The organism is Halosimplex aquaticum (assembly GCF_028747785.1).
Taxonomy (GTDB): domain Archaea; phylum Halobacteriota; class Halobacteria; order Halobacteriales; family Haloarculaceae; genus Halosimplex; species Halosimplex aquaticum.
In genome coordinates this window covers 4,758,033-4,812,754 of sequence record NZ_CP118158.1, presented here as the reverse complement: position 1 = coordinate 4,812,754, position 54,722 = coordinate 4,758,033, and the positions used below count along the sequence as shown (strand labels likewise).

Sequence of the window (54,722 nt, the reverse complement as noted above, 5' to 3'; positions counted from 1 at the left end):
TCACGTCGATGGCCTCGGCGGGGTGCGGTCGGCGACGCTGTCGACGTCTGCGCCCGCGCTGAAGGCCTTCTCCCCTGCACCCTCGAAGGTGACGCACCGCACGGCGTCGTCGTCGACGCGGTCGAGGAGGGCGGTGATCTCCTCGCGGACGGCGTCGTCGATAGCGTTGAGGCTGTCGGGGCGGTCGATCGTCACCGCGAGTCGCCCGCGGTCGTCGATGGTACAGGCGATCGCTTCGCTCTCGCGGTCGATGTCCGCGACGCTCATGCGTCGACTGCGCGCGGAAGCGACAAGTAGCCACCGGCGACCGTCCACCCGACCTCCTCTCCGCGACCGTCCACCCGTCCGACTCCCGGCGGTCGCCGGGACTGTAGCGTCGATGCCCGTCTCCCGTTCCGCGGGTCCCAGCCCAGTGGGACGAACTGTCTGCGACGTACCGCCGATCTAGAGCTTCTTCTCGGCGTCTTCGGCGAGTTCCTTCATGCGCTTGCCGACGCGGCCGGCGTCGGAGAACTCGTCTTCGCTCATGGCGGTGGCGAGGGCGTTGCCGAGGACGAACACGGCGTGTTTGTGCTCGCTCTTGGACTTGTGGACGTCGTCGGGCGTGACGTCGAGTTCCTCGTAGGGGTCGAACAGCGTCGAGTCCACGTCTTCGAGGTTGGCGAAGTAGTCCTTGATCAGCACCATCTGCGCGTGTAGCTCCAGCAGTTCGTCCTTGTGCATGCGGCCCAGTACGGTAACCGCCGGTTTAAGAATTGTCCGTCAGTGGGTCACACAGGTGTTCAGCGAGCGCTCAGAAGACGTACTCGTCTTCGTGGCCCATCATCCCGTCGTCCTCGTACCCCGCGTCCTCGTCGTCGTCCATCGGTCCGCTCGTCTTGTATGCCTTCAACCCCGTCGAGAGCAGGTCCTCGATGGCTTCCTCCCGGTTGAGGAACTCACCCTGCTCGACGAGCTGGGTGATGCGCATTTCGAGGTGTTCGGGGATCGTGAGATCAACCTTGGGCATCGGATCGGTCGAATCTTCGGTGAGGGGGTATTTAACTCTGGCGGGGGTTATATCCGGCCCGGACAGCCCCCCATCGTGCGATTTTTGCGTCTTGAGTCGTCCGGGTCTTCGGCCGCTCCGGCGGTCGATCGGCGACCGGCAACGGCGGGTCGCGTACGCGGCCGAACGGCGAGGGAGGCGGCCCGGGCGAAGTAGTTAGGCTGAAAGGCACACGGTGCTAAGCGCCTGGAGATGGAACCTCTGCGTGGTGACGAGTCGTCGGTCGACCCCGGCGAGACGACCATCGCGACGCGCGGCCGCGAGGTCGGCCCCGTGCCGGTCGGGGCCGTCCTGCGCGAACTCCCCCGACCGGCGGTCGCCTGGTCGGAGGCCGGCCAGCAGGTCGCCGCGGGCGGGTCGGCGGCGACGATCGCGGCGGACGGCCCCGGTCGATTCGACACCGTTCGGCGCGCGGGCGAGGCGCTGTTCGCCGGCCGGACCGTCGCGTCGGACCTGCCGCGCGCGGCGCGACCGCGCCTGTTCGGCGGCTTCGCCTTCCACGAGGACGACAAGGACGACGGGCAGTCCCAGTGGGACGGCTTCCCGGACGCGCAGTTCGTCCTCCCAGCCGTGCAGGTCGTCTCGGACGCCGACGGATCGACGTGGGTCGTGGCGACCGCGACAGGCCCGTCGGCGGCATCGACCGCCGACGAGCGACTCGGCGAGTGGGCCGAGCGCGTCGCCTCGCTTGACGACGAACTGCCGACCGGCGGTCCCGGGATCGAGCGACGAACGTACACCCCCGACGACGCCGGCTGGCGCCGGCAGGTCGAGGCGGCCGTCGAACGCATCGAGCGCGGGACGCTCCGGAAGGTCGTCCTCGCGCAGGCGCTGACCGTCGACCTGCGCGACGAACTGTCGGTCCCGGCGGTGTACGCTCGCCTCTCGGAGACCTACCCCGACTGCTTCCGGTTCCTCGTGGCGCCCGAGGGCGGCGGCCAGTTCTTCGGCGCGACGCCCGAGCGGCTGGTCAGCCGCGACGGCCGGACGGTCACGACCGAGGCGCTCGCCGGGTCGACCGGCCGGGGCGACACCCCCGAAGAAGACGAGTGGCTCGCGAGCGAGCTCCAGGAGAGCGCGAAGGACAGCCACGAGCACGAACTCGTCGTCGAGGCGATCAAGGCGCAACTCGATCCGTTCGCCACGTCGATTTCGACGGGCGACCGGACGGTTCGCCGGCTCGCGACGGTCCAGCACCTCCAGACGCCGGTGACCGCCGAACTCGCGGAGGACGACCACGTCCTCTCGCTCGTCGAGGCGCTGCACCCGACGCCGGCGGTCGGCGGACTTCCCCCGGACGAGGCTCTGGAGACGATCACGGAGACCGAGACGTTCGAGCGGGGCTGGTACGCCTCGCCGGTGGGCTGGTTCGACGCCGACGGCGACGGGACCTTCGCCGTCGCGATCAGGTCGGCGGTCGCGACGGGTCGACGGGCCACGCTGTTCGCCGGCAACGGCATCGTCGGCGACAGCGACCCGGACCGCGAGTGGGACGAGGTGCAATTGAAGTACCGCCCGGTCCTCGACGCGCTCGAATGACCGGACGCCGCCAGCGGGTGACCGCACCGAACCGGGTGAGGTCCGCGTGACCGCACCGAACCGCGCGACCCTGTGGGGTCGAACGCTCGTCGACGAACTCGTCGCGAGCGGCGTCACCGCCGCCTGTATCTCCCCGGGGAGTCGGTCGACGCCGCTGACCGTCGCCTTCGCGGACCACCCGGACGTCGGGACCTACTCCGTGCTCGACGAGCGCTCGGCCGCGTTCTTCGCGCTCGGCCGGGGCCGACGCACGGGCGAAGCGACGGCGCTGGTCTGCACCTCCGGGACCGCCGCCGCGAACTACCACCCGGCGGTCGTCGAGGCGGACCAGTCCCGCGTCCCGCTACTCGTGCTGACCGCCGACCGGCCCGCGGAGCTCTCGGACAGCGGCGCCAACCAGACCGTCGACCAGACGAAGCTCTACGGCGACGCCGTCCGCTGGTACCGCGAACTCCCCGAACCCGCGCCCGATGCGCGTCGGCTCCGCTCGCTCCGGGTCGCCGCCGACCGCGCCGTCGCGAAGACGACCGGCGCGAACCCCGGCCCTGTCCACCTCAACGTCCCCGTCGCGAAACCGCTGGAACCCGTCGAGCGACCGGGCGACGTGCCCGACTCGCTCGCCGAGACCGCACCGCTCGGGAGCGACGGTCGAGACGGCCCCTTCGTCAGGACGGCGGGCGGAACGCTCACACCCGACGAGCGGGCTATCGACGACGTGGCGGCCGCCGCCGACGCCGCCGAGCGCGGACTGATCGTCGCCGGGCCGCTGAATCCGGGGGTCTGCGACCCGGACGCTATCGACGCGCTCCTCGACGCGACGGGCTGGCCGCTGCTCGCCGATCCGCTGTCCGGGCTCCGCTACGGGCCGCTCGCGGAGGACCACCTCGTCTGCGGCGGCTACGACTCCTATCTCGACGCCGAGGGCTGGCCCGATCCCGATCTCGTGGTCCGTGTCGGCGCCTCGCCCACGTCGAAGGCCCTCCGGCGCTTCCTGCGCGACGCGGACGCCCGACAGGTCGTGGTCGACCCGGCGGGCGACTGGCCCGAAGCCGAGTTCACGGCCACCGACTACGTCGAGGCAGATCCGTCGGCCGTCGCCTCGGCGTTCGCCGAGAGATTGGGCGACCGCGCGGACGCGAGAGTGGGTTCCGGCGAGTGGCGCGACCGCTTCGAGCGCGCCGAGGCGGTCCACTGGAACACCGTCGAGTCCGGCGCCGACGAGCGGTTCTTCGAGGGAGCGGTCCTCGCCGAGGTCGTCGCGCAAGCGCCCGACCCGGCGACCGTGTTCGTCTCGAACAGCATGCCGGTCCGCGACTGCGACCGGTTCGGCCGCCCCCGACCGGCGGACCTGACCGTGCTGGGCAACCGCGGCGCCAGCGGCATCGACGGGATCACCAGTTCCGCCCTCGGCGCCGGGAGCGCCACCGACGATCCGCTGGTGCTCGTGACCGGCGACCTGGCGTACTACCACGACATGAACGGCCTCCTCTCGGTCGCGCGCTGCGGCGTCGACGCGACCGTCGTGCTGATCAACAACGACGGCGGCGGCATCTTCCACCTCCTCCCCATCGAGTCGTTCGATCCCCCCTTCACCGACCAGTTCAAGACGCCCCACGGCCTCGATTTCGAACCGACCGGCGACCTCTACGGCCTGGAGTTCCGGCGCGTCGAGGACGCCGAGGGCTTCGCGGAGGCCTATCGCGACTCACTCGCGAGCGACGGCACGCAGGTCATCGAGGTGCGGGTCGACGGCGAGGCCAGCCACCGCGTCCGCGAGACGCTCCACGAGCGCGTCTGCGAGCGGATCGCGTCCGATAGCTGACCGAGGTCTCGGCCCCTCTCCGTCACGGCCGCACCAGTGAGTAGGTCAACACCGAGAGTCCGAGCGGGACCCACGTCGCGACGAGGCCGACGACGCCGACCAGGGAGAACAGACTCACGCCGGGGACGGCGATCAGGACGACCGGTACGAGGACGCTCCAGAGCCCGTAAATCGCGATCGCGGCTTCCGGAATCGACAGGAGGTACGCGAACGTCAGGAGCGTGCAGACCGCGATGGCCACCCGCGCGGCGAGGGGGAACCGCGGATAGAGCACGCTCCCGACGAAGAAGGGGTAGAGGAAGAATATCGACCCGAGGATGACGAGCGACTGGCCCTTCGGGAACAGGCGGCTCGGGCGGAGCCGACGCGTGCGCTCGGAACCCTGGCGGACGGCCCACGCGCCCGTGGACTGCCAGGCGTTCCAGGACCAGTCGGCGTTCGGTCCGTCGGTCGACCCGGCCGCGGCCTGCCGCTGGGCGGACGGCGACCCCTCGTCCGCCGCCGTCCCGCTCGACTGCCAGGCCGGGCCCGTCGAGTCGCCCCGCGATCGAGTCGTCCCGTCGCCCGGCGATCGAGCCGTGCTGCCGCCGGCCCGTGCCGCGCCGCCGTTCGACCGCCCGACGCCGCTCCCGGCCGCTGCCGATCCGGTGTCCCCGTTACCCGCACCGTCGCTCGCTCCCGCACCGTCGTTCGCCGCTCGTTCCGTTCCACGGCCGCCGGTCGGGCCCGTACGACCGGCGTCGGAGCCGTCTTCCCAGCGACGGCCGCGGCCGCGTGACTCCCGGCGGCGGCCGGACCGTCGGCCGCGCTGCTGGGACCCGCGCCACGTGCTCTCGCCCGGGCGATCCGTCTCCCCGGTCCCCCGACGCTGGCTGCCCGCAGCCCACTCGCTCCAGCGCCCGGTCGAATCTCGCCTGGTCGAACCGCTCTGGTCAGAATCTGAACTCGTGCCGGCCCCCGAGGTCCGAGCCGAGCCCGCCGCGTGTCCGCGACCGTTCGGGGTCGTGCTGGACCCGCTCGGGCTCTCGCCCGTGTAGGTCTCGTGGCCCAGTCGGTCGTAGCGGGCGCGCTCGTCCTCGTCGGTGAGCACCCGCTTCGCCTCGTTGAGCCGCTTCGTGCGCTCGCCGGCGTCCACGTCGTCACTCACGTCGGGGTGGACCCGCTTGATGGCCTCGCGGTAGGCCGTCTCGATCTCCTCGGTGCTCGCGTCGTCGGCCACGCCGAGGAGGTCGTAGAACGTCTCTGTCATGGCGAGCGCTGGGTGAGTACGCCGACTTCGGAGGCCGACGCTAAAACGCCTGCGGCCCAGTATCGTCCGAGATAGTCGGCGCCGTCGGACAGTTCCGGCCGACGAGCCCCGCCCGCGCGACCGCAAGACCGAGGTGTCCGCCGCGTCAGTCGGCTCACATGTCGCGCCAGACCGTTTCGAGCGGGACCGAGTGGGAGTCACACGTGGGCTACTCGCGAGCCGTCGCCGTCGACGGCCAGGTCCACGTCTCCGGGACCACCCCGGTCGACGAGGACGGCGAGGTCATCGGCGACGGCCCCTACGAACAGACCGAGGCCGCGCTGGAGATCGTCGAGGCCGCACTGGCGGAGACGGGCGCCTCGCTGTCGGACGTGGTCCGCACCCGGATGTACGTCACCGACATCGACGACTACGAGGCGGTCGGGCGGGCCCACGGCGAGGTCTTCGGCGACGTCCGCCCCGCCTCGACGATGGTCGAAGTCAGCCGCCTCGTCGACGACGACCTGTGCGTCGAGGTAGAGGCGACCGCCGTCGTGACCGACTGAGGAATCTTTTTGCGCGGTCCGACCCGAGCACCGGCCATGGTTTCCGAGATCTTCGACCCCGGCCGGTGGGAACCGGTCGAGGCGTTCGACTTCCGCGATATCACCTACCACCGCGGAACAGCCGTCGACGCCGTCCGCATCGCCTTCGACCGCCCCGCAGTCCGCAACGCCTTCCGCCCCGGCACCGTCGACGAACTCTACACCGCGCTCGACCACGCCAAGCGCCAGTCCGATATCGGCTGCGTCCTCCTGACCGGCAACGGCCCCTCGCCGAAAGACGGCGGTTGGGCGTTCTGCGCCGGTGGCGACCAGTCCGTCCGCGGCGACGAGGGGTACGAGTACCGGGGTGACGACGGCGAGAACGAGACCCAGAGCGCCGCGGAGGCCGGGCGCCTCCACATCCTCGAAGTCCAGCGCCTCATCCGCCACATCCCCAAGCCCGTCGTCTGCGTCGTCCCCGGCTGGGCCGTCGGCGGCGGCCACTCCCTGCACGTCGTCTGCGACCTCACGCTCGCCAGCGAGGACCACGCGAAGTTCCTCCAGACCGACCCGGACGTGGCCTCCTTCGACGCCGGTTTCGGCTCGGCGTACCTCGCTCGCCAGGTCGGCCAGAAGAAGGCCCGCGAGATATTCTTCCTCGGCAAGACCTACGACGCCGAGGAGGCCGCCGACATGGGCATGGTCAACGAGGCCGTCCCCCACGAGGACCTCGAAGACACCGCCCTCGACTGGGCCGACCGGATCACCAGCAAGTCACCGATGGCCATCCGCATGCTCAAGTACGGGTTCAACGCGGCCGACGACGGCATGGTCGGCCAGCAGGTGTTCGCCGGCGAGGCGACCCGCCTCGGCTACATGACCGACGAGGCCAAGGAGGGCCGCGACGCCTTCAACGAGGGCCGCGACCCCGACTTCGACGACTACGACTGGTATTACTAGGGGTCATCTTTTCCGCCCCGGTTTCCTCGCGCGCCAGAGGCGTGCTGCGGAAACCCGGGCGGCAATAACATGAGTGAAAAAACGCGAGCGGCAAAGCCGCTCACGTGAACCGGCGCCGAAGGCGCCGGACAGACACGCTACCAGGATGCTCAGTTCGCACGCATACCGCGCTGTTACCTCACGGCGGTCAGAACGAGGATGGCGTCCGTAATTCGATCGATCCCTGTCTTTCATCCGACATCGGATCCAGAGTCGCCGCCGTAACGTTCTCCCGATTCGCGGCCGAAAACCGGGTATGGCCCAGTCCGTCGAGCGACGGCTCGGATACCGCGTCCGTCGAGCTATCGGCCCCTGGCTCGACCGGGCGGTCCGATCGGTGGTGCCTGAGACGTATCGCGTGTATCCCAGCGCATACGCCGGGACGATCGAGCGTCCGATAGAGGACGTGGAGTCGCGCCTCTCGGAGTACGGGTTCCGCTGGAACCCGGTGAGCATGTACCACTACACCCCGCTCGGCAACCAGACGAACGGGAGCTGGGTCTACCGGGACTCGCCGTTCGCGGACAGACAGCTCCACGCCGTACTCGTCAGGCAGGCACGGGGCCGAATCGACGTGTACGCACACGAGGAGTACAACTGGCGCCGGCACCCGCTGAAGCACCTCCGGGACGCGGGCATCGACCGGGACCGCGGCTCCGAGCAGATGCGCCGGGTTCTCACCGACCTCGACGCCGAGTACGTCGAGGAGTCGTACGTGCGCCGGAAGGTCGCGCATCTGCGGCGGCGCGTCCGTCGGCGACTGGCATGTGGGGCGCTCGGCTGATCGCGGGACAGCCCTTACCCGCGTGGAGGCACAACTAGCGAGCGGAGGGAACTCGGTCCAATGCCAGACATGCCCGACTTCCCAACGCCCGACGACGAGGACGAGAAGGCACCGGATCGACAGAGCATCATCGACAGGATTCTCGGCGACGGCGACCCGACGCCCGGCTGACGTCGGCCGGTTTCACGGCGTCGGGACGCGTCGCCTCGTCGGTAGTTCTCCGCCGGTCCGCCCACCGCGGCGGATGCCAACTTTGACACTCGACGGGTCCCGAGTAGCCGGTAATGTCGACTGCAGACGCGCAGGTCTCGAAGACGCGGGCGTGGCTGATGGCCGCGCGGCCCCAGACCCTCCCCGCGGGGTCGGCGCCGGTGATCGTCGGCGCGGGGCTGGCTTTCCACGATGAGGTGTTCACCCCAGAGACCTGGCTCGCGGCGCTCGTCGGCGCGCTCCTGATCCAGGTGGGGACTAACTTCGCGAACGACTACTACGACGCGATGAAGGGAGCCGACACCGACGACCGCGAGGGGTTCACCCGGGTCACCGCCGGCGGACTCATCCCGGCCGGGCGGGTCAAGTGGGCGATGGTCGCCACCTACGGGCTCGCGGTCGTCGTCGGGGTCCCGCTCGTCGCCGTCGGCGGCCTCCCCATCGTCGTCGTGGGCCTCTCCGGCATCGCGGCGGGCGTCCTCTACACCGGCGGACCGTTCCCCTACGGCTACCGCGGCCTCGGCGACCTCTTCGTGTTCGTCTACTTCGGCGTCGTCGCCGTCACGGGTACCTACTACGTCCAGGCGGTCATGTACGCGCCAGTCGGTCTGTTCCCGACCGGGATCCCACCGGAGACACTCCCGGTCGCGGCCGTGGTCGCCAGTCTCCCCGCCGCGGCCCTCTCGACGGCGATCCTCGTCGTGAACAACATCCGCGACAGGGAGAGCGACGCCGCCGCGGGGAAGCGGACCCTCGCGGTGAAGCTCGGCTACCGCTGGAGCCGCGTCGAGTTCCTCGCCCTCGTCGGGATGGCCTACGTCGTCCCGGTGGTCTTCGCGCTCGACCCGGAGTACGGGCAGTGGGCGCTCGCGCCGCTCCTCTCGCTGCCGCTCGCGGCGATAGTCTCGAAGACCGTGCTCGAACGCACCGACGGCGAGGCGCTCAATCCGGCGCTCGAACGGGTGGGCCAGACGCTGTTCGTCCACTCGCTCCTGTTCGCCGGCGGACTCGCCGCGCCCGCGCTGCTATGAGCGGCGACCGCTCCGCGTCCGTCCGGTCGTTCTCGCTGCCGCTGGAATCGCCGCTCTCGACCTCCGCGGGCGACATCGACGAGCGCTCCGGGTTCGTGGTCCGCTACGACCACCGCGGCGAGACGGGAATCGGCGAAGCCACGCCGCTACCGGGATGGACCGAGTCGCTGGCCGACTGCGAGGACGCGCTCGACCGGGCGCTCGCAGCGGGGGCGGACGGCGACCACAGCGCCGCCCTGCTCGAACTCGACGCGGACGAGGCCCGCGCCGCACGCCACGGGTTCGCGACCGCGCTCCTCGACGCCGACGCCCGGGCCGACGGCCTCCCGCTCTATCGCTGGTTCGACGACTCGCGGACCGTCCACCGCGTCCCCGTCAACGCGACCGTCGGCGACGCCGACCGCGAATCCACGGTCGAGCGGGCCGCTGCGGCCATCGACCGGGGATTCGACTGCCTGAAACTCAAGGTCGGCGCGCGCTCGGTCGACGCCGACGTCGAGCGAGTGCGGGCGGTCCGCGAGGCCGTCGGCGTCGACGTGACACTGCGGCTCGATGCCAACGGCGCCTGGACTCGCGAGGAAGCCCAGCGAGCCCTCGACGGAGTCGGTCCGGTCGGCGTGGCCTACGTCGAGCAGCCGCTGCCGGCGGACGACCTCTCGGGCCTCGCGACCCTGCGCGAGCGGAGCGACGACGTCGACATCGCCGTCGACGAGACGCTCGCCGAGCGGTCGATGGCCGCGGTGTTCGACGCCGGAGCGGCCGACGTGGTGGTACTGAAACCGATGGTCCTGGGCGGCCCCGGCACCGCGCACACCCTGGCGATGCGGGCCCGCGAGGAGGGGATCGAACCCGTCGTGACGACGACCGTCGACGCGGTCGTCGCGCGCACCGCCGCGGTCCACGTCGCCGCCGCTATCCCGGACGTCGCCCCCTGCGGACTCGCGACCGGCGAACTGCTCGCCGAAGACCTCGCGCCCGATCCAGCGCCGGTTTCGGAGGGGGCCATGGCTGTCCCGCAGGACCCCGGCATCGGCATCGACGCGTCCGAGGTGGGACCGTGAGCCTGCCCGGACCCGCCGAGTGGCCGGTCGACGACCCCGTGAGCGACCCGTCCAGCGACCTCCTCCGCCAGCGCGCCGCGTCGACACCGGACGCGACGGCGGTCGTCGACGCCGACGAGGGGACCGAGTGGACGTACCGAGCGTTCGACGAGCGCGCGTCCGCTCGCGCCGCTCGGCTCGCCGACCGGTTCGACGGCGACGCCGGCGACCCGTTCGACGCCGCGGGCGGCCGCGTCGGCTCCTGTTCGGGACGCGTGTCGCCTTCGCCGACTGCTACTTCGCGCTCGGTCGCCTCGGGGCGAGCGCGGTTCCGCTGAACGCCGAACTTCCGGCCGAACGGCTCCGAGCGCAGGCGTCGCGAGCCGACGTCGACCTACTGATCTGCGGGAGAGCGACGGAGGGACTGGCGGCGGAGGCGGCCCCGTCGGACGTGCCGGTGGCGTCGGTCGACGATCCGGCGTCCGACGAGGTCGCGTCGCTCCACCTCGGTCTGACAGCGACCGGCGAGTCGGTCGACGCCTCCGCCGAGCGCCCCGTCACCGGCGAGCGGCCGCTCGACGCAGAGCGCGTCGTCATGTTCACCTCGGGCACGTCGGGGGACCCGAAGGGCGTGCGACTCACTCGGCGGAACCTCGTCGCCAGCGCCGTGGGGTCGGCACACCGCCTCGGCGTCGACCCCGACGACCGCTGGCTGGTCTGTCTCCCGACGTACCACATGGGCGGGCTCGCGCCGCTCGTCCGCTCGACGCTCTACGGCACGACGACGGTGATCCAGCGCGAGTTCGACGCCGACGCGACCGCCCGCGTCCTCGACGAGTTCGCGATCACGGGCGTCTCGCTCGTCCCGACGATGCTCACGCGACTCCTCGACGCCGGTTGGACCCCGGGTGACTCGCTCCGGTTCGTCCTGCTGGGCGGCGCGCCAGCCTCCGCGACCTGATCGAGCGCTGCGGAGACCGCGGCGTGCCGGCCTACCCGACCTACGGGATGACCGAGACGGCGTCGCAGGTGGCGACCGCGACGCCCGACGAGTCCCGCTCGCATCCCGACACGGTCGGTCGGCCGCTGCGGAACACGACCGTGACGGTCATCGAAAGTGGGGACGACGGGCACTCCCCCGTGGACCCGGGCGAATCAGGCGAACTCGTCGTCGCCGGACCGACGGTGACGCCCGGCTATCTGGATGCCCAGCAGACGGCGGCCGCGTTCGGCGAGGCGGGATTTCACACCGGCGACCTGGGCTACGCAGACGAGGACGGCCGCCTCTGGGTCGTCGGGCGCGTCGACGACGCCGTCGTCACCGGCGGCGAGAACGTCCATCCCGCCCGCGTCGCCGACGCGATCCGCGAGATAGACGGAATCGACGACGCGGCGGTCACCGGCCTCCCCGACGAGGAGTGGGGCGAGCGCGTCGCCGCACTGGTCGTCCCGGCCGAGGATTCGACCGGATCCACCGCGCTCACAGCAGCGGCGGTCCGCGAGGGCGCCCGCGAGCGTCTAGCGGACTTCGCCGTCCCGAAGACCGTCGCCTTCGCCGACGAACTCCCGCGGACCCACTCCGGGACCGTCGACCGCGACGGAGTTCGAGAGCGACTCGCCGCCGCGCGGACCGACTGATCCGTCCCGGTCCGCGATCCGGTCGCCCCGCCGCGACGTTTAATCCCGTCCCTCGCGTACGCCGAGTCGTGTGCACGCTCGTCTTCGCCTGGCAGGTCTTCACCGACGCGCCGGTCGTCGCGGCGGCCAACCGCGACGAGGCGCTCGGCCGGCCCTCGACGCCACCGGAAATCGTCGAAGAGTCGCCGCGCGTCCTCGCGCCGCGCGACGAGGAAGCCGGCGGCACCTGGATCGGCTACAACGAACGCGGCGTCTTCGTCGCGATCACCAATCGCTGGACTGGTGCCGACGGCGAGGCCACGGCCGAGCGCTCCCGCGGCCTGCTCGTCCGGGACGCGCTCCGGCAGGCCTCCGCCGAGGAGGCCGCTCGGTTGGTCGAGCGCGAACTCGACGACCGCCGGTACGACGGCTTCAACCTCGTCCTCGCCGACGCGAACGCGGCGCTGCTCGTCGAGTGGGACGGCGACAGCCGCCGGGTGCGGAACTTCGACCCGGGCGTCCACGTCGTCGTCAACGTCGGCGCGGACGGCGAGTACGCGATCCCGGAAGCCCGCGCGGAAGCGGAGAGGCGCAGGCGCAGAACGCCGGGAAGGTGGCGACGGCGCTCCAGGTCGAACCCGGAGAGACGAGCAGCTCGTGGCTCGACCGCGCGGCGGACGTGATCGCCGACCACGAGTACGGCGTCTGCGTCCACCGGGACCGCTTCGGGACGCGCTCGTCGTCGCTGATCGAGATCGGTCGCGAGGGGTCCCGGTACCGGTACGCCGACGGGCCGCCCTGTGAGACGGCCTACCGGGACGTCGACAGCCAAATTTAAACGGCCCAAACACGGACCGTACTGGTATGGCTGCTGCCGAGGAAGACCTCAACGAGGACGAGCGCGCGGGACTGGAACTCATCCGGGAGACGGGTGGCATCCACCAGAGCGACTTCTGGAAGGAACTTGACGTCGGGTCCCGCAAGGGCAGCCGGATCGCCGACTCGCTGGCCGACCAGGACCTCATCCAGCGCGAGGAGACGGTCTACAACGGCCACAACACCTACTACCTGGAGCCCGCGGCCCGCGACCTGGACTTCTCGCTGCTGATGGCCGGCGACATGCTCTCCCCGTTCGTCGGCGACGACGAGGTCAACGCCCACAGCGACACCTTCTCGCAGTTCGTGATGAAGCTCGCCTACGAGGACTGACGCCCGCGAACCGCGCGATTTCGCCGCGAACTCGCCGCTCGTCGTCGGCGCTCGAACGCACCGCCCAACAGCCATGCATGGCCCCGACTGGTGGCGGGACGGCCGGGCCGTCGTCCGCCCGTTCGGCCACCGCCACGGCGACCCCGTCGTTCGACGTATCGGCGACCGCGACCTGTTTCTGGGGAACGTCCACGCCGCGGATCCGGACCGGACCGACCGGTCGTTCGACGCCGTGCTGTCCGCGACGCGCGAGCCACAGCCGTCGACGACGCATCACCGACCGCTCGTCGACGGTCCCGAGGCCGACTGGCCGGCCTTCGAGGCGGCCGCGGACACGGCCTGTCGTCTCCTCGGGGAGGGGTCGCTGCTGATCCACTGTTCGCACGGCGTCTCGCGGAGCGCGACGCTCGCGGCCGTCGCGCTGGCGATCAGGACCGGTCGGTCGTTTCGGGAGGCGCTGTCGACGGTCCAGTCGGCGCGGCCTCCCGCCCAGCCGCACCCGGCGCTGCACGAGCAGCGGTCGTCTATCTGGCGGAGAAGAGCGACTGAACTACGCGTTCAGTCTTCGAGCGCGTCGGCGATGCGGCCGAGCTCGCGTCGGGCGTCGTGGACTTCGTCGCGCAGTTTGCGGACCTCGCGGACGAGTTCCTCGTCGGTCTCGGAGGACTCTTCCTCTCGACCGCGGCCGCCCGGACCGCCGCCCATGCCGGGCGGGCCGCCGGGGCCGCCGCCGCCCATCATGCCGCCCATCATCTGTGCGAACGGGTTGCCGCCGCCGCCACCGCCCATGCCGGGCGGGCCGCCGCCGCCCATCATCTCTTCCATGCGCTCCTCGCGGCTCATGCCCTCGCCGTCGTCGTCGCCCTCTTCGGCGCGTTGCTGGCGGATCTCCTCGACGCGCTCGCGGAAGGACTTCGATTCTCCGTCGCCGTTGTCCTCGCCGCCCTCGGGAGCCTCGTCTGTCGACTCCTCGGCGGGCGCGTCGCTCTCGTCGGAAGGATCGTCTGCCATAGTCTCGCTTCGCCGCGGCGTCCCAAAAGGGTTGTCGTACTCAGGCGATGCGTCGGACGAGCACCGAGATGCCCAGCGCCGACGCGACCAGCACGAGCAGGTTGAACACCGCCTGGAACACCGGGACGAAGTCCGCGCTGAACCACACCCGGATCGCCTCCGAGGCGGCGAAGTAGAACCTGAACGTCGCGACGAGCGCGAGCAGACACAGGATACCGAACGCCGCCCACTCGACGTAGGCCAATAGATCGCGGCCCTCGGGCTCGCCGGTCGCTGTCGCTCCGCCGTCGGTCGAGCGCTCGACCGCCGCTGGCTCGGACGACGGGTCGTCCGTCGTCGCGTCGGTTCGCCCTCCGGTCGCGTCGTCGGTGTCGGTGTCAGTCATTGGTTCCTCCGTGCCGCGAGCGCGGCGAGTCCGACCAGCGCGGCGAGCGCGCCGACCGCCCCGAAGCCCGGCCCGCCTCCGCTCTCGGTGGGCATCGGAGTCGCCCCCTCCGACCGGTCAGGCTCCGGCTCGGGGGTCCCCGCGAAGTCGCCGGCCTGGAAGTCGACCTCCTCGCGGGTGGTGTTCTTCGGGACGGGTCGGCTCGGGTCGAGCATCGCCGAACCGGTCACCGTGTCCACGAGGACGCCGTCCCGATAGAGGAAGGCGTCGAGGTAGTAGTTGTAGTTCGACGGCACCTTCAGGTCGGCCGTCTCGTTGACCGTCCGGCCGGGATCTATCTCGTCGACGCGGACCGACGTGCGGTCGGCGATGATATTCGACTCCACCTGCCGGGCCACCACGACGAGTTCGAGGCCGCCGGCGGGCCCGCTCCCGCGGTTCGTCAGCGCCGTCGCGGTCCGCAGTGTCGTCCGGTTGTTCCGCTCGATGAGCGACTGCGCGGCGATGACCGGGGGGCTCGTCTCGCCGCCTTCGAAGCGCTCGAAGCCGACGCTGGTCTCGGCGTAGTCCGGCGTCAGCGAGTCGACCCCGCTGACCCGCGTGCTCCCGGTCTCGATCCGGCGGCCGTCCTCGTAGACGCGGATGTCGAGGCGGTAGCCGCCCTGGCGGTCGACGGTGACGTTCATCCGGGTCCGCACCTCGCGGTCCCCGCTGATAGTGCCCAGGTCCTTGCGCACGGTCGTCGCGACGAGACCGGTGTCCGTGTCGACGGCCTGTACCTCGACGGTGACGTTCTCCGCGTCGCCGCCGCGGTGGTCCATGCGTACGTCCAGCGACAGCTCGGCGCGCTCGCCGCCGACCTCGCCCGCGGCGACGCGGGGTTCCTGGAGGGACAGTCTGCTCGGCCGGACGTCCTCGTCGGTCCGCTCGGCGAGCGCGCCGGGGCCTAGCGCGACGAGGCCGACGGCGGCCGCGACGAGCAGGAGCGCGAGGACGCCCAACCACGCTTCTCGATTCACGTTCGCCAGCGCTCTCCGGTCCGGTAAATGTTTTGTGTGCGACAACTGGGTGGGGATCGGAGACCGGGTGGGTCGCGCTTACCCGAACGCGCCGAGGCTCGACTGCAGGTTCCTGTCGCTCTGTCCCGATTCGAGGTCGTGGCCGACCAGGTCGCGCATGTCGACGGCGTAGGTGCTCCCCCCGTTGTCGAGTAGCAGCACCCTACCTTGCACCCCCCTGACAGTCCCCGAGGCGAGCGTCTCCGACACGGGTCGGTCGGAAAGATCGAAGCCGTAGTCGAACTCGAACGTCTCGACGGGGTCGAAGTCGGCGACGAGTGCGTTCCAGGCGGCCTCGTCGACGGCCTCGTGGAGGCCCCGGACCTTCGTCGGGACGCGGACCCGGTCGCCCACGTCGGTCGCGATCTCGGCCTCGATCTGCCGGGCGACGCGGCCGTCGGCGACCGTCCGGAGGTGGGCGGCGCGGTCGGCGCCCTGCTCGCGCAGGCGGGTGTCGAGGCGCCAGGAGCGCGTGACGCCGACCTTGAACGTCTCGGACGCGAAGGCGGCGAGGTAGATCGCGTGTTCCTCGCGGCAGGACTCCAGCGGCAGCGAGCACTCGCCGGTACAGCGGGCGCAGGGCCACCGGTACGTGTGGTCGTCACAGTACGGAGCGTCGGGGTCGGGACACGGGGTGTGGGTGCCGTCGTCGATCACGCCGGCGCAGTGGCGCTCGCCGAGCGAGTAGGCCAGTTCCGTTCCGGGATCCAGCGACTCGGCGGTGACCGCGCCGTCGCGCGCGACGAGCAGCGCTGGAGGCCCGTCGACGCCCGTCTCGTACCCCACGACTTGCACGCTCGCGGGTTGGCGGTGGCCGGATATAGGCGTGGCGCTCGCCGCCGGGCGCCGGCGATCCCCACCGAGTCGCCCGATTCCGGGCCCCGCGACCCGGCCGAACGGTGGGGCGGCTTTATGCGTCGGGCGCTCCACGGCTCGTGATAGAGGATACCATGGCGGACCTACAGCTCACGAGTCCGGCGTTCGACGACGGCGGCCGGATCCCCGAGAAGTACGGGTACGCGGAGGACAACGTCAACCCCCCGCTGGAGATCGCGAACGCGCCGTCGAGCACGGAGTCGTTCCTGATCGTCGTCGACGACCCCGATGCGCGCGAGCCCGCCGGCCAGATCTGGGACCACTGGGTCGTCTGGAACGTCGACGGCGACACCGAGTCGATCCCGGAGGGCTGGGACCCGGAGAGCGACGGCGCCGTCGCCGGCGAGAACGACTACGGCGAGACGGGATGGGGCGGACCGAATCCACCTGACCGCGAGCACACGTACCGATTCCTGCTGTACGCGCTGGACGACACGCTCGACCTCTCCCGGGACGCGACGAAAGACGACGCCTACGACGCCGCCGAGGGAAACGTCGTCGACAAGTCCCACCTCGAAGGGACCTACGAGCCCTGAGACGGTTCGGTCGCGGAAGCGCGGCGCGAACTACGGCCGCTCACTCCGCGAGTAGCTCCCGGGTCGCTCGCCTGACCGCGTCGTCGCTGGACCCCTCGGGCTCCCAGCCGAGGGCGGAGAGCTTCTCGATGGAGAGTCGCATCCGCGGCACGTCGCCGACCCACCCGCGGTCGCCGCCCGTGTACTCGTAGTCGGGGTCGAGGCCCATCTCCTCGCTGACGATGTCGGCGATGGTCGTCACCGAGGTGGTCGTCCGCGTCCCCAGGTTGTAGACGTTGAAGTCGTCGCTCGCGCGCTCGACGACGTGGCACATCGCGTCGACGCAGTCCTCGACGTGCATGTACGACTTCTCCTGGCGGCCGTCGCCGAGGATGGTGAGCGACTCGGGGTCGTCGTCCAGTTTGTCGATGAAGTCCGGGATCACCGCGCCCAGTTGCAGGCGCGGGCCGACGATGTTGGCGAAGCGGTAGACCCAGACGGTGAAGTCGTGGCTGTGGGCGTACACCGAGAGGAGGCTCTCCTCGCCGAGTTTGCTCGCACCGTAGATGCTGATCGGTTCCAGCGGCGCGTAGTCCTCGGGCGTCGGTCGCGGCGCCTCGCCGTAGACCGTCGAGGAGGAGGTGAACGCGATGTTGTCGACGCCGACCTCGTCCATGCGCTCGATGACTGTCTCGGTGAGGCGGTTGTTGAAGCGGTACTGGTCGACGTCGTCGGCGGCCGCGTTCTTGTTCGCCGCGAAGTGGAAGACCCCGTCGACGTCCTCGGTGATCGCCTCCGCGGCGACGTCGGGGTCGGTCAGGTCGCCCTCGACGACTTCGACGCCGTCGGGGAGCCACTCGCGCTCGCCGTTCGAGAAGTCGTCGACCGAGACGACCTCGTTGTCGTCGACCAGTCGGGCACAGAGGTGCGAGCCGACGAAGCCCGCCCCGCCGGTGACGACCAGTCGCTTGCCGGAGAGATCCATACCCGAACGTCGTCCACTGCCGACATGTGCGTTCCGGTCACCAGGCGGGCGCAGACGTAGGCGCCTCCGATCGGTCGCGGCCGGTCGCGGCCGGTCGGCTCCGGCTCGCCCGAACGTGTGACCGACAGTCGTATCAATCGCACGGAGCTAGCAGCCACACATGCAGGATTCGGGGAGACGTACGGGGAGCAGACGGCGGTTCCTCGCCGGTGCGGCCGCGACCGTCGCCGCGGGGCTGGCCGGCTGTGGCGGGCTCGTCTCACAGCCCGGGAGCGGCGGGACGGCGACCGCGCGGGACGTGTCGCTCCCGGCGCCGACGCTGGGGAGCGATGACGCGCCCGTGACCGTGGGCGTCTACAAGGACCTGGCGTGTCCGGCCTGTCGCCAGTTCAACGCGCAGGTCAAACCGAACATCGCGAGCGAGTACGTCGAGCAGGGCGTCGTCCGGTACGAGCACTACGACTTCCCCCTCGACATGCACGAGCCGCAGTCGTACACCGCCGCGAACGCGGCGCGGGCCGTCCAGCACGAGGCGGACGACGAGACCTTCTTCGCCTTCACCGACCGGCTGTTCGACAACCAGTCCGACCTCGGCCCGGGGACGTACGCCGACCTTGCCGACGAGGAGGGCGTCGACGGCGACGCCGTCCGGTCGGCCGCCGAGGGGCGGACGTTCCGGACGGTGATCCGGGAGGACAAACAGCAGGGGATCGACGCGGGCGTCCGCGGCACGCCGACAGTCGTCGTCGACGGGAGCATGCTCGACGGGTTCGGGTGGGGGACGGTCCGGTCCGCGATCGAGAGCGCGCGTCCGGACGGCGGATGAGCGGAATGCGGACGGAAGGTGAGCGGGACCCGGACGGCGAGTGAATCGGTCGCAGGCGGTTCTGAATCTCGTCGCCGGCCGGATTTCCTTCGGAAGGCTCCTAAACGGGGCTCGCGTAGCCGCGGAGCATGAACGACGAACCCGAAGTCGCCGTCTTGCGCCTGGGGCATCGGCCGGGCCGCGACGACCGGATGACGACCCACGTCGGCCTCACCGCGCGGGCGCTCGGCGCCGACGGCGTCGTCTTCGGCCCCGAGGCGTCCTCTCCCGCCGACACCGTCCGTGACATCACCGACCGCTTCGGCGGCCCGTTCGACGTGGAGGTCACCGACTCGCCCAAGGCGGTCATCCGCGACTGGGACGGCGTGGTCGTCCACCTCACGATGTACGGCCTGCCGGTCCAGGACGTGGAGGGCGACCTCCGGGACGCGCTCGACGACCGCACGCCCGTCCTGTTCGTCGTCGGCGCAGAGAAGGTCCCGTTCGACGTGTACGAGCGGGCAGACCACAACGTCGCCGTCACGAACCAGCCTCACTCCGAGGTAGCGTCGCTGGCAGTCACGCTCGACCGGCTGTTCGACGGCCGCGAACTCGACCGCGAGTGGGAGGACGCCGACCGAACCGTGGTCCCGAAGGAGACCGGCAAGAAGGTCGAGGACACGAGCGGCGAGCGGTGAGCGGGCGATTCCGCGGCTGTCGGGACCGGCCGCGGGCGCGGGCGGACGGAGCCGGAAGCTCCGTCGTTCGGTGCTTTTAAACGCCTCACGCACTGAGAACACCGTAATGGCGTTTGACGACCTTCTGGAGGACCCCGTTATTCAGAAGTACCTACACGAGCTGGTCGGCCCGAAAGGGATGCCGGTGGCGGCGGCGCCGCCGGACGGCGAGGTGACCGACGAGGAGCTCGCCGAGGAGCTCGGGCTGGAGCTCAACGACGTGCGGCGGGCGCTGTTCATCCTCTACGAGAACGACCTGGCGAGCTACCGTCGCCTGCGCGACGAGGACTCGGGGTGGCTCACGTACCTCTGGACCTTCGAGTACGAGAAGATCCCCGAGCAGCTCGAATCGGAGATGTACCGCCTGCTGGAGGCCCTCGAGGAGCGCGAGGACTACGAGAAGGACAACGAGTTCTACCTCTGTGAGACCTGCGGCATCCGCTTCGAGTTCGGCGAGGCCATGGAGTTCGGCTTCGAGTGCCCCGACTGCGGCAACCCGGTCGAGGCGATGGAGAACACGCGCCTGGTCGACGCCATGGAGCGGCGCATCGAGGAACTGCGCGACGAACTGAACGTCGACCGCGGAACCGAGGCCTGATGGTCGTACTCGCAACCAAGGTCTACGTCGAGGGCGACGCCCGCGAGCGCTCGCTCGACTCGCTGCGCTCGCTGGTCGACAACACCGTCGGCGACCTCGACGTGTCGTTCACGGTCGGCCTGCGCGACGACGAGTTCCCGACCGTCACCGTCGAGGGCGACGACGCGACTGTCGCGCGCAACGCCCTCGCCGAGGAGTGGGGCGAGCTGACGCCGGAGTTCGAACCCGGCGAGGAGTACGTCGGTACGCTCGACGCCTGGGACGACGACGGGTTCGTCTTCGACGTCGGCTTCGGGAACGAGGTGCGGATCCCCGCCGACGAGATCGGTCTCGGCCAGGGGACCCCCGAGCAGATCCGCACGCGGTTCGGCCTCGTCCAGCACCTCCCGATGCGCTTCGTCGCGGGCGACCCCGCGGAGGGCGAACCGGCGCGCCTCGCCGACGCGGAGCGGGACCGCCTCTACGAGTGGACGCGCGGGAACGGTCGCGTGAACGTCAACTCGGCGACGCGGGCGGAAGCGCGCGCGACGGTCAACCGCGCGGGCCACGCCCAGGACATCGTCACCGTCGAGCGCCTCGGGCTTCTCGAACAGAGCATCGTCTGCGGCGAGGAGACCGACCCGCCCGGGCTCCTCGCGAGCATCGGGCAGTACATGCCCTCCGAACTCCTCTGCGTCGTTCCATGAGGCGCCGACTGGTTCCCGCCCTGGCGCTGCTCGCGGTACTGGTCGCCCTGGCCGGCTGCACCTCCCCCTTCGGTGGCGGCCCGGACCAGACCGAACTCAACCGGAACGCCAGTTACGACTGGGACACGAACGCGACGACGACCTACAACGTCTCCAGGGGCCAGTTCACCGGCGTCATCGCCGTGGAGAACCAGTCGTACATCGAGCTCTACCAGCGCGACGAACTCGGCACCGAGGAGCCGTTGCAGATCGCGGCGTTGCGCTTTCGCTTCCCCAACGGGACCGTCGTGAAACCGGCCAACCGGTCGAATCTCGGCGTCGAGCACGGCCAGTCGCGGGCGAACGTCACGCTCCCGCAGGCGGGCGGTCAGGTGGCGTTCACGGCCGAGCGGCCCAACGCCAAGCGGTTCGCGACGCCGCTGTTCGTCGACTCGCCGCACTCGGTCGAGGTGACGCTCCCGCCGCAGGCCCGGGTCGGCGTGCCGCTCCTCTCGAAGGTGTCACCCGGCGACTACACGACGCCGCTGAACGAGGAGACGGGCCGGATGACGGTCCGCTGGAACGAAGTCCAGCGCGGTCCGATACTCGTCAGGTACTACCTCGCGCGTGACCTGCTGCTGTTCGGCGGCGTCGGGGGGATCCTGACGCTGGTCGGCATCGGCGGCGCGCTCTACTACCTCCGGCAGATCCGCGTCCTCGAACGCAGGCGCGAGGAGATCGGGTTAGACGTGGAGACGGAGACCGACGAGTTCGACGACGACGGCCCGCCGCCGGGGATGCGCTGACTTGGGCTAACTGACTGCGGGCTGACGACGCCGGACGCACTGACCGCGGACGGGCCGAACGGGGCGTGACGGACGGCTCGAAGCGGGCGACCTTTTACGGGTACGGTTCCTACGGCGGGTATGCGCGTTGCCATCGTCACGGTCGGCGACGAGTTGCTCGTCGGCGACACCGTGAACACCAACGCCGCCTGGCTGGGGGAGCGACTGCACGAGCGCGGCGTCGACGTCGAGCGGGTCACGACCCTGCCCGACCGCGTCGCCGACATCGCCCGCGTCGTCAACGAGTACCGCGCGGAGTACGACGCCGTGCTCGTCACCGGCGGCGTCGGCCCGACGCACGACGACGTGACCATGGAGGGGGTCGCCGCCGCGTTCGGTCGCGAAGTCGTCGAGAGCCAGGAGGTGCTGGACTGGCTGGAGGCCGAAGGCGGGTACGCCGCCGACGACCTCGCCGAGGGGACCGCGGAGATTCCCCGTGGCGCTCGACTGCTCGAAAACCCCGAAGGCGTCGCGCCGGGGTGCGTGATCGGGAGCGTCTACGTCCTCCCGGGCGTCCCCACGGAGATGAAGGCCATGTTCGAGACGGTCGCCGACGACTTCGCCGGGGAGGTCAAACACGTCGCGACCGTCGTCGCGGACGAGCCCGAGAGCGCGCTGCTCGACCGCATCGACGACCTGCGACGGACGTTCGACGTGACCGTCGGGAGCTACCCCGGCGACTCCGTGCGCATCAGGATTCAGGGCGACGAGGGCGAGGTCGAGGACGCCGCGGCGTGGCTGCGTGACCGTGTCGACGCGCCCGACGCGGAGTGAGTTTCTCGGTCCGTTCTACCGGTAGAGGACCTTCCACCAGATCGCGGTCAGGACCAGTCCGCCGAACAGCAGCACGTACCCCGCGAGATTGACGAGTCCGCCCTGCACGCCTTCCTGCAGTGGGATGAACATGGCCGTGCTTTCGGACCGTCCGATGTAAAACCGCCCGATTTTCCGCCGCGGTCCACCCCTGGGGTCGCTGTCCGTCGATGCGGGTCGCTTTTGACCGGTCCTCGCGTAGCACGGACGATGCGACGGATCGGCGTGGTCGTCAACCCGATCGCCGGCATGGGCGGGCGAGTCGGGCTGAAGGGCACCGACGGGAAAGTCGACGAGGCGCGCGAGCGCGGGGCCGAACCCCGCGCACCCGAGCGGGCGCGGGCGGCGCTGGACGCGCTCGCGGAGACCGATGCCAGCGTGGAACTGCTCGCGTTCGCGGGCCCCATGGGCGAAGACGCCGCCCGCGCGGCTGGATTCGATCCCGTGGTCGTCGGCGGACCGGAGAGCGAGCAGTCGGGAACGGCCGAGACTACGGCGGCCGACACACGTGCGGCGGTCCGGGCGTTCGTTGACGCGGAGGTGGACCTCATCCTGTTCGTCGGTGGCGACGGCACGGCCGTGGACGTGGCCGAGACGCTCGGCGACCTCGATAGCGAGATCCCTATCCTCGGCGTGCCGGCGGGCGTGAAGATCTACTCTTCGGTGTTCGCGGTGCGTCCGCGGGAGGCCGGGATCGTCGCGGCGTCGTTCGACGACGTGGAGACCGGCGAAGTCAACGACGTGGACGAAGACGCCTATCGAGCCCAGGAGGTCTCGACCGAGTTGCGAGCCATCGCCAAGACGCCGGTCGCCGACGAGCGCCAGGCGAGCAAGCAGACCGGCGGCGGGACGGTCGAGACGCTCGCCGAGGGGGTCGCCGAGGAGGTCCAGCCCGGCGTGACCTACGTCCTCGGGCCCGGCGGGACGGTGGGGGCGATCAAGGCGAACCTCGGCTTCGAGGGGACGCCGCTCGGCGTCGACGTGTGGCGAGACGGCGAGGTGGTCGTCCGCGACGGGAGCGCCTCGGACATCGGATCGGCACTCGGTGACCGCAACGTAGTCGTCGTCTCGCCTATCGGCGGCCAGGGGTTCGTCTTCGGCCGCGGCAACCAGCAGATATCGCCCGACGTGATCCGCCGCTCGGGGGTCGAGATCGTCGCCACGCGATCCAAACTCGACGACCTGGACGTCCTCCGCGTCGACACGGGCGACCCCGACCTGGACGCCGAACTCCGCGGTTGGCACCGCGTCCGGGTGGGCCGCTACGAGCGCCGCCTCGTGAAGATCGAGTGACCGAAGCGGGGTCCGACCGCGTTCTACGCCGATCGAAGCGCTCCGTAGCCGCGGGTGTGTCACTCCCTCAGCGGGAGGGCGGATGATTCCTGGACGTGTGTCCAGGAAGCGTAATAGTATTCAGACGAATATTATACCGTGTATGGATACAATTAAGGTCGCGAGAAGATAAGGAAGGGTATGGAAACACGGAAAGTCCAGCGGCTGGGTCCGTCGACGCTGGCGATGACCTTGCCTGCGAAGTGGGCCAAAGAGCACAACGTCGAGAAGGGCGACGAGGTCTCGCTGCGGATGGGCGGCAAGGGGACGCTCACCGTCATGCCCGAGTCGGTCCAGGGCGAGGAGTCCGAGGCCATCATCCACGCCGAGGACCTCAACGCCGACGCCCTGGAGCGGGCCATCCTCTCGCAGTACGTGCTCGGCCGGCGCATCATCCACGTCGACGCCGGCGAGAACGGCACGCTGGAGAGCTCGCACATCAACGCCGTCTACAACGCCGAGACGCAGCTCATGGGCCTCGGCGTCGTCGAGGAGACGCCCGAGCGCATCGCCATCCGCTGCTCGGTCGACCCGGAGGACTTCAGCCTCGACAACCTCCTCGAACGGCTGGAGAGCACGGGCTCGACCATGCGGAACGAGGCCGTCAAGGCGCTCGCTCACGGCAACCCCGATCTCGCTCAGCGCGCGCTGAACCGGGAGCGACAGGCCAACAAGATCTTCGTCCTGCTCCTGCGGCTCATCTTCACCTCCTACCAGAACCCGAACCTCGCGCGCGCCGTCGGCCTGAACGACGGCTTCCCGCTCATCGGGTACCGCTCGATCGCGAAGAACCTGGAGCTGACCGCCGACAACGCGGAGGACATCGCCGAGATCGCCCTGGAGACCGACGGCCACTCGCTGAACGTCGACTCCTCGACGATGCGGCGGATCCGGGAGTTCACCGACCAGGTCAACGAGATCACCGAGCGGGCCGTCGAGGCGGCCGTCGAGCGCGACTACGACATCGCCATCGAGGTCCGCGAGATGTTCGCCGAGGTGGGCGACCGCGAGGCCGAGATCCTCTCCGACCTCGACGAGATGTCCAACGAGGACGTCCTCCAGGTCCGCGAGGTGCTCGTGAGCCTGCAACAGACCGCCCAGTACGCCGTTCGGAACGCGGAGATCGCGACGAACCTCGCCCTCAACGAGGAGTCCGAGCACACGACGATCCAGTCGGACTCGACCGGCGACTGAGACGGCGTTTTCAGTCCGGCCCGGCGGGTAGTCGGTCCGCGACCTCGATCTCTCTGGGCTCGGTAGGATCCCGTTGAATTAAGTACTGAGTGACGGAAGAACCGGGCATGACCGAGGCAGCCACAGGGACGGACATGAGCATCGGGCTGGGACTGGCGTTCGCAGTCCTCGCGGTCGTGGGCGCCGTCGGGATGCTCGTCGGGTACCACGACCAGATCGTCGCGGGCTGGAGTTTCGCGCTGGCGATGACCGCCGGCGTGCTCTCGATCGCGGGCATCCACCTCTACGGGCATCGGAACGCGTAAGGAATTGTTAAGGGCGTTCGAGACCTACAGAGAGCCATGAGCGAACTCGGCGAGGAGGACAGAGAGATTCTGGATTACCTGCGCGACAGCGTCTCGCGCGGGCAGAGTTATTTCAGAGCCAAGAACATCGCGGACCACATCGGCCTCTCCTCCAAGCAGGTCGGTGCGCGCCTGCCGAAACTCGACGAGGAGTCGGACGAAGTCGAGATCGAGAAGTGGGGACGCGCGCGCTCGACGACCTGGCGTGTCACGCTCAGTTAACTGGCTTTTTAGGTGCCGCAGTCCGAAGTGAGGACATGACTGTCCGGGTGGAGCGGTCGTTCGAGTTACCTGTCGACCGCGACCGTGTCTGGGAATTCATCGCCGACCCCGGGAAACGCGCCAGCGCGATCAGCGTCGTCAAAGACTACACGGTCCACGACGACGGCAGCGCGACCTGGAACATCCGGCTCCCGATCCCCGTGATCGACAGGACCATCGCCATCGAGACCGAGGACGAGGAGCGTCGCGCCCCCGAGTACGTCCGCTTCGTCGGCCGCTCGAAGGTGATGAACGTCGTCGGCGAGCACGAACTCACCGAGACCGAGACGGGGACGAAGCTGACGAACCGGTTCGTCGTCGACGGCTCGCTCCCCGGCGTCGAGCGCTTCTTCAAGCGAAACCTCGACGACGAGCTCGACAACCTCGAAGCCGCCCTCGTCGAGGACCTCGAGGTCGAAGTGTGAGACTCGCGCTCGCCCAGATCCGGATAGAGCGCGGTGCGGTCGCGGACAACGTCGAACGCGCCCGCTCTGCGGTCGCCGACGCGGCCGCGGCCGGTGCGGATCTGGTCGCGCTCCCGGAGATATTCAACGTCGGCTACTTCGCGTTCGACCTCTACGAGCGCCGCGCCGAGAGCGTCACCGGCCCGACCGTCTCCGCGCTCGCCGAGAGCGCCCGCGAGCACGGCGTCGGCGTCCTCGCCGGCAGCATCGTCGAGGACCTTGCGGCCTCCCACGAGGCCGGCGTGGAGACCCCCGCGGCGGAAGGGTTCGCCAACGCCTCGGTCTTCCTGGACCGCGACGGCGAGCGCCGCGCCGTCTATCGGAAACACCACCTCTTCGGCTACGGGTCGGCCGAGCAGGAACTGCTCGTGCCCGGCGAGTCGCTCCCGACGGTGGCGTTCGACGACCACGTCGTCGGGATGACGACCTGCTACGACCTGCGGTTCCCCTCGCTGTACCGCGACCTCGTCGACGCGGGCGCGACGCTCGTGCTCGTCCCGAGCGCGTGGCCGTACCCGCGGGTCGAGCACTGGCGGCTGTTCCCGCGGACCCGCGCCGTCGAGAACCTCTGTTACGTCGGCGCCGTCAACGGCGTCGGCACGTTCGACGACTCGACGCTGTTGGGCCGCTCGGCGGTCTACGACCCCTGGGGAACGGCGGTCGCGAGTACCGGCGACGAGTCCGCGCTCGTCACCGCCGACGTCGACCGCGACCGCGTCGAGGAAGTCCGGAGCGACTTCCCGGCGCTCGACGACCGCCGCCGATAGTTCAAGCGCGTCTTTGATTCGACGGTACCCCTTTATCAGCGGCGACGGATCGACCCGGTATGGCTCGGAAATCAGCGGTACTCGTGGTCGTGCTCGTCGTTCTGGCCGGCTGCTCGGGGATGGGTGGGAGCGGCAGCGGTGACGCGGCCGACCTCCAGAAAGCCCAGAGCGGCGACGGGGCCGGGGGAGACGGCGGCGACGGCGGAAGCGGAGGCGCTGACGGCGGTGACGCCGGTAGCGGCGACGGCAGCGGGGAAGCATCCAACGAACAGTTCAGCGCCGACGACGCCGAGGGCGGCGGTGCGGCAGCGAGCGTCGACCGCGCGCTCATCAAGACGGGTTCCGTGGCCGTCGAAGTCGAGAACTACTCGGCCGCCGAGACGGCCATCGAGTCCCGCGCGGTCGCACTCGGCGGGTACGTGTCGGCCTCCGAGTCGACGCTCCACCGCAGCGAGAACGAGACCTGGCGGACGGGCTACGTCGAGGTGCGGGTCCCCTCGTCGAACTTCACTGCCATGTTCGACTCCTCGCGCGGGCAGGGGACCGTGCTGTCCGCGGACACGAACACGAAGGACGTGACCGACAAGCTGGTCGACCTGAACGCCAGACTGGAGAACCTCCGCGCCCAGCGCGACCGCCTCCGCTCGCTGTACGAGTCGGCGAACACGACCGAGGAACTGTTGCACGTCCAGGAGCGGCTCTCCTCCGTCCAGGGAGAGATCGAACGCCTCGAAGCGCAGAAGCGCTCGCTCCGGGACCAGGTGGCCTTCTCGACGCTCCGCGTCGAACTCCGCGAGCCCGAGCCCGAACCCGAGTCGCCGCCGACTGGCGAACGGACGCCGTTCCACGAGCAGTCGCCCGTCGCCGTCTTCCTCAGTTCGCTCGCCGGCCTCGTTCGGTTCGCCCGCACCGCGTTCATCGCCGGCGTCGCCGCGCTCCCGTGGGTCGTGGGACTCGGCCTCCCGGCCGTCCTCGTCGTCCGGGCCGGCCGCCGCTTCGGTGCCCCCTCGCGGCTCCCCGTCGTCGGGAACCGGCCGGACTCCGGTGGACTCCCCGCCCGGGACGACGGAGTCGTCGGCGACGTCGAGGCCCCAGCCGAATCCGAGCGCACCGCAGCGACGAACTCGGACGGCGACGAGGGTCAGGCGTCGTCGGACGGCTCGGCCGCTACCGGCGAGTCGGGTCCCGACGAATCGGATTCAGACGCGGACGCCGAGGAGAACTGACGACGGGCGCGTCCCCGACCGGATGGTCCGCCGTCGGTACCCGACGGCCGGCTCTCAGTCACGAGGTTTATATCAGTGGACCCGTTACGCGTACCTGCCGGCGAGACGCTTTTCACGTCGTACCCGGCACTACAACCGCGCTCGGCCAGGCCACGTCGACCGGCCGCGGCACCTGTCCGGACAGGTCATCCGCGGCCCGCCTCCTCGTCCACGGCCCGTCTCCTCTCGCTTTCCGCGTTCGAGTGGTACCGTCTGTCCACCCGAGAGTTGCATCCGGGCACGGAACTGCCGCTCGACAGACGGGCCTGACAAGAGACGACAGCAGGCGTTGAAAGCCCTCGGCACGCTCGTGACGCCGCCGCTCGCTGTGCGCTTCAGTCGCTTCGCTCCTTCCAGTGCTTGCGTCGCGGGGGCGACGACGAGCCCGCCTCGCCCTTTCAGTCCGCCAGGGACCGCACCGCACAGCACCTCGTACCTCCCCAACCGACTGCGCTGCTCGCTTCGCTGTCGCCGAAAATCCTCGATTTTCGAGATCACGAGAGAGCTCCGCTCTCTCGGACGACGCTGTTCATCCACAGTCAGAGCAAGCTCTGACAAGCCTTCGTTCACTCCGTTCACGAAGACCTCGCGCGGTTTCGTCGCGCCTGGCGAGAGCTTTGCTCTCGCTGGCTCTCGTTCGCTTCGCTCACGAGAACGACGAGACGCGCGACAGCGCGCGCCAGAACGAACGACCAGACGCCGAAACGGGCTGGTCAGTCCTCTTCGGTCTTGATGTCGGCGGAGAGGCCCTGTGCCATCTGGATGTCCTTGGAGTTGTTGAGCGTCCAGGCGGTCCGCTCGGTGACGGCCTCGATGACCTCGCGGGCGCTCGGAGAGCCCTTGCCCGACTTCTTCACGCCGCCGAAGGGGAGCTGGACTTCCGCCCCGATGCAGGGGAGGTTGCCGTAGGCCAGCCCGACTTCGGCGTAGTCGCGGTAGTAGTTGATCTCGCGGTAGTCCTCGGAGACGATGGCGCCGGCGAGGCCGTACTCGGTGTCGTTGTGGATCTCGACCGCGCGCTCGATGTCGCCGTCGTACTCCAGCAGCGCGACGTGCGGGCCGAACACCTCCTCGTGGGTACAGCGCAGGTCCGCGTCGGGGTCGGCCTCGTAGACGAACGGTCCGACCCAGTGGCCGTCCTCGTGGCCGTCGGGGATCTCGTCGGCGTCGAGGTCCGTCCGGTCGACGAGGACGTTCACGCCCTCTTCGCGGGCGAGGTCGGCGTATTCCTCGACCTTCACCCGGTGGGGATTCTCGATGAGCGGGCCCATGAACGTGTCCTCGTCGAGGGGGTCGCCCACGGCCACGTCCTCGGCGAGGTCGACGAAGCGCTCCTTGAACTCGTCGTAGACGTCGGTGTGGACGATGAGGCGCTCGCTGGAGACGCAGCGCTGCCCGGTCGTCTTGAACGAGGACATCACCGCCGAGTGCACCGCGATGTCCAGGTCGGCGTTCGCGGTGATCACGATGCCGTTCTTGCCGCCCATCTCCAGGGCGGCGTCGCGGCCGGGGACGCCGCCGAGTTTCTCGTCGATCTTGTGGCCGACCTCGGCGGAGCCGGTGAACAGGACGGTGCTGACCCGCTCGTCCTCGACGATGGCGTTGCCGGCGTCGCCGAAGCCCTGGATCACGTTGAACACGCCGTCGGGGACGCCCGCGTCGACCATCATCTCGGCGACGATCTGGCCGCACCAGGGCGTCTGCTCGGCGGGCTTCCAGACGACGGTGTTGCCCTCGACGAGCGCGACGGCCATGTGCCAGAACGGGATGGCGACCGGGAAGTTCCACGGGGTGATGCAGCCGACGACGCCGCGAGGCTTGCGCCGCATGTAGGCGTCCTTGGCGGCGATCTCCGAGGGGACCACGTCGCCGTGGGGGTGCCGTGCGTTGCCGGCCGCCCACTCGACCATGTGGGCGGCCTCCACCACGTCCGCGCGGCCCTCGCTGATCTCCTTGCCGCACTCGCGGGTGACGATCTCGCCGAGTTCGTCGGTTCGGTCGCGGAGCTCGTGGTAGACGTCCCAGAGCACCTCGGCCCGGTCGATGTAGGACATCGCACGCCACTCCTCGAAGGCCTCCTCCGCGGCGGAGACCGCCCGCTCGACGTCCGCGGGCGTCCCGCGGTAGAACTCGCCCAGCGTCTCACCGGTCGCCGGATTCTGACTGACGAACGTCTCCTCGCTCTCGCCCGCCGTCCACTCGCCGTCGACGTAGTGCCGGTGGGGATCCGCTTGCTGGTCGCTCATGGTTTCGGTAAATATTGCACCGGCGACGTGAAAAAGCCACCCGTCGGACGGGTCAAACCCCGACGACCGCGTGCGGTCTCGGCCGGGCCGAGCGGGCGGACCGCTACTGTGCGGCCTCGATCCGTTCCAGCGCCGCCTCGAAGTCGTCTCTCCCGATGACGACGTCGCCGGCGCGCTCGTTGGCCTCCGCGGGGTCGACGCCCGCCGCGACCTCGCTGATAGCCCGCATCGACGCCGCGCGGACGAGCGACTCGATCTGGGCGCCGGAGAGTCCTCGGTCTCGGCCGCGAGGTCGTCCAGGTCCACGTCGTCGCCGAGCGGCTTGCCCTCGGTGTGGACGTCGAGGATCGCCCGCCGGCCGTGCTCGTCCGGGTTCGGAACCTCGACGTGCTGTTCCAGCCGGCCCGGTCGCAGGAGCGCGTCGTCGAGCATGTCGCGGCGATTCGTGGCCGCGAGGACGACGATGTTCGGGTTCTCGGCGGCGCTGTCCATCTCCGTCAGCAACTGCGAGACGACCCGCTCGGTCACCTCGTTGCCCTCCATGCGCCCGCCGGCGATGCCGTCGATCTCGTCGAAGAAGACGATGGCCGGCGCGGTCTGGCGCGCGCGGTCGAACACCTCGCGGACCGCCTTCTCGCTCTCGCCGACGTACCGATCCATCAGTTCGGGGCCGGCGACGCGGATGAAGTTGACGCCGCTCTCGCCGGCGACGGCGCGGGCCAGCAGCGTCTTCCCCGTGCCGGGCGGTCCGTAGAGCAACACGCCGGAGGGCGGGTCGGTGTTCGTCGCATCGAACAGCGGCCCGTACTCCAGCGGCCACTCGACCGCCTGTTCCAGCGTCGATTTCGCCTCGGCCAGCCCGCCCACGTCCTCGAACGTGACCGTGGGCGACTCGGCGACGTACTCGCGCATCGCCGAGGGCTCGACCGCCCGCAGCGCCGCCTCCATGTCTTCGCGCGTCACCTGTGGCTCGTCTCGGGTCCGCCGCAGCGCGTGCATCGCCGCCTCGGTCGTCAGCGTGTGGAGGTCCGCCCCGACGAAGCCGTGCGTCCGAGCGGCGACGCGGTCGAGGTCGACGTCCTCGGCGAGCGGCATGCCGCGCGTGTGAACGTCGAGAATCTCCCTCCGGCCGGTCTCGTCGGGCACTCCGATCTCGATCTCCCGATCGAAACGCCCGCCCCGTCGGAGCGCGGGGTCGATGCTGTCGACGCGGTTGGTCGCGCCGATGACGATGACCTGGCCGCGCTCTTCGAGCCCGTCGAGCAGCGTCAGCAACTGCGCGACCACCCGATTTTCCATGTCCGAGTCCTCGTCGCGTTCGCCAGCGATCGCGTCGATCTCGTCGATGAAGACGATGGCCGGGGCGTTCTCCTCGGCGCGGGCGAACGCCTCGCGCAGGCGCTCCTCGCTCTCGCCCTTGTACTTCGAGACGACCTCCGGCCCGGAGATCACGTCGAAGTACGCGTCGACCTCGTTGGCGACCGCACGGGCGATGAGCGTCTTCCCGGTGCCGGGCGGCCCGTGCAGGAGGACACCGCGCGGCGGCGAGATGCCCAGCCGGGTGAACAGTTCGGGCTCGGACAGCGGGAGTTCGATCATCTCCCGGACCTGGTCGAGTTCGTCGTCGAGCCCGCCGATGTCCTCGTAAGAGACGCCCGTCCGCGAGGCGGATTCGTCGGGCGTCGAGCCGGCGTTCGAGTCCGCCGAGGCGGTCGACCCGCCGGCGGCGCCACCGGTTCCGGTCCCGCCTGTTTCCGTCCCAGATCCGCTCGTCCCGCCGGTCCCCGCGCTCCCGGTCCCGCCCTGGATCGGCGGCAACACGGTGATGTCCGTCTCGTCGGTCACGCGTACCGCGCCGGCGGGGTCGGTCCCCGAGACGGCGAACGCGCCGACGCCGTCGATGTGGACCTGCTCGCCCTCCCGGAGCGGCCGGTCGAGCAGCGCCCGGCGGACGGCGGCTTCCTGCTGCTTGTCGTCCAGTCCGACCGTCTGCGCGAGCCGGACGGTGAGGCTGTCGGCCTCGCGGACGGAGGTCTGCTCGACCGTGACGGTGTCGCCGATGTTCACACCGGCGTTGGCGCGCGTGTCGGCGTCGATGCGGATGTACGCGCCGTCGCCGCTCTCGGGCCATGCCTTCGCGACCGTCGCCCGATCGCCCTCGATGACGAGCGGGTCGCCGCTCAATACCCCCAACCGGGACCGGACGGCCTCGGGCACTCTCGCGATCCCGCGGCCTGCGTCCCGCTTGTTCGCACCCTCGACGGAGACCTCGATGGCGTCGCCGCTTCCCATATCCGACCTACCGGGCCGACGCTCTTTATGCTTCCTCACCATCTTCGCCGGGGTCGCGCGCAGCGCGACCCCCCGGCCAAAAGCATGGGTGAAAAAGGCCGAACTCGCGCTCCGCGCGAGTTCGGGGACGGCGCCTTCGGCGCCGGATGCATACAGGGACCGCAAAAAGAAAAATCGCGGTGGCGCGCGCTGTCGCGAGTTTCATCTCGCGACGACATCATGTGAGTGAGCGACTGTAGGGAGCGAATCGGTTGGGGAGTCGTGTGGCCGTCTGCGGCGCTGTGCGGGGCGGGTGCGACCCCTGTCGGGCTTTCTTCTCCAGCAATTTCTGCGGTTGTAGTCAGTCGGTTTCCTTCCACAGCGGTTCAATCAGAATCGACTCCTCTACGCGCGAAACGGATTTACCAGAAGATCGGCTGAGAACCGTGCTGAAATTAGTAACCGGGTTCTCTGCCCGGGGTCGGGGCTCCTCAACTCTGCGTCTCGTCGCAAAGAAAAGAGACTGGTCCCGGAGTCAGTTCGTTCAGTCGTCGGCCTGGGCGGCCTGTTGGTCCCGGATGTGCTCGAATATCTCGTCCGTCTCGGTGGCGAACTCCGCTTCCTCGTATTCGTTCCCGTGCAGCAGCGTCGAGAAGTACTCGGTTATGCCGGCTACGTTGACCGCCTCCTTGAGTTCGGCCTCCGATACGCCCGCAAATCGAGCTTCTTCCTTGTGGAAGTACGTGCAGTAGGGACAGTTCATCGCCGCCGCTGCGCTCACGCCGATGAGCGCTTTCTCGCGCGGAGAGAGTTCGGTCTCCCCGAGGTTGAGATCCCGGAAGATCCCCCAGCTGTGGTCGCTTGCTGGCTCCGCGATGATCTCCATCCACCCAGGTACCTGTCCGAGCGATTCTTCTACTTCTTGGACCGTCTGCTGTGACGCCATGATGCACCTCACTTTGGGCAACGTTAACAAACAACTCGAACGAGAATAGAGATTGTGACAGCTTACGTAGCGGAGATCACCGGATAAGAGGGCGTCATTCTCCACTGAATAGCGTCTTAGTTACCGTCATCCGGGTCGGCCATCAATTGGAATGGACCGGCCAGTAACTAGCTCACTGATCGACGTGTCCGGTTCTCGGCCGGATGCTGGATCTGATCTGTCCGCACGTGAGACCGATCGTCCGTCAGACTGGAGAAACGCCTTTACCGGTTGCCGACGCACACTCTACCATGGTCGTGACTACCGAGCGCGACGAGATGACCTGGTACAAGTGCGAGGCCTGCGGGTTGATGTTCGACGACCAGTCCGACGCGCGACAGCACGAGGAGAACTGCGACGCCGAAGAGCCGTCGTACATCCAGTGAGGGCCCAAAAGGGGAAAATCCGTGATCGGGGAGTGACCACCAGGCGTGCCCGCTACGCGTTCTCGACGATCTCGTAACTGCGCTCGCCCATCTCGTCCTCGGCGAAGACGAACACGCGCCCGTTGACCACCGAGAGGTCCGCCTCCACCTCGACCCGGTGGGCCTCGGCGCTGGCGGTCACGCCCTGGAAGAGCGTCTCCTCCTCGCCGTCCTCGATCATGACGCGGCCGACGCCGGTGTCCTGGAGGATGTCGTCGTGCGTGTTCAGGTCGTTGATGTAGAGCATGATGCCCTGCGTCTCGGTCTCGTCGGTGACCAGCACGTGGACCTCCTTGCCGGGACCGGCGCGGACGCTGTCCTCGACCGCCGTCGGGACGCCGCGGTAGAAGACCTCGCGACCGTCGTGGTACTCGACGACGACGCCGTCCTCGGTCAGTTCGACCCCGAGCGTGTCCGGCGGCACGTCGTTGCGCGCGCTCATACCCGTTCGTTCCCGCCAGCACCCCAAAAGCGTCGCGTTCCGCTCGCGTCGGACGCCCCGGACGCTCCGCTTGCCGGATTCCCACAGAGGTAAATACCGCCCGGGAAGACAGACGGACGATGGAAGGACAGGCAGTCGCCCCCGCGGCGGGGACGGTGTTGAACGCGCTCGCGACCGGCACGGGGTCGGCCTTCGCCATCGACGAGTACACCACCGCGACGGTCGAGCTCGACCCCGCGACCGACGCCGTCACCGGTCGGGTCGCCGAGGACCCCGACGCCGACACGGCGCTGATCGAACGGTGCGTCGCCGCCGTCACCGACCGCTTCGGCGACGGCGAGGGCGGCCGGGTCCGCACCGAGAGCGACGTGCCGATGGCCTCGGGCCTCAAGAGTTCGAGCGCGGCCGCCAACGCGACAGTGCTGGCGACGCTCGACGCGCTCGACGCCGCGGACGAGGTCTCGCGCGAAGACGCCTGTCGCATCGGCGTGCAGGCCGCCCGCGACGCCGGCGTCACGGTCACCGGCGCGTTCGACGACGCCAGCGCGAGCATGCTCGGCGGCGTCACCGTCACCGACAACACCGCCGACGAACTCCTCGCCCGCGAGGAGCGCGACTGGCACGTCCTCGTTTGGACGCCGCCCGAGCGCTCGTTCTCCGCGGACGCGGACGTCGAGCGCTGCGAGCGGGTCGCACCGATGGCCGAACTCGTGGCCGACCTCGCGCTCGACGGCGACTTCGAGCGCGCGATGACTGTCAACGGACTGGCCTTCTGCGCCGCGCTCGACTTCTCGACCGACCCCATCGTCGAGGCGATGCCCGTCGTCGACGGCGTCTCGCTGTCGGGGACCGGCCCGAGCTTCACCGCCGTCGGCGAGCGGGCGGCGCTGGAGACGCTGCGCGAGCAGTGGGGCGCCCGGGAGGGGAAGACGCTGCTGACGACCACGCAAACGGAGGGCACACGAATCACATGAGCGACGACGAATCCACCCAGTACGCCGAGGAGATGAGCCTGGACGAACTCCGCGAGGAGATCCGGACGATCGACCGCGAGATCGTCGAGTTGATCGCCCAGCGGACCTACGTCGCCGACACGATCGCCCAGGTCAAAGACGAGCGCGATCTGCCGACGACCGACGAGGATCAGGAACAAGCGGTCATGGATCGCGCCGGCGAGAACGCCGAGCAGTTCGACGTCGACTCCAACCTCGTCAAGGCCATCTTCCGACTGCTGATCGAGTTGAACAAGGTCGAACAGCGCGAGAGTCGGTAGTCGACGACGGAACCGGACTGACAGCCGAAGTTCCTTATGTTCTCCGGCGGGAATCGGGAGTATGGTCGATTACGAACTCGACGAGACCGATCGGGAGATCCTCGCCGCGCTGCAGGAGGACGCGCGCAACCTCTCCTCGGGCGAGATCGCCGAGCGGACCGACGCCTCGTCGAGCACGGTCCGGAAGCGCATCCAGCGACTCGAATCGGAGGGGGTGATCAAGGGGTACAGCGCCGACGTCGACTACCAGAAGTCCGGCTACCCCCTCCGGATGCTGCTGTTCTGCACCGCCCCGATCCCCGAACGCGGCGAAATCATCGACGATATCCTCGACATCTCGGGCGTCGTCTCGGTGCAGGAACTGGTCACGGGCGAGAAGAACCTCCTCGTGACGGCCGTCGGCGAGACCGACGGCGACATCACGCCGGTCGCGCAGGAACTCCTCGACATGGGACTGACCGTCGCCGACGAGGTGCTCGTCCGCAGCCACGAGTCGACTCCGTTCGACGACTTCTCCTCGCGGTGATACCGGCCACCGACCGTTCCACGCGCAAACGCGCTCGATAAGCAGTCCCCGGAGCGACCTGTTCGGTGTCGGCGTTGCGCTCGGGACGAACGAACTGTCGAACGGGAACGGATATCGCTCGCCGTTCTCGATCGAACTGTTCGTTCGTGGGGCAGTAGGGACCGATCCGTTCTCGTTTCGGTGTACCGCCCCGGACGCTCGTCTCCGAATCACCGGTAGTGCGTCTCCGGTCTGGATCGCCAGCGAGCGCCGAAAACCGACTGTTGGGCCGTTTCGGCGATTCCGGGGATTCTCTGCGCCGACCTGTGCTGTGGGGTACAGTACAATGACTATAATGTTCTATCATGCACTGAATATCGAACAGACTGGTCATATCGGAGGATATAATAACCAGATTGTTCTACAGTGGTGTAACGACGACCACTCGTCTGCGACCCGACCCCGACGGGCGTCGCGGAAGCGAGACAGACTGGTCGAGGATCCAAACGATGACTGGCCAAACGCGAGCGAACGACGCCGTACAGCCCGCTGAAACGACGGTTCCGTCGGCTTCGTTCGTCCCCCGAGCGGCGACCGGGGCGGTCTGGGCCCTCTTCCTCCTCGGCGCGGCCGCGCTCGCACTGTCGGTTACGAGCGGGTCCGAATGGGGGGTCGCGGGCCTGGTCGTGATCGACGGGCTGACCGCGGTCATGTGGGTGGTGGTCACCTTCTTCAGCGGCATCGTCCACAGCTACTCCCGCCGTTACATGGCCGGGGACCGCTATCTCGACGCGTTCTTCGCTCGGATCTTCGCGTTCACGCTCGTCGTCATGACGATGACCGCGGCAGACCACGTCGTGCTGTTCGCGGGGGCGTGGCTTGCGATGGGGCTCCTCATGGCCTCGCTCATCGGGCACGTCCGCGACTGGCCGCAGGCGCAGGCTGCAGCCGGGACCGCACGCCGGTACTTCCTCGCCAGCAGCGGGCTGCTGGCCGCCGGCCTGACCGCGCTGGTGTGGGCGACCGGCACCACCTCTATCACCGGGATCCTCGGTCAGGTCGATTCTCTTCCGCGGACCGTCGCGCTCGTTGCCGTGGGCTGTCTCTTCCTCGCGGCGATCATCCAGTCGGCCCTGTTCCCGTTCCACTCCTGGCTGCTGTCGTCGATGACGGCGCCGACGCCGGCGTCGGCGCTGATGCACGCCGGGTTCGTCAACGCCGGCGGAATCCTGTTGACCCGCTTCGCGCCGCTGTTCGCCGGCGAGACCGCCGTCATGTCGGGGATCGTCGTCGTCGGCGCGCTCAGTACGCTGCTCGGGCAGGCCTTGCTCCTCGTCCAGACCGACGTCAAGCGCAAGCTCGGCGCCTCGACGATGGCCCAGATGGGCTTCATGATACTCCAGTGCGGGCTCGGCTTCTTCGCGGCCGCCATCACCCACCTCGTCCTGCACGGCTTCTACAAGGCGTACCTGTTCCTCTCGTCCGGCGAGGCCGTCGAGCAGACGACACCGAAGCGCTCGAAAGGGAATCGGCTCTCGGTCCCCGGTGCCGTCGTCAGCCTGCTCACGGCGCTGGGCGGCGGCGCCCTGTTCGCAGTCCTCACCGGAAAGGGGACGCATCTGGACAGCGGGCTCTTCCTGGCGTTCGTCGTCGTCCTGACGACGATGCACGCGGCGCGCGACGTGCTCCGGCGGTCGACCCTCTCGCCGGTCGTCAGGCTCGTCAGCGTGCCCCTCGTCGTCCTGGCGGCCATCGGCGCCTACGGCGTGCTGTTCAACGCCATCTCGACGGTGATCGCCGGCGCGCCGATGGCGAAGGCGCCGACCGAACTGACTGCCGTCCACGTCGGCGTCGCCGCCCTGTTCGCCGTCTCGTACCTGGCGACGGAACTCGGCTGGCACCGCTCCAGCGAGCGCCTCTACGTCGCGCTGTTGAACCGCTCGCAACCGGACCCGGAGACGATTCTCACCCGCAAGGAGGACTACAATGACGCTTGAACGCGCCACCCTGGAAGACAGCATCGACCGCGCGGCCGAGACGGTCGGCTCGGTCTGGCCGCTGCACTCGTTCGTCACGGCGAACCCCCTCGCGGGGTTCGAGGACCGCCCGTTCCACCGCGCTGTCGCGGAGGCCGAGCAGCTGTTCGGCGGACGCGGCTATCCCCGCCCCTCGGCCTTCCGCCGGGCCTGGGAGGACGGCCGGATCGACCCCGACGTGCTGGCCGACGAACTCCACGCACACGGCGTCTCCGGGGACCCCGAAACCTTGCTCGACGAGATGGCCGCCGCCGAGTCGGAGCACGAAACAGAGCCCGACACCGCGACGGAGCGGGTCGACCGGGTGCTCTCGAAGTGGCTCGCCGCGTTCCTCGACCAGGGGCAGGCCGAGTGGCCGATGCCGGGCCGCGAGCGGGGATTCTACGCCGCCTGGCGCGACCTGGCGCCGTACGACGACGAGATTCCCGGCTGCGACGACACCTCGGACCTCCCCGAGTCACCGGTCGAGGCCCTGGAGACCGTCCTCTCGGACTGTCCGGAAGGCCGCTGGGAGGAGATATTCGAGCACCACCTCGCCGCGTTGCCGGGCTGGACCGGGTTCATCAAGCAGCGGGCCGACGGGCACGCCGGACCGTGGCAGGACGCGTGTCCGATCTCGCTGCTCGAATACCTCGCGGTGCGCCTGACCCTGGCGGACCTGCTCGACGCGCCCGTCGAACCCGACGAGAACGAGCACCGGGACGCGGAACCAGACGGTGACGTCCCGCTGCCAGAGATCTGGCTGACCGCGTGGGAGAAAAGCTACCGCGCACGCCTGCTCGACGGCATCGACGAGTCGGTCACGGAGCCGTCCGCCGGGGACGGCGACCGTCCGGCCGCACAGCTCGTCTTCTGTATCGACACCCGATCGGAGGTCATTCGCCGCCACGTCGAGGCCGCCGGTCCGTACGAGACCCACGGCTACGCGGGCTTTTTCGGCGTCCCCATGCGTTACGAGGGGTACGACTCCGAGGTCGAGATCGACGCCTGCCCCCCGATCGTCGACCCGCAACACCGCATCGCCGACCGGCCGGAACACGACCACGGCGACGACAGGGAGACCCACGACCGCTGGACCCAGGTGGCCTCGGCCGCCCGGAAACACCTCAAGTCGCTCAAGACCAACGTGGCCGCCGCGTTCACGTTCGTCGAGGGCGGCGGGAGCGCCTACGGCGCGGCGATGGCGGCGCGGACGCTGGTCCCGTCGGCCGTGGCCGACCTGTCCGACGCCGTCGACGACCGGGTCCCGTCCCCCGGGGAGTTCTGCGAGCCCACGGTCGACCGCCGCGGCGAGGCAGACGGCGATGCCCTCCCGCACGGGATGACCCTGGAGGAGAAGGTCTCCTACGCCGAGACCGCCTTCGACCTCATGGGCTGGGAGGAGTTCGCCCGCCTGGTCGTCTTCGCGGGCCACGCGAGCGAGACGGCGAACAACCCGTTCGATTCGAGCCTCGACTGCGGCGCCTGCGCCGGCAACCCCGGCGGCCCGAACGCCCGCGTCCTCGCCGCTATCTGCAACGACGACGAGGTCAAGTCCGCGCTCCGCGAGCGCGGGTTCGACATCCCCGCGGACACAGTCTTCCTCGCCGGCGAGCACAACACGACGACCGACGAGATCGCGCTGTTCGACGGTCACGTGCCGGAGAGCCACCGCGAGGACCTCGACCGCCTCCGCGAGGACCTCGAAGACGCGCGCGCCGGCGCCGCGGCCGAACGCGCGGAGTCCATGCGGGGCACCGACCCCGACGAGGCCGTTCGCGACACGAAGCGCCGGACGGCCGACTGGGCGGAGACCCGCCCCGAGTGGGGCCTGGCGGGCAACGCCTCGTTCGTCATCGGCCCGCGTGAACTGACCGATGACCGGGACCTCGACGGCCGCGCGTTCCTGCACTCCTACGACTGGACGACCGACCCCGACGGGGAGGCGCTGGAGGCCATCATGACGGGGCCGCTCGTCGTCACCCAGTGGATCAACAACCAGTACTACTTCGCGACGGTGGACAACGCCGTCTACGGGAGCGGGTCGAAGGTCACGCAGAACCCGCGCGGCAACGTCGGCGTCGTGCAGGGCAACGGCGGCGACCTGATGACGGGGTTGCCGCTCCAGTCGCTCATGCTGGACGACGACCGGCCGTACCACCAGCCGCTCCGCCTCACGGCGGTGATCCACGCCCCGGTCGAACGCGTCAACGATATCCTCGCCCGCAACGAAGAAGTCGCGACGCTGCTCGACAACGGCTGGATCTCGCTCACGGTCGTGAACCCGGAGCAGGACAACGACGCGTTCCACTACCAGGGCGACCTGGAGTGGGAGCCGGCGCTGGCGACGCCGCTCGCCCACTGAACCGACGACTCCCCTTCCCCCCTCGTCGACGGTGTCGCCACGCCGCCGATCCTATCCGGCGTCGCCGGTATCGTCCGCCGGGTCGGGCGGCATCCGCTTCGACGCCGGCGTCGCCGTGAGGCCGTGGCCCAGCAGCGACGCGAACAGCAGCAGCGAGGCGACGGTCCAGACCCGCCCGAGACCGGTCCGCTGGACGGCGAACGTCGCGTAGAATATCGTCGAGACGCCGATCGGCCCGAACCAGGCCGTGAAGCCGATGTCCTTCCGGGTGCGCAGCGGCCGGATCCACGTCGAGAGCGCGACCACGACGGGCGGTCGTCGAACGAGGAGGACGAGCACGGCGAGGACGACTCCCCGAGACCCCAGCGCGAACCACCCGTCCCACGGGATAGCGACGCCGAAGAGGACGAACATCGGGAGGACGAAGAACTTCGTCATCGCCTGCTGGACGGTCTGCTCCTCCGACGGCTGCTGGTCGCCAGGCGCCATCCGGTAGGCGATCCCGGCGGTGAACGCGGCGAGGATCCCGTCGACGGTCAGCAGTCGCGCGGCGCCGAGGACCACGAAGGTGAGCGCGAGGGTGTAGGCGACGAACCCCCGCTGTTCGACGATGTCCGTCCGGTCGGACCACGCGAACAGCCGGCCCGCGGCGTACCCCAGCGTCGCGCCGAGGACGACGGCGCCGAGGACCTGCCAGCCGACGACGTAGACGGCCCACCGGGAGAGCGCGTCGCCCGTCGGTCTGTTGAGGAGGAGTATCGGCAGGAGGACGAGCGGGTACGCGGCGCCGTCGTTCGACCCCGACTCGGCCGAGATGAACTGGCGGACGCGAGCCGGGATCGTCCGCTTCGCCACCGGTCCCGTGACGATGGTGCTCGCGACGATCGGGTCAGTCGAGGCGACGGTCGCGCCGACGAGCAGCGCGACCAGGACCGAGGTCCCCAGGAGCCCCCAGACGAGCAGGCCGGTGGCGAGCGACATGAGGGCCATCCCGACCCCGAGGATCACGACCAGCGAGCGCCAGTGTTCGACGGGGTAGCCGCGCGAGAGCCGCAGGGCGACGCCCATGTCTGCGACCGCGAGCGTCACCCGCGAGACCTGGGTCAGTATCCGCGACGAGTCGGCCGCCGGCGGGAGGTTAAGGAGCTGGAGCCCCGCAGGCCCGAGAGCGATGCCCAGTGCGACCGCCGTCAGCGGTTCCGTGAGGAACCACCGCTCCTGGAACCACTTCTGGAAGAGCCCGAGGAGCAGCACCAGGACACCGGCGGCGAACAGCCAGCGATACGCCGACGCCACGGTGTCACCCCGGTCCGGCCGGCCCGCTACTCGTCGGTCTCTTCCGGGACGTCGTGGTGTCGAGGCGCTCGGATATCACTGGTGCAACGACCTGAGAGTACCGTATCCACGGGTCAGAGGGGGGATTACCTTGTGCTTGCAACAGAACCCATCCGAGCGGGGCGCTACCGGTCGGTCAGTACTCCCAGATGCGGTCGATCCGGTCCGCGACGTCGGGATGGTCGTCGCGGAGCCCGTCGACGCTGCGCTCGCCGTCGACGTTGATCACGTGGATCTCACCGCGTGCGCCGCTGTAGACGTCCTGGAAGTCGTAGACCGCACCGACCAGGTCGACCGACGCCGGCACCTCGTCGCTCTCGACGAGGAACTCGATCTGCCGGTCGACGTTGTACTCGACGAGGCGGTTGACCGCGGCCGCTCCGTCGAGTCCGTCCGGGAGCGCCTCGACGCCGGGTTCCAGGTGCGGTTTCAGGAGGTCGAGGCAGTGTTCGATGCCGGCCGGCTCGGAGAGTTCGTCTGTCAGCGCCCGGTAGGTCGCGGTCACCGCGCCGCAGCCGGTGTGGCCGACGACGACGGCCGCTTCGGTCCCCGTGTGGGCGATCGGGTAGAGTACGTCGCCGGAGACCTCCTCGCCCGCCTCGGCCCGCTGGACGACGCGGTTGCCGATGTTGCCGACGGTGAAGAGGTGGCCCGGCTCCTCGTTGCCCCACATCTGGTCCTGGAGGACCCGCGAGTCCGAGCAGCAGACGGTGACCGCGTCCGGGTGCTGGGCGTCCTGCACGTCGTCGAAGCGGTCGGCGAACGCCTCGGCGTGGGCCGCGTTCCCGTCCAGCAGTTCGACGATCGTCCCGTTCATGTTGGGGTGCTCACCGGCCGCGGGGTTGACTTCTTCGCTCCGTCGACTGCCGGTCTGGTCCCGGTCGGGTCCGTCTCCGGCGTCATCCGCCGCTCTCGATCGCCGCGGGGACCCGTTCGATCACGTCCGTCGCGACCATCCCGGTGCCGTACTCGTCGGCGGCGAGTTCGCCGGCGCGGCCGACGATCCGCGGGCCGAGCCGCGCCGCGTCGACGGGGCCGAGCCCCTGGCCGAGCAGCGAGCCGATCACGCCGGCCAGCGTGTCTCCGGTGCCCGCGACGGTCATCGCCGCCGTGCCCTCGTCGTTGACGTACCGGTCGTCGCCGCCGTAGATCACGTCCTCGGCCCCTTTGGAGACGACGACGGCCCCCGTCGCCCGGACGAACTCGTCGAGTGACCCGTGTTCGTCCTCGATGCGCTCGACCTCCGCCGAGTCGGGCGTGAGGACCGCGCCCTCGAACTCCGCGCCCAGCGCGGGTTCGATCGCCGTCGCGTCGACCACCGTCGGCACGTCGGTCCGCTCCAGTATCGCCTCGATCGCGTCCGGATGGGGCGTCTCCAGCCCCGGCCCGATGACGAGGGCGTCGCTCCACGCCGCGACGGACGCCACCTTCCCGACGGAGTCAGCGGTGAGCACGTCGCCGGTGAACCGGTTCGTCAGGATGTTCGGAGAGAAGCCAGCGACTACCTCGATGGCGACCTCCGAGGTGAGGACCTTCGCCACGTCGGTCCCGGCCCTGAGCGCGGCGAGCCCGGCGAGCGCCGGCGGTCCCGCGAACTCGATGCTCCCGCCGACGATGCCGAGTCGCCCGTTCTCTCCCTTCTCCGAGTCGGGGCCGCTGTCGACCTTCGACAGTAGTTCCTCCATGCGGCCGATTGATCTCGCGGCCTCAACAGTCCTCGGCCGGCAAACGAGGGCTCCCGGCGAGACGGTGGCCGCCGGGGAAGAGTGCGACTGACTCTCAGCGGTTGGTCTCGAACCACTCGACCGCGAAGTCCACGAGCGCCGGCTGGTCGACGAGTCGCGCGTCGGCGTCGCCGACAGACCCGCGCTCGACCGCGTCGCCGCGTTCGGCCTCGAAGGCGGCGCCGACGTCCTCGAAGTCCGCGGTGTCGGTCGCCACGTCGTCGTACTCGACGCGGACGACCTCGCCGTCCTCGACCACGGGCGCGTCGTTGCTGACCGTGTTCTTCGGGAACTCGGCGCGGTACTCGGCGAGGTGGAGCGACGTGTTCGTGTCGTAGCTCGTCCCGAGCATCAACACCGCGCCGTCGCGCTCGTAGACCCGCGCGAGCGGCGAGCGCTCGCCGAGCCCGTAGTCGTATTGGTGGTCCTCCACGATCGCCTCGGCGTCGGCGCCCCACGCCGCGAACGAGAACGTCGGGTGGCGGCTCCTGACGGCGTCCGGGTAGGCGCGGAAACACTCGGGGATCGCGCCCACGGCCCTGGACGGGGTACTCTCCGGTCGGAACGGCGGTCGCTCGTCCCGGATCGTCTCGATCCACTCGTCCGGGACCGGCGGGTTCGACCAGACGTCGGGGTCCGTGTACTGCCCGGTGTGAGTCGGGACGACGAGCGTCCCCCGCTCGGTCACCGCCTCCCGGAGCGCGTCGACGACCGCCTGGGCGTCGCCGCAGACCCAGCCGAGCGCGCTCAGCGAGGAGTGGACGAGCAGGGTGTCGCCCGCCTCGACGCCGAGGCCGCGGAGGTCCTCGACCATCGTCGACACCGTCACCGGTTCGTCGACGCGGTCGACGGCGGCGTGTTCTCCCATGGCCGGCCTTCGGGCACGGGGAATTTGAGTGTTGTGCGACGGACGAGGCCGAAAAAAGCGCGATTGCGGCGGTCAGTTGCCGGTCGCGGCGGTCAGTTGCCGGTCGCGACGGTCACGTTCCCGTTGGTTCCCGACGCGGTCGCGTTCGCGACGAACGCGTCGTCGCCGGCGAACACCGTCACGGTCTGGGAGTCGACGCGGACGAGGCGGTAGGCCGTCTCGTCGCTCGCGGGCCGCTCGGCGCGCCAGCGGTCGAAGGCGCTGGCGAACTCGTCGGCCTCGCCGGCGTCGTCCCAGCGCAGGGCCCAGGCGAACCCGCGACGGCTCTCGTTGTCGGCGTGGCGCAGGCGGGCGACGTGGTCGCTCCCCCACCCGGTCGCGGCCGTCGACGCGGCCGAGCGGTTCAGCTCGGCGCGGAGCATCGTCCGGACGACGACCTCGCCCTGGGTGTCGTAGTGGTTCGAGACGTCCGTCCAGTTCCCGGTGGCGTTCACCGCGATGGTGAGGTTGCGCTCCGGTTCCTCGTTCGGCGTGTAGCCGTGGATCAGCTGCTCGGTGGTGACGGGCGTCGGCGTCGACTCGTTGTACAGCCACGAGACGTTACGCGGGCTCTCCACCTGCGAGTGGATGTACCGGGAGCCGTAGAGGTACCGGGCGCGGAAGAGCCGGCGGCCGGCCGGCCCCCGCTCGTACTGCTCGCGCAGCTCCTGGGTCTGGTTCCACGAGGTGTTCAGGTACCGGTCGACGTACGCGTCGGTGACGTAGACCGAGGCGCCCTCGACGAGGCCGGCGGCGACCTGCTGGGAGTCGCTGTCGTCGACGAACTCGCCGAAGCCGCTCGTGTCGACCACGTCGCTGTGGAACTGCATCCAGTGGACGTACTCGTGGGCCAGCAGCGTCTTCTCCTGGCGCTCGCTTGCGTTCCTTGGCATCACGACGATGCGATTCTGGGTCGCCTGGCCGTGGTAGACGCTCGTGTTGATGAACTCGGAACCGTACCCGAACGCGTCGTAGAACGGATCGGCCGCGAGCCGGTCGTTGTAGCGTTCGAGCGCCGGCATCTCGTCGCGGACGTAGACGGTCGGCGGCTCCACGTCCGTCCCGAGCAGTTCCTGGACGTCCGCGTAGACCGCGTCCTCGTCGACCGAGAGATTACCGCCGCGGACGGCGACGTCCGGAGCATCGGAGCCGTTCGGCGTCGCCGTGGGCGTGGCTGTCGGCGCCTGCGTCGGGGTGGCCGTCGCCGTGGGCGTCGGCGTCGGCGAATCGGTCGGGGTCGCTGTGGGCGTCGGCGAGTCGGTCGGCGTCGGCGAGCCAGTTGGTGTCGGGGAATCGGTGGCCGTCGGGGACCCGGTAGCCGTCGCCGTCGGATCGGCCGCCGTCCCGTCGGGCGTCGCTGTCGGTCGGGCCGTCGATGCGTCGGTCTGTGCCGGCGTCGCCGTGTCCTGCCCGCCGAGGAGGCTCCCGCAACCCGCGAGCAGGAGGAGGGCGACGACGCCGACGGTGGCGACTGTCTGTCTCATTGTAGAGACCGCTGGAGGGCGGTTCGATCGGAGTGTCACTCGGCTGCAGTGTATACGTTACGATCGGCTGTCGGACGGGACCGCGGGACCGACTCAGGCGCCGTCCGCGAAGCCGTCGGCCAGCGCGTTGAGCTCCTCGTGGTGTTCGGTGGTGTGGGGAGCCGTCAGCGGCGAGACGCTCACGTCGCCGTCGACGACCGCTCGGCGGTCGCTCCCCTCCGGGTCGGGGATGTCGCCCTCGGCCATCCGCTCCCAGATGCGGTCGTGCAACTCGATCGCCCCCTCCTCGCGAGTGGCGGTCATTTGGTAGACCTCCGAGGGGAAGGTGACCTGCATCTCCGCCGGGCCCCACTCGGCGACCGGCGCGTTGACGTTGAGGTAGTCGGCGTTCTCGAAGACGCCCGTTCCCGGCGCGCGCTCGACCAGATACTCCGTCGCCCGCGCGGCTTCCGCGTAGCTGGCGGGGTCTACCTGCACGTCCTGGAAGGCGGCGTCGTCGCGGACCGGGATGTACATCGAGACCGAGATGGCCGGCACGTCGAAGAACGTCGCCTCGACGGCGGCCGAGACCGTCCCCGACCGACCGAGGACGTACGACCCGAGGTTCGCTCCCTGGTTGCAGCCCGCGACGACGATGTCCGTGTCGGGGGCGAGCGACCCCAGGCCGGCGACGGTGCAGTCCGCGGGCGTCCCCTCGATGGCGTAGCCGAGGTCGTGCTCGCGGACGGTCACGTCGTGTGAGAGCGACCGGCCGACGGCGCTCTGGTCCACCGCCGGCGCGACGACCGTCACGTCGCCGACGTCGGTGAGCGTGTCGTAGAGCGCGCGCAGGCCGGCGCTCTCGATCCCGTCGTCGTTCGTCAGGAGGATCGACGGCTCGTCCATACACTCCGTGGGCAGGGGCGTCGCAAAAGCCCTGCGCTCGGGTGGACGCTCGCGATCGGCCGCGTTCTCCGAACGGACGGAACCGCCGTCAGACCGGCACGCGGTCGACGACGGTCTCGCCGTCGACGACGAGGTTGTACGCCTCCTCGTCGTCGTTCCAGAGGACGAGGACGTTCTCGAACGACAGCACGTCGCCGTACTCGGCCGAACGCAGGTCGGCGTTGAGCACGGACTCCTCGGTCAAGACGGCGAAGTGGTCGACCTGCTGACTGCCGTCGCCGACCCGGAACAGGTCGTTGCCGCCCTCGGAGAGGTCGTGGCTGAGCTTCGCGGCGTAGTAGTTCAGCCGGTCGGTGACGTGGTCGTCGCTGTCGGCGAACCGCGCCACTCGCGAGTCGTCGGGCGTGAAGTCCACGCGCCGGCGCCCGTCGCGCCGGAGGAACGTGTAGGCGTACTGCACGTCGGCGTTGACGAACTCGCCGTCGCGGCGCTCGGGGCCGTCGAGCCCGGACTCGCCGGGGTCGCCCTCGTCGAGGCGCCGCTGGAACGCCGGGACCTCGACGTCGGGCTTCACGTCGAACGACCAGCAGTCGTCCGCGGGCGTGACGCCCGGCCAGAGCCGGACGGTGGGCCCGTAGACGGTGAGCGGGCCGCGGTCGGCGACGGCCCGCTCGACCTCGCGGAGTCCGATCGCGGTGTTGCGGTCCGCTGGCGCCAGCCCGACGATAGTCCCGTCGGGGGCGAGCGCGTCGGCGTACCGCCGGACGACGGACTCGGGGTCGTCGAGTTCGCTCAGCACGTTCGAGAAGAGGATCAGGTCGAAGCCCGCCCGGTCGTCCCCGTCCGCGTCGTTCTCCCCATCCGACTCGCGTCCGACCAATCCTTCCGGATCGAACGACTCGGCCGTCTCGCGGTGGATAGTGGGGTAGAAGTTCCGGCCCGTCTCCGCCAACATCGCCTCCAGCACGTCGGCGGCGTCGCTCGGCTCGACCGCGTGGTAGTCCACGAGCGCGTCCTCGGGGAGGAGGTCGTGTAGTCCCAGCGCCGGGCCGCCGACGCCCGCGCCCACGTCGAGCACGCGGAGTCGCTTGGGCAGGAGGCCCTCCCGCGCCAGCTCCGCCAGGACGTACTGGGCGACGGCGTAGTAGTCCGGCAGGTGGTAGACGGCGTACGCGAGCGCGGTCTCGGCGTCGTAGGCCACGTCGCGCTGGTGGTAGTAGTCGTCCTTGATCGCGCGGATCCGCTCGCGGAGGCGGTCGCCCGAGTCGCCGTCCGGCCACCCCGCGCCGTAGCGCTCGACGAGCATGTCTTCCAGGACGCGGCCGTATTCGACGGGGAACGCCTCCACGCCGTGGAACGCCGTCGAGAGCGGCCCCTCCTCGACCGGTTCGAAGGTCCCGTCGTCGCGCTCGACGAGACCGAGGTCGACGGCGGACTCGCGGAGTACCTGTTTCACCGCCGCGGGGTGGGGCTGGCCGTCGACGTACTCGTGGATCTCGTCGGGGTCGATCGGCCTGACCTCTCGCAGGTACTTCGCGTTCGAGCGCACCTGTTCGCGCTGGTCCGCGTTCATCGGGCGTTCCCCTCGGATGCGGTCGTGTCTTCGAGCGCGGGCGCTGCTCCCTGCCCCGCTTCCCGGTACAGTTCCTCGAAGCGGTCACGGTCGGCGTCGGCGAGGGCCCGGGCGGACTCGGCGACGCTCTCGGCGCCGTCGAAGACCGCCTGGATGTCGGCGTAGACGCCCGGGTCGTTACCTGTCATCGTCTCGAGCACGTCGAACAGCGCGGCCGAGACGGGCGTCTGGAACTCCTCGGGGACCGGCTCGGCCGCGAGGCCGAACGCGAGGACGGCGGCGTGGGCGCGGGCCTGGACGGTCTCCATCGCGCGGTCGTGTTCCCGCGCGGTCGTCTCGAAGCAGTCGTTGCCGGCCTCGGCCAGCGCCGCCCGGATCTCGTCGGTGATCGGTCCCGGCGCGTCGGCGACGACGGCGACGTTTCCGGGCGCGTTCGCGGCGGCGAACAGCGGGTGGAAGCTCACGCGTTCGAGGTCGGGGCCGGACGCCTCCATCGCGTCGACCGCCCGCCGCATGACGCCGGTCACGTCTACCAGCGCGCGGTCGGCCCGGCCGGCGTAGGCCTCGACGGCCGATTCGACGGCCGGTATCGGCACGGCGACGGCGACCACGTCGAAGCGTTCGTCCGTGTCGGTCGGGACCGCTCGGACCGAGGCCTCCTCGAAGGAGTCGGCGGCGTCGCGGGCGACGCTCGGGTCGGCGTCGGTGAAGGCGATCGACGGCGGGTCGGGCGTCCCGGCGACGAGGGTACGGGCGAACCACCGCCCCATCTCGCCGGCGCCGACCACGAGCAGGTTCATGCGGCGTGGCTACTGTGCGGCCTTCCAAAAGCCGTTCGGTCACCCGTCTCCCCGTCCGGTCCGGCGGTGTGTCACACCTTCCCGTTCTGAAAACGCTTATCAGTCGCCCCCGAGATGTCCGTCTCATGAGACGCGTCCGCTTTCGCGATTCTGCCGGCAACGTGCGCGGGGGGCGGTGGGCGACCAGGGACGGGGAGGACGTCGTGACCGCCGCCGCGGGTCCGTACGGACGCATCGCGTTCGGCGACGAGACGTTCGACCCCGAGGAGGTCGACATCCTCGCTCCCTGCGAGCCGACCAAGATCGTCTGCGTCGGTCGAAACTACGCCGATCACGCCGACGAGCGCGACGAGGAGGTCCCCGACCGGCCGCTTCTGTTCATCAAGACGCCCAACACCGTCGCGACCCACGGCAGCACCGTCACGCTCCCGGCGGGCAAGGAGCGCGTCGAGTACGAGGCCGAACTCGGCGTCGTCATCGGCGAACAGTGCCGCAACGTCGACGCCGTCAACGCCGAGGACGTCATCGCGGGCTACACCTGCTTCAACGACCTCTCCAACCGCGACGACCAGGATATCGAGCAGAACTGGGTCCGCGGCAAGGCCTTCGACAACGCCGCGCCCATCGGTCCGGTCATCGCGACGCCGGAGCACCTCGCCGACGACGCCACCATCGAGGCCCGCGTCAACGGCGAGACCCGCCAGTCATCGACCATCGACCGGATGATCTTCTCGATCCCGGAACTCATCGAGGAGATAACGACCTACATGACGCTCGAACCCGGTGACGTGATCGCGACCGGCACGCCCGAGGGCGTCGGCCCGCTCTCTGACGGTGACGAAGTCGAGATAGAGATCGACGACGTCGGGACGCTACGCCACTCGGTGCGGTTCCCCGACGCGTAGTAAAGCGGTCCCCTCGGCGTCCGCCCGTTCCTACACCGTGTACTCGTCCTGCCGGATCTGCACGTACTTCCCGTCGCTGAAGCCCCGCTTGGTCCACTTGTAGTCGGCGACGATCTTCAGCGCCGTCGTCCCCGACCGCAGGGCGCCGCTCCAGTCGTAGCCGCCGCGATGTTTCATCGCTCGCGTCGCCGCGAACACGCGGTCCCAGTCGTCGGGCTCCCATCCGCGGACGACCTCCGCGAACGTGACGTTCCGCAGGATCTCGTCGCCGATCGCCTCCTTCCAGCGGCCGTTGTAGGCCATCAGTCGGTCGTTCGCGGCGAGTTCGCCGGCGATCTTGCCCGTGCGGACCGCCACGTGGTCGCCGCCCTCGTGGAACGCCGACGTGGTGCCCATCGCGCCGCCGACGACCGCGATCCCCGCGCTCGTGGGCGAGTCGATCGGCCGCGTCGAGGAGATGGGATACGCCTCGGTCCCGCCCGACTTCCCGCGGTCCTCGACGAGGGGGAAGTCGTCCAGGTCGTAGCCCGGGTACTCCCGTTCGAGCAGGCGACGCAGGTAGACCGCCCCGGCCGGGATCCGCTCGTCGTCGGCGTCGAGCAGCGCGTAGTCCTCGGGGTTGGCCACGTCCGCGAGTTCGAGGTCCATCGGCATCGTCAGGCCGACGCGAGCGACGTTGTCGTCGTTCGGGAAGATCCACGGGTAGGCGGTGTGACCGGGGATGACGCCCCACCAGAACTTGATGTGGGCGGGGTCGAACAGCTCCTCGGGGATGCGGCGGTGCTCCTGGTAGGCGATGTGGTTGGCCTCCTTCGGCCCGAGGTAGTCCGAGACGCTGCGGCCTCCGGGCAGGAACTGGTCGAGCACGCCGGTCGTGACCGTCCGCTGGGGGCCGTCGGCGAGGATCAGGTACTCGGCGCCGATCTCCTCGCCGTCCGCGAGGGTGAGCGTGTGCCGCGGGTCGCCCGAGCGGTCGGTCTCGACGTCGGTGACGCTCGCGCCGACGCGGTAGGTACCGCCGACCTCCTCGGCGCGGTCGCGGAGCCAGTCGTCGAACTTCGCGCGGTGGAAGGCGAACCCGAAGTTGTCGTACGAGGCGTCGATGCCGGTCTCTTCGAGCGTGACCGACTCGGTCGGGCCGATGAACTCGGCGCCGTCGAGGACGCTCAGCACGACGTCGTCGGGGATCTCCTCGACGGGGATGCCCATGATGTCGACCCAGTAATCGAGCATGCCGGCGGCGTCCGTCGAGTCGGGGCCGATCCGGTCGCGGTCGTCCCGGGGAACCCCTTTCTCCACGACGAGGGCGTCAGCGCCCTCGCGGGCGGCCGCCCACGCCGCGGAGGTGCCGGCGGGACCCCCGCCCACGATCGCTACGTCTACGCGGTCCATACCCCTACCCCTGCTTCGGCGGAGTATAAATCCCCATCTCATTCTCCCGCTCTCCCGGTCGGAGGCCCCGCTCCGCGGCGGGGAGCGGACGGACGAACGGTCAGCCATATCAGTGCCCTCGTCCAATCGCCGGCGATGCCAGACCTGATGGAGACGTTTCTGGAGAACCGCTGGATGGTCCAACCGAACCACGCGAACTCCCTCGGGACCACCCACGGCGGGAACGTCCTGAAGTGGATGGACGAGGTGGGCGCGATGTCGGCCATGCGCTTCGCCGGCCGCGACTGCGTCACCGCGCGGATGGACCAGGTGGACTTCAAACAGCCCATCCCCGTCGGCGAGACCGCCCTCGTCGAGGCCTACGTCTACGAGACCGGCCGCTCCAGCGTCCGCGTCCGCCTCCGCGTCTTCCGCGAGAACCCCCGCTCCGGCGAGCGCGAACTCACGACCGAATCGTACTCCGTCTACGTCGCAATCGACGACGACCGCGACCCGGTCCCCGTCCCGGAACTCACCGTCGATACCGAGGAGGGCGAGCGACTCCGCGAGGAAGCGCTCAACGGCGACGACAAGGAGAGCACGGCGTAGCGTATCGACTCCGTGACTGCGGCCCGCGCGTGCGTGGACTTTTCCCCCGACCGGGCGTACCCCGTCCCATGACACTCGACGTCGACCCGCCTGACCCCCCGGAACTGGAGACCATCGACCCGAACGAGTACGACGACGCGCAGGTCGTCGACGACACGGACTACCGCCGCGAGGAGATCGAGGAGTACCTCCGCGACGGCGCGTGGGACCGGGCGTTCGAGGAGTGGGCCGACCGCACGGACATGGACGAGGCCACCTTCGCGATCGTGGCCGACCTCGACCTCATGGAGCGCTTCGACTTCTTCTGGGACTCCTACGCCGAACGGGTCGGCTACCACGCCCCCGGGCTCCCCGAGGACTGGAAACACCGGGACATCCACCCCGATCTCGACTCGTGGGGCACCGTCTCGGCGATCAACGCCGGGCTGACCGAACTCGGCCAGGAGGTCTGCGACGTGCTCAAAGACGAGTACATCGAGTGGGAGACCGAGTACGAGGCCCCCGACGACCTCCCGGACTTCGAGTAGCCGCTGCCGCCCGCTGCCGACGGCGCACTCACTCTCGCGGGACGGCAACGTTCCGCATCCGCCCGCCACAGTCCGGACAGGAGCCGAGTGTCCCGTCGGTCGTCACTCTGTTCAGACAGTCCGTGCACTCGTACCGCGACTTCTCAACCGTGTACGGATCTTCGCCGAACATGCGGAAAACGTTGACATGCGTCTGCAAAAACGTTCCTGAAAGGGAACACTAGGTGTATAATTCCGGTAAATCGATTCAAACGTCCACGCCAGATCAGCGGTCGAACTCGGCCGTGAACCGGTGATCGTCGAGGACTTGGCCGTCGAGCGCGGATTCGAGGTCTCCGCGCCCGGCGCCCGCCTCGACCTCCAGGGTCGTGTCGACGGCGTAGGACGTGAACCGGTAGGTGTGAGCGCCGTCGTCGGCCGGCGGCAGCGGCCCGCGGTAGCCGATCTCGCCGAAGTCGTTGGTCCCCTGGCGGGCCCCGTCGAGCGCATCGACGGTCTTCGACTGGGGGATCCCTTCGGGGATCTCGGTCGCGTCGCCGGGGACGTTCCAGATCAACCAGTGGACGTACTCGTTCGCGTCGGGGTCGTCCACGACGAGCGCCAGCGTCTCCGCGCTCGCCGGGGCTGACTCGACGCTCAGCGGGGACGACACGTCTTCCCCTGTGCCCGTGTACTTCTCCGGGATGGCCCCGCCGCTCTCGAACGCCGTCGGCGCGACGACGAGCGGTTCGCCCCGCATAGATCCCCCGTCAGTCCCCGAGGCCGTCCCGGTCGCGCCGACCGCCCCCGACGGGGTTCCGGAGCCATCGTCGGTCACGGAGCCGTCGTCGGTCACGGAGGGTGTGGGTGAAGTTCCGTCACTCCCCGGCGTGGTTCCGCCTCCGTCAGCGGGTGACTCGGCGCCGTCGTCGGTGGCCGTCGACCCGCCCGGATCGGACGAGCAGCCGGCGAGGAGGAGCGCTCCGGTCGCGATCGCGAATCGTCGTCTGGAGACCATGGTCGACGATACGGCGGGTCGTCCTTTCAGCGTGGGGGTCGCGGCCGACGACGAGTACACGAAATTAATTACCCCCCGTGACAGAGACTGGTGTATGACAACCATCGTCCCCCCGAAAGAGCGGGTCTGCGAACGCTGCGGTCGAAGCGACGTCTGGGACGACGACACCGGCACCTGGACCGTCGTGACCGACGACGAGGGCGAGCGCCTCACGGGCGACCCCTTCTGTCTCCACGAGTGGGACATCAACGGCACGTACAACCCGCTCGAAGGAGGCGCCTGAACCGACTCGACCACCGGCCGGAATTTCTGCGACCGCCCCTACACAGCCGTCCTCGAGCGAGTCGCGCGTTTTCGCCAGCGCCTCGCTGAACCGCTGTTCGTGATCCCGTGGTTCTTCGTCCGCGTTCGCTTTTCAGTGGGCAGGGGTACGGCAGTACTAGCTGACCGTGTGGATCGGTTACACGGCGTATAACAACCTACAGAGCGCCCATAGGCCGAGGTATGCTACTTTGGGGACTCCTGTTCGGGCTAGTCGTCTGGCTGGTTGCAGTCCTCCTGTTCCTGGGACTCCTGTATGCAGCCGGCACTGACCGGCGACGAAGCGCACACGTCTGAGCGGAGGTGACATCGCTACCCACCCGCTCCACCGTGACCAGCGTGCCCCCGGCGTGTATTCAGTCCGACGGGGCCGGCTCCGGCGGATCCGGGAGTGAAAACTCGAGGAGTACACATTTGTAGGTGGGTATCAACGTGACTCTATGAACCGACGACAGTTCCTCGCGACGGTATCTACGACGACCGCTCTCGGACTCGCAGGCTGCGGAGACGGCGGCACGGAGACGGTCGGCGGCGGTGACGGCGGCGTCGAGGACACGGCGACGCAGTCTCCGACCCCGACGCCGGCGGATTCGGGGACCGGCGGCTCGACACCCACACAGACACCGACCGAGACGCCCACGGACACACCGACAGAGACGCCGAGTCCGACGCCGTCGCCGACGCCGGCCGGGGAGCCGAACGTCCAGATCGTGGAGTCCGAACTCGTCGTCGAGGAGGGGCAGTGGTCGACCGATACCTACGTCG

55 protein-coding genes and 4 pseudogenes (2 of these 59 cut by a window edge) are annotated in these 54,722 nt (G+C 69.6%); 35 read left to right on the top strand and 24 right to left on the bottom strand.

The features are described from left to right. From PSC72_RS23655 to PSC72_RS23645, 3 genes and pseudogenes are all read right to left on the bottom strand, one after another. A pseudogene (locus tag PSC72_RS23655) lies at positions 1–207 on the bottom strand (enoyl-CoA hydratase/isomerase family protein); its annotated part reaches 524 nt to the left of the window's first position; the annotation flags it as partial. A 237-nt stretch (positions 208–444) separates the two neighbouring features. After that, the gene (locus PSC72_RS23650) at positions 445–723 is read right to left on the bottom strand and encodes a UPF0058 family protein (protein WP_274323874.1); all 279 of its coding nucleotides are present in this window, start codon (positions 721–723) and stop codon (positions 445–447) included. A 70-nt stretch (positions 724–793) separates the two neighbouring features. Then, complete coding sequence (locus tag PSC72_RS23645) at positions 794–1,009, bottom strand: ribbon-helix-helix domain-containing protein (protein ID WP_274323873.1); 216 nt, start codon at positions 1,007–1,009, stop codon at positions 794–796. A gap of 231 nt (positions 1,010–1,240) precedes the next feature. Between PSC72_RS23645 and PSC72_RS23640 the strand changes: the two genes are divergently transcribed. Next, a complete protein-coding gene (locus tag PSC72_RS23640; RefSeq protein WP_274323872.1) occupies positions 1,241–2,587 on the top strand; it encodes an isochorismate synthase in 1,347 nt (448 codons plus the stop codon). Positions 2,588–2,633: 46 nt separating this feature from the next. Next, on the top strand, positions 2,634–4,409 hold the full coding sequence (gene menD / locus PSC72_RS23635; RefSeq protein WP_382261830.1) for a 2-succinyl-5-enolpyruvyl-6-hydroxy-3-cyclohexene-1-carboxylic-acid synthase: 1,776 nt from the start codon (positions 2,634–2,636) through the stop codon (positions 4,407–4,409). A 22-nt stretch (positions 4,410–4,431) separates the two neighbouring features. Here menD and PSC72_RS23630 read toward each other — a convergent pair whose 3' ends face one another. After that, complete coding sequence (locus PSC72_RS23630) at positions 4,432–5,658, bottom strand: DnaJ domain-containing protein (protein WP_274323871.1); 1,227 nt, start codon at positions 5,656–5,658, stop codon at positions 4,432–4,434. Positions 5,659–5,816: 158 nt separating this feature from the next. Between PSC72_RS23630 and PSC72_RS23625 the strand changes: the two genes are divergently transcribed. The 8 genes and pseudogenes from PSC72_RS23625 to PSC72_RS23590 all read left to right on the top strand — a co-directional run bounded on the left by PSC72_RS23625 (position 5,817) and on the right by PSC72_RS23590 (position 13,072). Next, the gene (locus PSC72_RS23625; RefSeq protein ID WP_274323870.1) at positions 5,817–6,203 is read left to right on the top strand and encodes a RidA family protein; all 387 of its coding nucleotides are present in this window, start codon (positions 5,817–5,819) and stop codon (positions 6,201–6,203) included. 36 nt (positions 6,204–6,239) lie between these two features. Beyond that, complete coding sequence (locus PSC72_RS23620; protein ID WP_274323869.1) at positions 6,240–7,142, top strand: 1,4-dihydroxy-2-naphthoyl-CoA synthase; 903 nt, start codon at positions 6,240–6,242, stop codon at positions 7,140–7,142. 295 nt (positions 7,143–7,437) lie between these two features. Beyond that, positions 7,438–7,965: a hypothetical protein gene (locus tag PSC72_RS23615; RefSeq protein WP_274323868.1), complete on the top strand. Its 528-nt coding sequence runs from the start codon at positions 7,438–7,440 to the stop codon at positions 7,963–7,965. Between the two features lie 284 nt (positions 7,966–8,249). Next, complete coding sequence (locus PSC72_RS23610; RefSeq protein WP_274323867.1) at positions 8,250–9,206, top strand: 1,4-dihydroxy-2-naphthoate polyprenyltransferase; 957 nt, start codon at positions 8,250–8,252, stop codon at positions 9,204–9,206. Next, positions 9,203–10,267 (top strand): o-succinylbenzoate synthase, encoded by a 1,065-nt coding sequence (menC, locus tag PSC72_RS23605; RefSeq protein WP_274323866.1) that lies wholly within the window; start codon positions 9,203–9,205, stop codon positions 10,265–10,267. Before PSC72_RS23610 ends, menC begins: the two co-directional genes overlap by 4 nt. A gap of 38 nt (positions 10,268–10,305) precedes the next feature. Then, a pseudogene (locus PSC72_RS25670) lies at positions 10,306–11,884 on the top strand (class I adenylate-forming enzyme family protein). Between the two features lie 68 nt (positions 11,885–11,952). After that, positions 11,953–12,701, top strand: a pseudogene (locus tag PSC72_RS23595) (NRDE family protein). A 26-nt stretch (positions 12,702–12,727) separates the two neighbouring features. Further along, a complete protein-coding gene (locus tag PSC72_RS23590) occupies positions 12,728–13,072 on the top strand; it encodes a helix-turn-helix transcriptional regulator (protein ID WP_274323865.1) in 345 nt (114 codons plus the stop codon). 558 nt (positions 13,073–13,630) lie between these two features. On the opposite strand, the gene PSC72_RS23585 is transcribed toward PSC72_RS23590, so the two are convergent. The 4 genes from PSC72_RS23585 to PSC72_RS23570 all read right to left on the bottom strand — a co-directional run bounded on the left by PSC72_RS23585 (position 13,631) and on the right by PSC72_RS23570 (position 16,321). Further along, the gene (locus tag PSC72_RS23585; RefSeq protein ID WP_274323864.1) at positions 13,631–14,083 is read right to left on the bottom strand and encodes a hypothetical protein; all 453 of its coding nucleotides are present in this window, start codon (positions 14,081–14,083) and stop codon (positions 13,631–13,633) included. 40 nt (positions 14,084–14,123) lie between these two features. After that, on the bottom strand, positions 14,124–14,468 hold the full coding sequence (locus PSC72_RS23580; RefSeq protein ID WP_274323863.1) for a hypothetical protein: 345 nt from the start codon (positions 14,466–14,468) through the stop codon (positions 14,124–14,126). Further along, positions 14,465–15,487 (bottom strand): DUF7490 domain-containing protein, encoded by a 1,023-nt coding sequence (locus PSC72_RS23575; protein WP_274323862.1) that lies wholly within the window; start codon positions 15,485–15,487, stop codon positions 14,465–14,467. The genes PSC72_RS23580 and PSC72_RS23575 overlap by 4 nt, the downstream gene beginning before the upstream one ends. A gap of 78 nt (positions 15,488–15,565) precedes the next feature. Further along, complete coding sequence (locus PSC72_RS23570) at positions 15,566–16,321, bottom strand: DUF2797 domain-containing protein (RefSeq protein ID WP_274323861.1); 756 nt, start codon at positions 16,319–16,321, stop codon at positions 15,566–15,568. A 155-nt stretch (positions 16,322–16,476) separates the two neighbouring features. On the opposite strand from PSC72_RS23570, the gene PSC72_RS23565 reads away from it, so the two are divergent. Continuing rightward, positions 16,477–16,938 carry a YbhB/YbcL family Raf kinase inhibitor-like protein gene (locus PSC72_RS23565; RefSeq protein WP_274323860.1) on the top strand — a complete coding sequence of 154 codons (462 nt, stop codon included), beginning with the start codon at positions 16,477–16,479 and terminating at the stop codon, positions 16,936–16,938. Positions 16,939–16,978: 40 nt separating this feature from the next. Here the strand turns inward: PSC72_RS23565 and PSC72_RS23560 are convergent, their stop codons facing one another. Beyond that, entirely contained in the window at positions 16,979–17,902 is a 924-nt protein-coding gene (locus tag PSC72_RS23560) for an NAD-dependent epimerase/dehydratase family protein (RefSeq protein WP_274323859.1), read from the bottom strand. 160 nt (positions 17,903–18,062) lie between these two features. Here PSC72_RS23560 and PSC72_RS23555 point away from each other — a divergent pair, with 160 nt between their 5' ends. From PSC72_RS23555 to PSC72_RS23495, 13 genes are all read left to right on the top strand, one after another. Next, positions 18,063–18,728 carry a DsbA family protein gene (locus PSC72_RS23555; RefSeq protein ID WP_274323858.1) on the top strand — a complete coding sequence of 222 codons (666 nt, stop codon included), beginning with the start codon at positions 18,063–18,065 and terminating at the stop codon, positions 18,726–18,728. Positions 18,729–18,856: 128 nt separating this feature from the next. Next, on the top strand, positions 18,857–19,405 hold the full coding sequence (locus PSC72_RS23550) for a tRNA (cytidine(56)-2'-O)-methyltransferase (RefSeq protein ID WP_274323857.1): 549 nt from the start codon (positions 18,857–18,859) through the stop codon (positions 19,403–19,405). A 106-nt stretch (positions 19,406–19,511) separates the two neighbouring features. After that, positions 19,512–20,042 carry a transcription factor E gene (gene tfe, locus PSC72_RS23545; protein WP_274323856.1) on the top strand — a complete coding sequence of 177 codons (531 nt, stop codon included), beginning with the start codon at positions 19,512–19,514 and terminating at the stop codon, positions 20,040–20,042. Then, complete coding sequence (locus PSC72_RS23540) at positions 20,042–20,728, top strand: DUF2110 family protein (protein ID WP_274323855.1); 687 nt, start codon at positions 20,042–20,044, stop codon at positions 20,726–20,728. The genes tfe and PSC72_RS23540 overlap by 1 nt, the downstream gene beginning before the upstream one ends. Further along, on the top strand, positions 20,725–21,513 hold the full coding sequence (locus PSC72_RS23535; protein WP_274323854.1) for a DUF5803 family protein: 789 nt from the start codon (positions 20,725–20,727) through the stop codon (positions 21,511–21,513). Before PSC72_RS23540 ends, PSC72_RS23535 begins: the two co-directional genes overlap by 4 nt. Before the next feature lie 120 nt (positions 21,514–21,633). Then, positions 21,634–22,326, top strand: a complete 693-nt coding sequence (locus tag PSC72_RS23530; protein WP_274323853.1) for a competence/damage-inducible protein A — start codon at positions 21,634–21,636, stop codon at positions 22,324–22,326. A gap of 249 nt (positions 22,327–22,575) precedes the next feature. Beyond that, entirely contained in the window at positions 22,576–23,658 is a 1,083-nt protein-coding gene (locus PSC72_RS23525; protein WP_274323852.1) for an ATP-NAD kinase family protein, read from the top strand. Positions 23,659–23,838: 180 nt separating this feature from the next. Next, on the top strand, positions 23,839–24,891 hold the full coding sequence (locus PSC72_RS23520) for a phosphate uptake regulator PhoU (RefSeq protein ID WP_274323851.1): 1,053 nt from the start codon (positions 23,839–23,841) through the stop codon (positions 24,889–24,891). Positions 24,892–24,998: 107 nt separating this feature from the next. Then, on the top strand, positions 24,999–25,196 hold the full coding sequence (locus tag PSC72_RS23515) for a DUF7525 family protein (protein WP_274323850.1): 198 nt from the start codon (positions 24,999–25,001) through the stop codon (positions 25,194–25,196). 36 nt (positions 25,197–25,232) lie between these two features. Further along, positions 25,233–25,457, top strand: coding sequence for a DUF7123 family protein (locus PSC72_RS23510; protein WP_274323849.1), 225 nt, complete (start codon positions 25,233–25,235; stop codon positions 25,455–25,457). 35 nt (positions 25,458–25,492) lie between these two features. After that, positions 25,493–25,921: a CoxG family protein gene (locus tag PSC72_RS23505; protein WP_274323848.1), complete on the top strand. Its 429-nt coding sequence runs from the start codon at positions 25,493–25,495 to the stop codon at positions 25,919–25,921. Then, positions 25,918–26,727, top strand: a complete 810-nt coding sequence (locus tag PSC72_RS23500) for a nitrilase-related carbon-nitrogen hydrolase (RefSeq protein ID WP_274323847.1) — start codon at positions 25,918–25,920, stop codon at positions 26,725–26,727. The genes PSC72_RS23505 and PSC72_RS23500 overlap by 4 nt, the downstream gene beginning before the upstream one ends. A gap of 59 nt (positions 26,728–26,786) precedes the next feature. Then, positions 26,787–27,953 (top strand): DUF4349 domain-containing protein, encoded by a 1,167-nt coding sequence (locus PSC72_RS23495; RefSeq protein ID WP_274323846.1) that lies wholly within the window; start codon positions 26,787–26,789, stop codon positions 27,951–27,953. Positions 27,954–28,705: 752 nt separating this feature from the next. Here the strand turns inward: PSC72_RS23495 and PSC72_RS23490 are convergent. From PSC72_RS23490 to PSC72_RS23480, 3 genes and pseudogenes are all read right to left on the bottom strand, one after another. After that, positions 28,706–30,238, bottom strand: a complete 1,533-nt coding sequence (locus tag PSC72_RS23490) for an aldehyde dehydrogenase family protein (protein WP_274323845.1) — start codon at positions 30,236–30,238, stop codon at positions 28,706–28,708. Between the two features lie 103 nt (positions 30,239–30,341). Beyond that, positions 30,342–32,530: pseudogene (locus PSC72_RS23485) on the bottom strand (AAA family ATPase). Positions 32,531–33,053: 523 nt separating this feature from the next. Next, positions 33,054–33,455 carry a carboxymuconolactone decarboxylase family protein gene (locus PSC72_RS23480; protein WP_274323844.1) on the bottom strand — a complete coding sequence of 134 codons (402 nt, stop codon included), beginning with the start codon at positions 33,453–33,455 and terminating at the stop codon, positions 33,054–33,056. A gap of 290 nt (positions 33,456–33,745) precedes the next feature. Between PSC72_RS23480 and PSC72_RS23475 the strand changes: the two genes are divergently transcribed. Beyond that, complete coding sequence (locus PSC72_RS23475) at positions 33,746–33,880, top strand: DUF7128 family protein (RefSeq protein WP_268895806.1); 135 nt, start codon at positions 33,746–33,748, stop codon at positions 33,878–33,880. Positions 33,881–33,932: 52 nt separating this feature from the next. Here PSC72_RS23475 and PSC72_RS23470 read toward each other — a convergent pair whose 3' ends face one another. After that, positions 33,933–34,361, bottom strand: a complete 429-nt coding sequence (locus PSC72_RS23470; protein WP_274323843.1) for a DUF5796 family protein — start codon at positions 34,359–34,361, stop codon at positions 33,933–33,935. 119 nt (positions 34,362–34,480) lie between these two features. Here PSC72_RS23470 and PSC72_RS23465 point away from each other — a divergent pair, with 119 nt between their 5' ends. From PSC72_RS23465 to PSC72_RS23445, 5 genes are all read left to right on the top strand, one after another. Next, positions 34,481–35,335 carry a shikimate kinase gene (locus tag PSC72_RS23465; protein ID WP_274323842.1) on the top strand — a complete coding sequence of 285 codons (855 nt, stop codon included), beginning with the start codon at positions 34,481–34,483 and terminating at the stop codon, positions 35,333–35,335. Further along, a complete protein-coding gene (locus PSC72_RS23460; protein WP_382260925.1) occupies positions 35,332–35,634 on the top strand; it encodes a chorismate mutase in 303 nt (100 codons plus the stop codon). Before PSC72_RS23465 ends, PSC72_RS23460 begins: the two co-directional genes overlap by 4 nt. A gap of 61 nt (positions 35,635–35,695) precedes the next feature. Then, entirely contained in the window at positions 35,696–36,160 is a 465-nt protein-coding gene (locus PSC72_RS23455) for an Lrp/AsnC family transcriptional regulator (RefSeq protein ID WP_274323841.1), read from the top strand. 488 nt (positions 36,161–36,648) lie between these two features. Further along, on the top strand, positions 36,649–38,136 hold the full coding sequence (locus tag PSC72_RS23450) for a proton-conducting transporter transmembrane domain-containing protein (protein WP_274323840.1): 1,488 nt from the start codon (positions 36,649–36,651) through the stop codon (positions 38,134–38,136). Next, entirely contained in the window at positions 38,126–40,519 is a 2,394-nt protein-coding gene (locus tag PSC72_RS23445; RefSeq protein ID WP_274323839.1) for a DUF2309 domain-containing protein, read from the top strand. The genes PSC72_RS23450 and PSC72_RS23445 overlap by 11 nt, the downstream gene beginning before the upstream one ends. Before the next feature lie 51 nt (positions 40,520–40,570). Here the strand turns inward: PSC72_RS23445 and PSC72_RS23440 are convergent, their stop codons facing one another. The 8 genes from PSC72_RS23440 to PSC72_RS23405 form a co-directional block, all read right to left on the bottom strand. Further along, positions 40,571–41,815, bottom strand: coding sequence for a cation:proton antiporter domain-containing protein (locus tag PSC72_RS23440; RefSeq protein ID WP_274323838.1), 1,245 nt, complete (start codon positions 41,813–41,815; stop codon positions 40,571–40,573). A gap of 175 nt (positions 41,816–41,990) precedes the next feature. Next, the gene (locus tag PSC72_RS23435) at positions 41,991–42,671 is read right to left on the bottom strand and encodes a carbonic anhydrase (RefSeq protein WP_274323837.1); all 681 of its coding nucleotides are present in this window, start codon (positions 42,669–42,671) and stop codon (positions 41,991–41,993) included. An 82-nt stretch (positions 42,672–42,753) separates the two neighbouring features. Then, complete coding sequence (locus tag PSC72_RS23430) at positions 42,754–43,539, bottom strand: NAD(P)H-hydrate dehydratase (RefSeq protein WP_274323836.1); 786 nt, start codon at positions 43,537–43,539, stop codon at positions 42,754–42,756. A 94-nt stretch (positions 43,540–43,633) separates the two neighbouring features. Continuing rightward, positions 43,634–44,446 (bottom strand): aminoglycoside N(3)-acetyltransferase, encoded by an 813-nt coding sequence (locus PSC72_RS23425; RefSeq protein WP_274323835.1) that lies wholly within the window; start codon positions 44,444–44,446, stop codon positions 43,634–43,636. Between the two features lie 92 nt (positions 44,447–44,538). Further along, positions 44,539–45,969 (bottom strand): hypothetical protein, encoded by a 1,431-nt coding sequence (locus tag PSC72_RS23420; RefSeq protein WP_274323834.1) that lies wholly within the window; start codon positions 45,967–45,969, stop codon positions 44,539–44,541. 93 nt (positions 45,970–46,062) lie between these two features. Continuing rightward, positions 46,063–46,854 carry a 5'/3'-nucleotidase SurE gene (gene surE, locus PSC72_RS23415; RefSeq protein ID WP_274323833.1) on the bottom strand — a complete coding sequence of 264 codons (792 nt, stop codon included), beginning with the start codon at positions 46,852–46,854 and terminating at the stop codon, positions 46,063–46,065. A gap of 88 nt (positions 46,855–46,942) precedes the next feature. Continuing rightward, positions 46,943–48,427, bottom strand: coding sequence for a small ribosomal subunit Rsm22 family protein (locus PSC72_RS23410; RefSeq protein ID WP_274323832.1), 1,485 nt, complete (start codon positions 48,425–48,427; stop codon positions 46,943–46,945). Continuing rightward, the gene (locus PSC72_RS23405) at positions 48,424–49,227 is read right to left on the bottom strand and encodes a prephenate dehydrogenase (protein WP_274323831.1); all 804 of its coding nucleotides are present in this window, start codon (positions 49,225–49,227) and stop codon (positions 48,424–48,426) included. Before PSC72_RS23405 ends, PSC72_RS23410 begins: the two co-directional genes overlap by 4 nt. Before the next feature lie 125 nt (positions 49,228–49,352). Between PSC72_RS23405 and PSC72_RS23400 the strand changes: the two genes are divergently transcribed. After that, positions 49,353–50,132 (top strand): fumarylacetoacetate hydrolase family protein, encoded by a 780-nt coding sequence (locus PSC72_RS23400; protein WP_274323830.1) that lies wholly within the window; start codon positions 49,353–49,355, stop codon positions 50,130–50,132. Between the two features lie 30 nt (positions 50,133–50,162). Here the strand turns inward: PSC72_RS23400 and PSC72_RS23395 are convergent, their stop codons facing one another. Then, positions 50,163–51,524, bottom strand: coding sequence for an NAD(P)/FAD-dependent oxidoreductase (locus tag PSC72_RS23395; protein ID WP_274323829.1), 1,362 nt, complete (start codon positions 51,522–51,524; stop codon positions 50,163–50,165). Positions 51,525–51,659: 135 nt separating this feature from the next. On the opposite strand from PSC72_RS23395, the gene PSC72_RS23390 reads away from it, so the two are divergent. Both PSC72_RS23390 and PSC72_RS23385 read left to right on the top strand, forming a co-directional pair. Continuing rightward, positions 51,660–52,112, top strand: coding sequence for an acyl-CoA thioesterase (locus PSC72_RS23390; protein WP_274323828.1), 453 nt, complete (start codon positions 51,660–51,662; stop codon positions 52,110–52,112). 68 nt (positions 52,113–52,180) lie between these two features. Next, positions 52,181–52,639, top strand: coding sequence for a hypothetical protein (locus tag PSC72_RS23385; RefSeq protein ID WP_274323827.1), 459 nt, complete (start codon positions 52,181–52,183; stop codon positions 52,637–52,639). 28 nt (positions 52,640–52,667) lie between these two features. Here the strand turns inward: PSC72_RS23385 and PSC72_RS23380 are convergent, their stop codons facing one another. Further along, positions 52,668–52,811, bottom strand: a complete 144-nt coding sequence (locus PSC72_RS23380; protein WP_274323826.1) for a rubrerythrin-like domain-containing protein — start codon at positions 52,809–52,811, stop codon at positions 52,668–52,670. Between the two features lie 93 nt (positions 52,812–52,904). Next, entirely contained in the window at positions 52,905–53,636 is a 732-nt protein-coding gene (locus PSC72_RS23375; RefSeq protein ID WP_274323825.1) for a YbhB/YbcL family Raf kinase inhibitor-like protein, read from the bottom strand. A 94-nt stretch (positions 53,637–53,730) separates the two neighbouring features. On the opposite strand from PSC72_RS23375, the gene PSC72_RS23370 reads away from it, so the two are divergent. Both PSC72_RS23370 and PSC72_RS23365 read left to right on the top strand, forming a co-directional pair. Then, the gene (locus PSC72_RS23370; protein ID WP_274323824.1) at positions 53,731–53,919 is read left to right on the top strand and encodes an HEWD family protein; all 189 of its coding nucleotides are present in this window, start codon (positions 53,731–53,733) and stop codon (positions 53,917–53,919) included. Positions 53,920–54,397: 478 nt separating this feature from the next. Next, positions 54,398–54,722: the start of an FxLYD domain-containing protein gene (locus PSC72_RS23365; RefSeq protein ID WP_274323823.1), read on the top strand. 500 nt of this gene lie beyond the right edge of the window; only the first 325 of its 825 coding nucleotides appear in the window; it begins with the start codon at positions 54,398–54,400; the stop codon falls past the right edge of the window.

Excerpts from the sequence above, each read along its gene's own strand:
- PSC72_RS23550 (WP_274323857.1), top strand. The coding sequence starts at position 18,857 with ATGAACGACGAACCCGAAGTCGCCGTCTTGCGCCTGGGGCATCGGCCG.
- PSC72_RS23590 (WP_274323865.1), top strand. The coding sequence starts at position 12,728 with ATGGCTGCTGCCGAGGAAGACCTCAACGAGGACGAGCGCGCGGGACTG.
- PSC72_RS23405 (WP_274323831.1), bottom strand. The coding sequence starts at position 49,227 with ATGAACCTGCTCGTGGTCGGCGCCGGCGAGATGGGGCGGTGGTTCGCC.
- surE (WP_274323833.1), bottom strand. The coding sequence starts at position 46,854 with ATGGACGAGCCGTCGATCCTCCTGACGAACGACGACGGGATCGAGAGC.
- PSC72_RS23410 (WP_274323832.1), bottom strand. The coding sequence starts at position 48,427 with ATGAACGCGGACCAGCGCGAACAGGTGCGCTCGAACGCGAAGTACCTG.
- PSC72_RS23370 (WP_274323824.1), top strand. The coding sequence starts at position 53,731 with ATGACAACCATCGTCCCCCCGAAAGAGCGGGTCTGCGAACGCTGCGGT.
- PSC72_RS23425 (WP_274323835.1), bottom strand. The coding sequence starts at position 44,446 with ATGGGAGAACACGCCGCCGTCGACCGCGTCGACGAACCGGTGACGGTG.
- PSC72_RS23450 (WP_274323840.1), top strand. The coding sequence starts at position 36,649 with ATGACTGGCCAAACGCGAGCGAACGACGCCGTACAGCCCGCTGAAACG.
- PSC72_RS23475 (WP_268895806.1), top strand. The coding sequence starts at position 33,746 with ATGGTCGTGACTACCGAGCGCGACGAGATGACCTGGTACAAGTGCGAG.
- PSC72_RS23380 (WP_274323826.1), bottom strand. The coding sequence starts at position 52,811 with ATGTTCGGCGAAGATCCGTACACGGTTGAGAAGTCGCGGTACGAGTGC.
- PSC72_RS23555 (WP_274323858.1), top strand. The coding sequence starts at position 18,063 with ATGCAGGATTCGGGGAGACGTACGGGGAGCAGACGGCGGTTCCTCGCC.
- PSC72_RS23495 (WP_274323846.1), top strand. The coding sequence starts at position 26,787 with ATGGCTCGGAAATCAGCGGTACTCGTGGTCGTGCTCGTCGTTCTGGCC.
- PSC72_RS23375 (WP_274323825.1), bottom strand. The coding sequence starts at position 53,636 with ATGGTCTCCAGACGACGATTCGCGATCGCGACCGGAGCGCTCCTCCTC.
- PSC72_RS23455 (WP_274323841.1), top strand. The coding sequence starts at position 35,696 with ATGGTCGATTACGAACTCGACGAGACCGATCGGGAGATCCTCGCCGCG.
- PSC72_RS23620 (WP_274323869.1), top strand. The coding sequence starts at position 6,240 with ATGGTTTCCGAGATCTTCGACCCCGGCCGGTGGGAACCGGTCGAGGCG.
- PSC72_RS23565 (WP_274323860.1), top strand. The coding sequence starts at position 16,477 with ATGGCGGACCTACAGCTCACGAGTCCGGCGTTCGACGACGGCGGCCGG.
- PSC72_RS23390 (WP_274323828.1), top strand. The coding sequence starts at position 51,660 with ATGCCAGACCTGATGGAGACGTTTCTGGAGAACCGCTGGATGGTCCAA.
- PSC72_RS23515 (WP_274323850.1), top strand. The coding sequence starts at position 24,999 with ATGACCGAGGCAGCCACAGGGACGGACATGAGCATCGGGCTGGGACTG.
- PSC72_RS23640 (WP_274323872.1), top strand. The coding sequence starts at position 1,241 with ATGGAACCTCTGCGTGGTGACGAGTCGTCGGTCGACCCCGGCGAGACG.
- PSC72_RS23460 (WP_382260925.1), top strand. The coding sequence starts at position 35,332 with ATGAGCGACGACGAATCCACCCAGTACGCCGAGGAGATGAGCCTGGAC.
- PSC72_RS23625 (WP_274323870.1), top strand. The coding sequence starts at position 5,817 with ATGTCGCGCCAGACCGTTTCGAGCGGGACCGAGTGGGAGTCACACGTG.
- PSC72_RS23510 (WP_274323849.1), top strand. The coding sequence starts at position 25,233 with ATGAGCGAACTCGGCGAGGAGGACAGAGAGATTCTGGATTACCTGCGC.
- PSC72_RS23420 (WP_274323834.1), bottom strand. The coding sequence starts at position 45,969 with ATGAGACAGACAGTCGCCACCGTCGGCGTCGTCGCCCTCCTCCTGCTC.
- PSC72_RS23465 (WP_274323842.1), top strand. The coding sequence starts at position 34,481 with ATGGAAGGACAGGCAGTCGCCCCCGCGGCGGGGACGGTGTTGAACGCG.
- PSC72_RS23430 (WP_274323836.1), bottom strand. The coding sequence starts at position 43,539 with ATGGAGGAACTACTGTCGAAGGTCGACAGCGGCCCCGACTCGGAGAAG.
- PSC72_RS23540 (WP_274323855.1), top strand. The coding sequence starts at position 20,042 with ATGGTCGTACTCGCAACCAAGGTCTACGTCGAGGGCGACGCCCGCGAG.
- PSC72_RS23445 (WP_274323839.1), top strand. The coding sequence starts at position 38,126 with ATGACGCTTGAACGCGCCACCCTGGAAGACAGCATCGACCGCGCGGCC.
- PSC72_RS23535 (WP_274323854.1), top strand. The coding sequence starts at position 20,725 with ATGAGGCGCCGACTGGTTCCCGCCCTGGCGCTGCTCGCGGTACTGGTC.
- PSC72_RS23650 (WP_274323874.1), bottom strand. The coding sequence starts at position 723 with ATGCACAAGGACGAACTGCTGGAGCTACACGCGCAGATGGTGCTGATC.
- PSC72_RS23470 (WP_274323843.1), bottom strand. The coding sequence starts at position 34,361 with ATGAGCGCGCGCAACGACGTGCCGCCGGACACGCTCGGGGTCGAACTG.
- PSC72_RS23630 (WP_274323871.1), bottom strand. The coding sequence starts at position 5,658 with ATGACAGAGACGTTCTACGACCTCCTCGGCGTGGCCGACGACGCGAGC.
- PSC72_RS23580 (WP_274323863.1), bottom strand. The coding sequence starts at position 14,468 with ATGACTGACACCGACACCGACGACGCGACCGGAGGGCGAACCGACGCG.
- PSC72_RS23645 (WP_274323873.1), bottom strand. The coding sequence starts at position 1,009 with ATGCCCAAGGTTGATCTCACGATCCCCGAACACCTCGAAATGCGCATC.
- PSC72_RS23395 (WP_274323829.1), bottom strand. The coding sequence starts at position 51,524 with ATGGACCGCGTAGACGTAGCGATCGTGGGCGGGGGTCCCGCCGGCACC.
- PSC72_RS23530 (WP_274323853.1), top strand. The coding sequence starts at position 21,634 with ATGCGCGTTGCCATCGTCACGGTCGGCGACGAGTTGCTCGTCGGCGAC.
- PSC72_RS23385 (WP_274323827.1), top strand. The coding sequence starts at position 52,181 with ATGACACTCGACGTCGACCCGCCTGACCCCCCGGAACTGGAGACCATC.
- PSC72_RS23400 (WP_274323830.1), top strand. The coding sequence starts at position 49,353 with ATGAGACGCGTCCGCTTTCGCGATTCTGCCGGCAACGTGCGCGGGGGG.
- tfe (WP_274323856.1), top strand. The coding sequence starts at position 19,512 with ATGGCGTTTGACGACCTTCTGGAGGACCCCGTTATTCAGAAGTACCTA.
- PSC72_RS23525 (WP_274323852.1), top strand. The coding sequence starts at position 22,576 with ATGCGACGGATCGGCGTGGTCGTCAACCCGATCGCCGGCATGGGCGGG.
- PSC72_RS23480 (WP_274323844.1), bottom strand. The coding sequence starts at position 33,455 with ATGGCGTCACAGCAGACGGTCCAAGAAGTAGAAGAATCGCTCGGACAG.
- PSC72_RS23615 (WP_274323868.1), top strand. The coding sequence starts at position 7,438 with ATGGCCCAGTCCGTCGAGCGACGGCTCGGATACCGCGTCCGTCGAGCT.
- PSC72_RS23560 (WP_274323859.1), bottom strand. The coding sequence starts at position 17,902 with ATGGATCTCTCCGGCAAGCGACTGGTCGTCACCGGCGGGGCGGGCTTC.
- PSC72_RS23610 (WP_274323867.1), top strand. The coding sequence starts at position 8,250 with ATGTCGACTGCAGACGCGCAGGTCTCGAAGACGCGGGCGTGGCTGATG.
- PSC72_RS23585 (WP_274323864.1), bottom strand. The coding sequence starts at position 14,083 with ATGGCAGACGATCCTTCCGACGAGAGCGACGCGCCCGCCGAGGAGTCG.
- PSC72_RS23490 (WP_274323845.1), bottom strand. The coding sequence starts at position 30,238 with ATGAGCGACCAGCAAGCGGATCCCCACCGGCACTACGTCGACGGCGAG.
- PSC72_RS23520 (WP_274323851.1), top strand. The coding sequence starts at position 23,839 with ATGGAAACACGGAAAGTCCAGCGGCTGGGTCCGTCGACGCTGGCGATG.
- menC (WP_274323866.1), top strand. The coding sequence starts at position 9,203 with ATGAGCGGCGACCGCTCCGCGTCCGTCCGGTCGTTCTCGCTGCCGCTG.
- PSC72_RS23435 (WP_274323837.1), bottom strand. The coding sequence starts at position 42,671 with ATGAACGGGACGATCGTCGAACTGCTGGACGGGAACGCGGCCCACGCC.
- PSC72_RS23505 (WP_274323848.1), top strand. The coding sequence starts at position 25,493 with ATGACTGTCCGGGTGGAGCGGTCGTTCGAGTTACCTGTCGACCGCGAC.